Here is a 57,671-nt window from a genome sequence, read left to right on the forward strand (position 1 = left end):
TTGGCTGGCGGGCGGCGCGGCGAATCTCGCGGCCGCCCTTGCGGAAAGCGGCGGCGATCTGCCTTCGGCGTTCGTGGAGCGCGCGCTGTTCGGCGCCTATTTGCACGAGCGGCTGGAGGCGGCGCTGCGGGACACGGAGCGGCTTGCGGTCGTGAGCGCCGAGGTGGTGGGGATCGAGGAGGTTTCGTCCCGCTCCGTTGTGCTCGGCAACGGCCGCCGCCTCGCCGCCGACATCGTCGTTCTGGCGACCGGCAATCTGACGCCGCGGCCGCTGGGCGTCGCCGTGAGATGGCCCGAGGACATCCCAAGCGATCCCTGGGCGCCGAGCCTTTTCGACGGCATGGATCCAAAGGCTCCGCTCTTGTTGGTAGGGACAGGCCTTACCGCTGTCGATGTCGCTCTCAAACTGACGGACAACGGGCACGCCGGTCGGCTGACTGCTGTCTCCCGCCACGGACTGATCCCGCAAGCGCATGTCGCCGGCGGTCATTGGCCGCCCTTTCTGGATCGCAAATCCCTCTCGCCTCTTGATGCGCTGCGAGCGGTGCGGGCCGCAGCGGCGGATGCCGCGGCGCAGGGTATTGCGTGGCAACGCGTTATCGATGCCGTCCGCCCGTCGGTCGCGGGCATCTGGCATCGCTGGTCGCCGGCCGAGCGCCGGCAGTTCTTGCGCCATGTGCGTCCCCGCTGGGATGTCGTGCGCCATCGCATGGCGCCGCGGATCGCCGCCCGTCTGCACGAATTGATGCGAGGCGGCCGGTTGCACGTGCTCGCAGGACGCATGCGCGCTGCCGTTCCCGGCACGCGCGGCATCGACGTCACGATCGACAAGCGCGGCGGTGGCCGCGAAGATGTCCGCGTGGCGCGGATCGTCAACTGCACCGGCCCACGCAGTGACTATGCCACCATCGACTATCCGTTGTTTGCGGATTTGCGGCGGCGGAAGCTGATCGTTCCGGACCCGCTCGCCCTCGGCATAGAGACCGAGGACTGCGCCGTCGTCGACTCGCGGGGCGGCGCTTCGGATTGGCACTTTGCACTTGGGTCCCTGACTCGGCCGGCGTGGTGGGAGATCACGGCCGTACCGGAGATCAACGTCCAGATCGGGCGCCTCGTCGGGAAGCTTTCCGCGTCCCGGCAGAGCCGCGCCGCGCGGCGCGCGCTCCTTGCCGAGGAATTCGTCGACCTTGGCGCCGGGATTTAAGTTGGGTTCGCATGTCCGTCAGTCTATTGCAGACGGCGCAACGAGCGCCGAAGCTTGGCAGGGCGCGGAACACATCTCATACCGGTGGATTTCCGTAGCGACGGGAATTTCACCTCTGCGCGGCGCACGCGAATGCCATCGTCGGTTATCCGGACTTTCTCTTACGACGCCGCGAAGCGACGCTTGAGGGTCGTGTTCACGACCGGGCGGCGATACGAATACCATAATGTCCCGGCGGAGGTTTTCGAGGCTATGAAGGCGGCCTCCTCCAAGGGGGAATATTTCAACGCCTATATCCGCGATCGCTTCGCCTTCACGCGCGACGCGTGAGGGTCATCAAAACAGCATCCGTTCCGTTTATGCCGACGTCGTGAATATCGGCCGGGAGCGCTCGAAGGCTCGCAAATCGCGATTCCGTGGCCGGCTTTCAAAAAATCGGGAACCAAGGGTTCCGCATCGCGTTGGTTCTGCTGGCGTCGGCAGATTTCGCCAGGGGGCGGCCATGGATACGGACGATGTGAAGGGCGTTGAGGCTTATGCCGACGCCGCGAATTTCTGCTCGCCTGCGGCTCTTCTCTCAGGAGCACCACGATAATGTCTCAAGGTCTGGAGACGGCGCGCCGCTCGAAAAAAGCCAAGGTTTCTCTGACACATAACGGCGCCAACGGCGTGCATGAAGCGGGGCTGCGCGACGTCTCGGCTACGGAGCTGGAGGCTCTCTTGGCTGCGCTTCAGGCCATGCGCCAGGGCGATTTCTCGGTTCGCCTGGACGGGGATCGGGTCGGCCTGGCGGGTAAGATAGCGGACACGTTCAACGACATCGTCGCGGCCAACCAGCGTATGGCCGAACAGCTCGACAAGGTCGGTGGCCTGGTCGGCCGCGACGGCAAGACCCGCCATCGCGTCAAATTCGCGGTCTCCACCGGCGCATGGGGGGAGATGGAAAGCTCGGTCAACTCCCTGATCGACGATCTTCTCTGGCCGACCGCCGAGATGACCCGCGCCATCACCGCGGTGGCGCGCGGCGACCTCCTGCAGACCGTGCATCTCGACGTCGAAGGCCGCCCGCTGAAGGGCGAGTTCCTGCGCTCCGCGACCATCGTGAACGCGATGATCCGCCAGCTCAGCGTCTTCACGTCGGAAGTGACGCGCGTGGCGCGTGAGGTCGGCACCGAAGGCAAGCTCGGCGGCCAGGCGCAGGTCCGCGAGGTGACGGGCGTGTGGAAGGACCTCACCGAGTCCGTGAACTCGATGGCCAACAACCTCACCGCCCAGGTCCGCAACATCGCCGAAGTGACGATTGCCGTGGCCAACGGCGATCTTTCCAAGAAGATTACCGTCGATGTGCGCGGCGAGATTCTCCAGCTCAAGGAAGCCATCAATACGATGGTCGACCAGTTGCGCTCCTTCGCCTCGGAAGTGACGCGCGTGGCGCGCGAGGTCGGCACCGAGGGCAAGCTCGGCGGCCAGGCCCTGGTGCCAGGCGTCGCCGGTACTTGGAAGGACCTCACCGACTCGGTGAATGCCATGTGCGGCAACCTCACCGACCAGGTGCGCAACATCGCCCAGGTGACGACGGCGGTGGCGCGCGGCGATCTCTCCCGCAAGATCACGGTGGAGGTGCGCGGCGAGATTCTCGAGCTCAAGGACACCATCAACACGATGGTGGACCAGCTCAACGGCTTCGCCTCCGAGGTGACGCGCGTGGCGCGCGAGGTCGGCACCGAAGGCAAGCTCGGCGGCCAGGCCGCGGTGCCGGGCGTCGCCGGCACCTGGAAGGACCTCACCGACAACGTGAACTTCATGGCCAACAACCTGACCACCCAGGTGCGCAACATCGCCGAAGTGGCGACCGCCATCGCCGGCGGCGATCTCTCCAAGAAGATCACCGTGAACGTGTCGGGCGAGGTGCTCCAGCTCAAGGAAACCATCAACACGATGGTGGACCAGCTCAATGCCTTCGGCTCGGAGGTGACGCGCGTGGCGCGCGAAGTCGGCACCGAGGGGCGCCTGGGCGGCCAGGCCAATGTGCTCGGCGTTGCGGGCACCTGGAAGGACCTGACCGATTCGGTGAACTCTATGGCCTCGAACCTCACGGCCCAGGTCCGCAACATCGCCGAGGTGTCCACCGCCATCGCCAATGGCGATCTGTCGAAGAAGATCACCGTCGACGTGAAGGGCGAAATCCTCCAGCTCAAGGAGACCATCAACACCACCGTCGATCAGCTCAACGCCTTCGCCTCGGAGGTGACGCGCGTGGCACGCGAAGTCGGCACCGAGGGCAAGCTCGGCGGCCAGGCCGTGGTGCGCGGCGTGGCCGGCACCTGGAACGACCTGACCGACTCCGTGAACTCCATGGCGCGCAACCTAACGGCCCAGGTTCGCAACATCGCGGAAGTCGCGACCGCCGTCGCGCGCGGCGACCTGTCGAAGAAGATCACCGTGAACGTGTCGGGCGAAATCCTTCAGCTCAAGGACACGCTGAACACGATGGTGGATCAGCTCAACGCCTTCGCGTCGGAGGTGACGCGTGTGGCCCGCGAAGTGGGCACCGAAGGCAAGCTCGGCGGCCAGGCGCAGGTGCCCGGCGTCGCCGGCACCTGGAAGGATTTGACCGACAATGTGAACTCGATGGCCGGCAATCTGACGGCCCAGGTCCGCAACATCGCCGAAGTGGCGACCGCCATCGCCAGCGGCGACCTTTCGCGCAAGATCACCGTCGATGTGCGCGGCGAGATCCTTCAACTGAAGGAAACGCTCAATACCATGGTCGACCAGCTCAACCGCTTCGCGGGCGAGGTGACCCGCGTGGCCCGAGAGGTCGGCACCGAGGGCCGTCTCGGCGGCCAGGCCAATGTGCCCGGCGTCGCCGGCACCTGGAAGGACCTGACCGACAATGTGAACCTGCTGGCTGCGAATTTGACGACCCAGGTGCGCAATATCGCCGAGGTGACCACGGCGGTGGCGCGGGGCGATCTCAGCCGCAAGATCACCGTCGACGTGAAGGGCGAAATCCTCGAGCTGAAGAACACGCTCAACACCATGGTGGACCAGCTCAACTCCTTTGCCTCCGAAGTGACGCGTGTGGCGCGCGAGGTCGGCACCGAGGGCAAGCTCGGCGGCCAGGCCCAGGTGCCGGGCGTCGCCGGCACCTGGAAGGACCTGACCGACAACGTGAATTTCATGGCGTCGAACCTGACGGCCCAGGTCCGCAATATCGCCGAGGTCGCGACCGCCATCGCCGGCGGCGATCTCTCCAAGAAGATCACGGTGGATGTGCGCGGCGAGATTCTTCTGCTCAAGGACACGCTGAACACGATGGTGGAGCAGCTCCGCTCCTTCGCCGCCGAAGTGACGCGCGTGGCGCGCGAGGTGGGCACCGAAGGCCGTCTTGGCGGCCAGGCCAATGTGCCGGGCGTCGCCGGCACCTGGAAGGACCTGACCGACAATGTGAACCTCTTGGCCGCAAACCTGACGACCCAGGTGCGGAATATCGCCGAGGTGACCACGGCCGTGGCGCGCGGCGACCTCAGCCGCAAGATCACCGTCGACGTGAAGGGCGAGATTCTCGAGTTGAAGAACACGCTCAACACGATGGTGGACCAGCTCAACTCCTTCGCTTCGGAAGTCACGCGCGTGGCGCGCGAGGTCGGCACCGAAGGTCGGCTTGGCGGCCAGGCGCAGGTGCCCGGCGTCGCCGGCACCTGGAAGGATCTGACCGACACGGTGAACGTCATGGCCGCCAACCTCACCGAACAGGTGCGCGGCATCGTGAAGGTCGTGACCGCGGTGGCGAACGGCGACCTCAAGCAGAACCTCACCGTGCAGTCGAAGGGTGAGGTCGCGGCGCTCGCCGAAACCATCAACAACATGACAGAGACGCTCGCGACCTTCGCCGACCAGGTGACGACGGTGGCGCGCGAGGTCGGCGCCGAAGGCCGCCTCGGCGGCCAGGCCAACGTGCCCGGCGCGGCCGGCACCTGGAAGGACCTCACCGGCAATGTGAACCTCTTGGCGGCCAACCTTACGACCCAGGTGCGCGCCATCGCCGAAGTGGCGACAGCGGTGACGAAGGGCGACCTGACCCGTTCGATCCAGGTGGACGCGCGTGGCGAGCTGTCCGAGCTCAAGGACAACATCAACACGATGATCGGCAATCTGCGCCTGACGACCGAACAGAACACCGAACAGGACTGGCTGAAGACCAATCTCGCCCGCTTCACCAACATGCTCCAGGGCCAGCGCGACTTGGCGACGGTGGGCCGCACGCTGCTCAGCGAACTGGCGCCGCTGGTCGAGGCGCAGCTCGGCGTGATCTATCAAATGGAAGGCGAGGGGGAGACGCTTAGGCTTCTCGCCTCCTATGCCGATGCAGACATCGACGGCCATCCGCGCAGCATCAAGCTCGGCGAGGGACTCGTCGGCCAATGCGCGCGCGACAAGCGCCGGCTCCTCATCACCGGCCTTCACGACATGCCCGCGATCAATTCGGCGCTTCTGAGGGTTATCCCTAAGAACATCCTGGTCCTGCCCGTGGTGTTCGAAAGCCAGATCAAGGCCGTGATCGAGCTTTCGTCGCTCGAGAGCTTCACCGACCTGCAGATCGCGTTTCTCGATCAGCTCACCGGCTCGATCGGCATCGTGCTGAACTCGATCGAGGCTACGATGCAGACCGAAGGCCTGCTCAAGCAGTCGCAGCAATTGGCCGCAGAGCTGCAGACGCAGCAGCGGGAGCTGCAGCAGACCAACGAAAAGCTGGAGCAGAAGGCGCAGCAGCTTGCGGAGCAGAACGTCGAGGTGGAACGCAAGAACCAGGAAATCGAGCAGGCGCGTCTGGCGCTGGAGGAAAAGGCGTCCGAGCTGGCGCTGACCTCGAAATACAAATCCGAATTCCTCGCCAACATGTCGCACGAATTGCGCACACCGCTGAATTCGATCCTGATCCTGGGACAGCAGTTGTCCGACAATCCTGAGCAGAACCTCACCGGCAAGCAGGTGGAGTTCGCCCGCACCATCCATGGCGCCGGCACAGATCTCCTCAACCTGATCTCCGACATCCTGGACCTGTCGAAGATCGAGTCCGGAACGGTGACGGTCGACGCCGAAGAGATCGCGTTCAACAATGTGGTGGAGGCCGTCGCCCGGCCCTTCCGCCACGAAGCCGACACGCGCCACCTGTCGTTCGACGTCGAGATCGATGCGAAGCTCGACCGCTCGCTGTCCACCGACTCCAAACGCTTGCAGCAGGTGTTGAAGAATCTGCTGTCCAACGCGTTCAAGTTCACCGAGCGCGGTGGCGTTCGCCTGTCGGTCATGTCGGTGGGGGCGGGCTGGACTGCGAGCCACCCCGTGCTTAGCCAGGCGGCCGGCGTGGTCGCCTTCGAAGTGTCCGATACCGGCATCGGCATTCCGGCCGAAAAGCAGCGCATCATCTTCGAGGCATTCCAGCAGGCCGATGCATCCACCAGCCGCAAATACGGCGGAACGGGCCTCGGGCTGGCGATCTCGCGCGAGCTTGCCAGCCTGCTCGGCGGAGAAATCCAGCTCCGCTCCATCCCGGGAGTCGGCAGCACCTTCGTTCTGTATCTTCCGGTGCGCTATGCCGGCCCCTCGACGGGCGCACGGCCGCAAGCCCATGCCGCGGCGCCGCCACTGGCGGCGAAGGCTTTGTCCAATGCGCAGACGCCGGCGATCGAACAGATTCCCGACGACCGGAACGATATCGATGCTGACGACACGGTGCTGCTCATCGTCGAAGACGATCCGCACTATGCCCGCATCCTGCTCGATCTGGCGCATGACGAAGGCTTCAAGGTGCTGATCGCGATGCGCGGCGACGACGCGCTGGAGCTGGCGTCGATCTATCAGCCCAGCGCGATCTCGCTCGACGTTTTCCTGCCCGACATGCTCGGCTGGACGGTGCTTAGCCAGCTCAAGCAGAACGTCAAGACGCGCCATATCCCGGTGCAGATCGTGACTCTGGACGAGGACCGCCAGCACGGCCTCGCCCGCGGCGCTTTTTCCTTCGTGTCCAAACCGGTGACGACGGCGGGCGTGCAGGAAGCCCTCGGCCGCATCAAGGAATACGCCAAACCGCGCCGCAAGCAGCTCCTGGTCGTCGAAGACAATCTCGACGAGCAGCTCTCCATCCGCGCCTTGCTCGAGCATGACGACATCGAGATCGTTGCGGCGGAGTCCGGCGGGGAGGCGCTCGCGCTTCTGAAAGACAATCCGTCCGATTGCGTCGTGCTCGATCTACGCCTGCCGGACATGAGCGGCTTTGAGGTTCTGGAACATCTCAAGGCCGACCCCGATCTTCAGGATATCCCGGTGATCGTGTTCACCGGCCGCGAGCTGACGGCGGAGGAGGACGCCCAGCTCCACACCATGGCGCGCAGCATCGTGGTCAAGGGCGTGGAGTCGCCCGAACGCCTGCTGGACGAGACCGCGCTGTTCCTGCATCGCGTGATCACCGACCTGCCGGCGGAAAAGCAGCGGATGCTGGAACAGCTCAACGGCTCGGACCAGGATCTTGTCGGCCGCACGGTGCTCCTGGTCGACGACGACGCGCGCAACATCTTTGCGCTGTCTTCGGTCTTGGAACGACGCGGCATGCATGTGCTGACCGCGACAACCGGCAAGGAAGCGATCACGCTGGCCGAAACCACGCCGGACCTCGCGCTCGTCCTGATGGACATCATGATGCCGGAGATGGACGGCTATGAAACGACAGCCCTCATCCGCGAGAATCCCCTCTTTCGCCGATTACCCATCATCGCCCTGACGGCGAAAGCCATGAAGGGCGACCGGGAGAAGTGCCTGGAGGCCGGCGCTTCGGACTATCTGGCAAAGCCCGTCAACACCGACCAGTTGCTTTCGGCCCTTCGCATGTGGCTTCACCGCTAGGACACCGCAATGAGCAACGTCAACGTCCTTCTCGTCGACGATCAGGCGTCCAAGCTCCTGAGCTACGAGGTGATGCTCAAGGACCTCGACGTGAACCTCATCACGGCGACCTCCGCCAGCGCGGCGCTGGCGGTGCTGCTCAAGACCGATGTCGCGGTCGTGCTCATAGACGTCTGCATGCCCGATCTCGACGGTTTCGAACTGGCGTCGATGATCCGCAACCATCCGCGGTTCCAGGAGACCGCGCTCATCTTCGTCTCGGCGATCAACATCACGGAAAGCGATCATCTGCGCGGCTACGACGCGGGCGCGGTGGACTATGTTTCGGTGCCGGTGATCCCGCAGATCCTGCGCGCCAAGGTGAAAGTGTTCGCCGATCTCTACCGAAAGACGCGTCAACTCGCGGAACTGAACCGCGACCTCGAGCAGCGGGTCGCCGAACGGACCGCGGAGCTGGAAGCGTCCACGCTGGAACTGGTCCAAAGCGAACAGCGCCGTTCGCTGGCCTTGGCCGCCGCCCAAATGGGTTCGTGGGAATATGACGCGTCGACCGCCCGCTGGTCGTGGGACAACGGCCAGGCCAGGATTTTCGGCGTCAGCCAACCCGCCGCAGAATTCAACATCGCGACGCTGAAGCCCGTCGTTCACCCCGAGGATTTCGGGCAGCTGATGGCGCTGGCGGCCTCGATGACGCCCGACTCCGCAACGCGTCATGCGGAAATCCGTATCGTCCGGCCGAGCGGCGAGGAGCGCTGGTGCTTCGTGGTCGCCGCCGCGACGTTCTCCATGGACGGCCGGCTGATGCAGATCGGCGGCGTCACGCTGGACATCACCGAACGCAAAGCGACCGAGCAGCGACAGGAGCTTCTGGCGCGGGAGGTCGACCACCGCGCCCGCAACGCGCTGGCCGTCGTGCAGTCCATCGTGCGCCTGACCAAGGCCGATGACATCGCGGGCTACAGCAAGGCCGTCGAGGGCCGCGTTCGCGCGCTCGCGCACGTCCACGACCTGCTTTCGCAGGCGCGCTGGGAAGGCGCCGATATCCGCAGGTTGATCGCGGAAGAAATGGCGCCATACACGTCGGCGGATGCGTCGCGCGTGACGCTCGACGGCCCATCCATGTTGGTCGATTCCAGCCGCGCACAGACCATCAGCCTGGCGCTGCACGAACTCGCCACCAACGCGGCGAAGTATGGCGCGCTGTCCGAGCCGGAGGGCAAGGTCGCCATCGCCTGGTCGGTCGAAAACGGGGCGCTCGGGATCGCCTGGCGCGAAAGCGACGGGCCCGCGGTCCTGCCGCCCGTACGCAGCGGCTTCGGCAGCAAGATCATCAACGCCTCCGTCGCGGCCCAGCGCGGCGGCGGGGCAAGCTTCGACTGGAAGCCGCAAGGCCTCCGTTGCGCCCTCACCATTCCCCTGTTCTCCGCGGAGGCCCCCGACGCCATGAAACAGCCCGATGCGCCGAAACTCGCGGCGAATGGATCGTCGACGCTTCGTATTCTCGTGCTGGAAGACGAACCGCTGATCGGCATGGCGACCAGCGACCTGATCGAAGAACTCGGACATTCCGTCGTCGGTCCCTACTTCAACCTGTCGGCGACGCGCGATGCGCTGACCGGCAAGCTCGATGCCGCCATTCTCGACGTGAATCTCGGCAAGGACGAGGCCTATCCGATTGCCGAAGAGCTCGCGTGTCGCGGTATCCCGTTCGTGTTCATGACAGGCTATGGGCCCGAAAGCCTCGACAAGCGTTTCCGGAACTATCCGGTTCTGCAAAAGCCCGTCGTTCGCGATGCGCTCGCCGCTGCCATCGAGGGGTTCTCGCAGCTGTCGGAGCCCATCTAAGAGGCCGGCGTTTCGACACTTGTGGCCTGGGCTTCGTCGGCCGCCTCAGGCGGTGACGCCTTGGTAGAGTTGTCCGTAATTTCGCGCTGAATGTCCCCAGCCGAAGCGCTGCGACATCGCACGCTCCCGCATTCGGTTGAGGCGCGTCTTCACACGGAAGGTCGCGAATGCCCGCGAAATTCCCTCGAGCAGGGATTCCGTTGAGGGCTCGGAGAACAGGAAGCCGGTTTCACCGTCGACGATGGTTTCCGAAAGGCCGCCGGTCTGGCGGCCGATGGGCAGCGAGCCGAAACGCTGCGCATACATCTGGCTGAGGCCGCAGGGTTCGAACCGCGACGGCATCAAGGTGAAATCGCTTCCCGCGAAAATCCGCCGGGCCTCGCCGTCATCGAACCGGATGGCGGCGGCGATATTGTCCGGATTGCGCCGCCCGACGTCCTTCAGCGCCGCTTCGAATTTGGCTTCACCCTTGCCGGTGACGATGATCTGACCGCCCGCTTTGACGATCCTCTCGGCTGCCGCGAGGACCAGGTCCACCCCCTTTTGATGAACCAGGCGCGCGACCAGCCCGAAAAGCGGCCCGCGCGACAGCGCCAATCCGAATTCCTTGCGGACGTGATCGGCGTTGGCGTTCTTTCCGTCCCATTCGCCCGGTGCGAAGGGCGGCGCCAGCGCCGCGCAAGTTCGCGGATCCCAGCTCTCGTCGATCCCGTTCAGGATGCCGCTCAGCTGCCGAGCGTCGGCTCGGCGCCGCAACAGGCCTTCCAGGCCGCAGCCATGCTCGGCCGTCGTGATCTCCCGGGCATAGGTCGCGCTAACGGTGGTGAGATGCGAGGCGTAGATCAGGCCCGCTTTCAAGAACGAGGCCTTGCCGTAGAACTCCAGGCCATCGATATGGAAAGCGCTGTCCGGCGCGCCGATCCGACCCAGCGCGCCGCGATCGAACAGTCCCTGATAGGCAAGGTTATGAATGGTCAGGACGGTCGGAACGTCCGCGCCGCTCCAGGCGAGGTAAGCGGGGACGAGCGCCGATTGCCAATCGTTGCAATGGACAACATCCGCGCGCCAGGACGGGTCGAGCAGTCCCGATGCAAGCTGTGCCGCCGCCGAAGCGAAACGGGCAAACCGGATATCGTTGTCCGGCCAATCGCGCTGCTGGGCGTCGCCGTATGGCCCGCCGTCGCGTTCGTACAGTTCAGGACATATCACGACATAGACCGGCAGGCCGTCGCCGGTCCTGGCCAGTCCCAGGACGCAGGCGGGAAGTCTGGCGCTCGCGGCACATGTTGCCACGATCTCCAGCGAGGCAAGACGGCTGAGCACCTCGCGATAGCCGGGAATGATCACGCGAACGTCGCCGAACGGCTTCAAGGCTCGCGGCAGCGCCGCCGACACGGCCGCAAGGCCGCCGACACTCACGAAGTCGTCCATCTCCGGCGTGGCAAACAGAACGCGCATGGTTTTCCGGGAGCCTCGGTTGCGCATTGAAAAACGCGCGGTTCCGCCAACCGTTCACCGTCGCAATCGTGAAACCGTCATCGAAGTATTGAATCGCACCGAGATATTTGCCGCACCCTTGGCGGGACGGTTGTTTTCAGGCGCTACTTTGCCTTCGTTTTGTGCGGCGCGCGGTTGACAAAAGAGGCATTGCCCAGCCCGGTTCCCAGGGTGAGCACCCCCCACTGTTTCACATCCGTCATATTCAAGGTCTCGCTCAGGCCCTGCACGACGGCGTCGTTGTGAAGGGCCACCTGCGTATCGTCCTCCCCGATGTGCGGTATCGCTTCGGCGATGCGCTGAGGAAGATTGAATCGCGCGCTGGCCCAATTGCCCGGCAGGTTTTGCGTGCCGCGGTCGATCGAACCGTCCGGCTCGACGATGCCCGGGCAGCCGATGCCGATGAAGGGCGCCAGTCTGAGTTTGGCCTTTTCGGCGCGCCGGATGACGTCGTTGAGCATGTCCACGAGCGAGCCCACCGCCGCGTCCCGCGTGACGTCGTCCTCGGCGTGGCACCAGATTTCGCGTTCGGCCACGGCGGCGTTGGCAAAGCCCGGCGCTTTCTTCAGGTCGAACGTCACAAGGCCGACACGCATATTGGTGCCGCCGATATCGACCCCGACAAGGGCATCGTGCCCTTTGAAAACCCATTCCGGCGCGAGCTGGACCGTGCCCAGGAGGCCGGCATCGTCCGGATCGCTGGCGATGGGCACGATTTCGACGTCGATCTTCTCGGCCTTGAGCAGCGCGGAGAGCCGGCCGATCGCCAACTCGCCGATGCGGTGACCGCGCATGCCGCCGCCCACGGCGATGCGCTCCACATCCTGCCAACTCTTGTCCTTGAGAAGCCGCCGCACGACGAACGCGAATTCCTGCGAGAATTCCTCTACGACGGTATGGATCAGGCCCGCGGTCTCGGCATCGCCTTTCTCGAGGGCCTTATCGAGTTCTTTTTTTCCGATCTCGGCGCTCGGCCGCTCGCCGAACGGATCGCGGCCTTCCTTGATCAGGGGCTTGCGCACCTTGTCGAGAAGTCCCGCCAAGGCTTTCTTGCTCGCGCGGTCGCCGAGGAAGCCCCCATTGTCCTTGAGTTCGATGTTGTACGAAGCGATGTCGACCTTGGGCAGGCGCAGGCTGCCGTGTCCGCACAACAGAGGCGCCTTCGCGGTTTCGCCCTCGCTCATGGACCGTCAACGAACGCCGTTGGGCCGAGTTCCTTTTGTCCGTCGATGGAGGGCGCCAGCAATGTGTGCAGCCACCGTCTGAAGTCCGCCGGGCTGTCGACCCGATAGGCCGCGCCCGGAAAGGTCCGGCCGACCGAGATGCCGATGCCGCCGAGGCTTTCGAGAACCGCGAAGGCGTAGCCGTCGGTCACGTCGTCGCCGGCGAACAGCGGTATGCGGCCCAAGAACGGCAGCCTGGCCATGAAGGCACGCAATGCGGAGCCCTTGTCGGTGCCGGCGGGCTTGAGCTCCAGGACTTTCTTGCCGTGCAGGAGCGAGAAGCCGGCGGCTGTGGCCTCCGCTTCGACTTCGGCGACCCTCGCCGCCGGCAGCGTGGGTTCTTCAAGAAGGCGATAATGCAGCGCCAGCGTGACCTCCTTGTCCTCGATGAACATGCCGGGCCGATCCGCGAGCGCCGTGAACTTGGCGCGCAATTGCGCCGGAATGGGTCGCGTGAGGTGTCCGCTCGGCACATCGGGATCGGGCCGGACCTGCGTGCCATGCGCGCCTGCGGCGGGAAGCTTGAGCGGCGCGAACAATTTATCGATGCCCTCGAGCGTGCGCCCGCTCACGAGCGCCAGCGCCCCGCCGCAGCGCGTTCGAAGCCGCGCAAGATCGTCCACAAGCTCGAGCGGCACGCGGACGGTATCCGGCGTCAGCGCGATGTCGAGCAACGTGCCGTCGATATCCAGGAACAGCGCAGTGCGATCCAGATCCGGAGCGGGCAGGCAGATCATATGGTCGCGGCCTTGCGCTGCTGCCGCGCGTCGATCTCCACGAGGGCCTGCCGCCGCGCGGTCGGGAGCGCCCAGGGGATTTCCTTCTGCAGATAGGCGATCAACTTCTCGCGCACCTCCGACCGCAAATCGAAGGTCATCGCGGAATTTCCGGCGCTTACCAGCGCGCGCAACTCGATCACATTGTCCCGGGCATCGGTGACCTGCAGGTTGACGACCTGTTTGTCCCACAATTTGGATTCCTTGACGATCTCCTCGAGCTTGCGGCGCACCTGATCGACCGGCACGGTATAGTCGGCATAGATCATCACCGTGCCTATGAGCGAGGCGGAGGTGCGCGTCCAGTTCTGGAACGGCTTGTCGAAGAAATAGCTGAGCGGCACGATCATGCGCCGCCAGTCCCACAGCTTGAGAACGACATAGGTCGAGGTGATTTCCTCGACCGTCCCGTACTCGCCCTCGACGATAAGGACGTCGTCCAGGCGGATCGGCTGGGAGATGGCGAGCTGGACGCCCGCCATGAGGTTCTCCAGAACCGGCCGCGCGGCGAGACCCGCCGCGATCCCGGCGATCCCCGCCGATGCGAACAGGCTGACGCCGAACTCGCGCACGGAGTCGAACGACATCAGCGCGAAGCCGAGCGTGATCACGACCAGAACCGAATCGAGCGCGCGCTTGAGCAGGCGCATCTGGGTCACCGCCTTGCGCGCGAGAAGATTGTCGGAGACGTCGAGCTTGAAGCGGCCGATATAGCGGTCGATCGCCAGATTGACGCCCACAATTACCAGCCAGCCCAGAAACACGACGAAGGCCGCCAGCAGCACGCGATTGGCGCCGTCGGCGACAAGCGGACGCAGCGGCGCCACGGACACCGCCATGCTGAAGGCGATCATGATGAAGGCGAAGCGGCTGATGCCGCGCGTGCGGCCGATGATGTCGTGCAGGAACGGATAGCGGACGTCGAGGAAGCGCCTGAATACGGCCCATAGCAGGGAATGGACGGCGATTGCTGCCGCGATCGCCGCAACCAGCAGCGCTAGCACGATCAGGGGTCGCGGCGCCCAGGGAAACATGTCGAGCAGAAGTCTGTTTTCGGTCATCGATCCGCGTTTCGTTGGTCCCACGCCCAGGCATTAAGCCACAACGCTCCAATGCGTTCCGGGGAACTTTTCGCGCTGCAACCACGTTGCGTTCATGTCGAAATATCTTGCACAGTCAGGGCGTTGCCGATGTCGCCACCGCGGATCTGCGATCTGGGAGCAGCCGCAGCAGGTGCGGCCATCGTGGCGCGCGCCAAGGCGTTGCGCTTCGACCACCTCGCCGTCGACGGTGTGTCGGCGTTGCCGGGCGAAGGACTCCGGCTGCTGGCCAATGTCGACCTGGCGGAATTTCGATCGGACGATACGCTGGTCGAAACCCATCCCGATTGGTTTGCCTTTCGTCCGTCGACGGATTCGACCGGCGTGGCCGATCCGCGGCATCATGTCCGGGCGCAGGGACACGCCATCGCGCGGTTCTACATCGCGTGCGATGGATTCCGTACGCATTGGCATGACCGGCTGGCGCAGCTTGTCGCGCAAGGGGCGTCCGGTTTCAGACTGCGCCGACCGGACCGCGTACCCCCGGCACTCCTGCGCGGATTGATCGCCGATCTTCGGTCGCACGCGCCGCGCACGCGCTTCATAGCCGACATTGCGGGACTGGCGCGCGAGGCGCTCGCCGCGCTCGCTGGTTGCGGTTTCGACTATTGCCTGTCGTCGCTCGCCTGGTGGGATTTCCGCGCCGCCTGGCTGACGGAAGAGTATGAGGCAGCGTCCCGCGTCGCGCCTGTCCTGGCGCGGGTGGGCGCGGACGGCGTTCCGCCTGGCGAGCGGCGCGCGCGCTATGCCGTTGCCGCAGTCGCCGGCTCCGGCATCTGGATGCCGGCGGAGTTCTCGGCCGGCGGCGAAATCGACGGTTGCATCGCTGCGGCGAACGCCCTTGTGGAGTCTGATCCAGTCATCGCCGGTCACGGCGCGCTGGTCCATCGCGGCAACGCCTTGATCCGGACGGCCGAGTCCGATCAGCGCCTTGCGCGGGACGCAGTGATCGCCGTCGTCAATTCCAGCGACATCGTTTGTCCGGCGCCATCTTCGCCTGAAGATTGGGATGTACCTGTGATGACGGCACTGGCGCCGCATGAAGTGTGCCTCCTGCACGCCCGTCGCCGCGACCCGATCCGTTCCGAAGTCCCGCAGCTCGATGCCGCAGAACCGCGGATCGTCATCGCGAACGTCTCCCCCGCCGTCGACGACGGGAAATTTGCTGTCAAGCGCATCGTGGGCGAGACGGTCGCGGTCGAGGCCGACATCTTCGCCGACGGTCATCCGTTGATCGCGGCGGACATTGTCCACGGCGAGCGCCGCGTTCCGATGCGACCCATCGGCAATGACCGCTGGCGCGGGACCTTCGTGCTCGACCGAATCGGCCGGCACGCATTTGCGCTGGAGGCGTGGATCGATCGCTATGGCGGCTTTGCACGCGATCTGGCCAGGAAACAGGAGGCCGGCCACGATATCGCGCTCGATATCCGCGAGGGCGACGCGATGGTCCGCGAGGTCCTTGGCCTGCCCGCTAGCGATTCCGCCATTTTGCTCGCCCCAGAGACCATCGAAGCGATGCATCGCCTGGAGGAGCGGAAATTCCTCGTCCGTAGTCCCGCTTACCCGATCGATGCCGACCGGTCGGGCGCGGGCTTCGCAAGCTGGTACGAGTTGTTTCCGCGTTCACAGACCGACGATCCCACTCGGCACGGCACGTTCCGCGCCGTGATCGCGCGCTTGCCTGTGATCCGAGCTATGGGCTTCGACGTTCTTTACATGCCTCCGATCCATCCGATCGGCCGGACGAACCGCAAGGGCCGCAACAACGCCTTGACCGCCGCGCCCGGCGACCCGGGCAGCGTCTACGCCATCGGCTCGGCAGAAGGCGGCCACGATGCGATTCATCCAGAACTCGGCACGTTCGACGATTTCCGCGCCCTGATCGCAGCAGCGCGTGCGGAGGGTCTGGAGATCGCGCTCGATTTCGCCGTGCAATGCTCTCCCGACCATCCCTGGCTCAAGGAGCATCCCGGCTGGTTTGACTGGCGCGCCGACGGTTCGATCAAGTACGCCGAAAATCCGCCCAAGCTTTACGAAGACATTGTCAATGTCGATTTCTATGCCCAGGACGCGATTCCCGGGCTTTGGAACGCGTTGCGCGACATTGTCCGGTTCTGGGCAAACGAAGGCGTACGCATCTTCCGCGTCGACAATCCGCACACCAAGCCGTTCGCGTTCTGGCAATGGCTGATCGCGAGCGTGCGCGCTAGCGACCCAGACATCATTTTCCTTGCAGAAGCCTTCACGCGGCCGAAGGTCATGGCGCATCTCGCCAAGATCGGCTTCACTCAATCCTATACCTACTTCACCTGGCGCAACACCAAGGACGAGCTCACGGACTATCTGGGCGAGCTGAACGAACCGCCCGCCCGCGATTTCTTCCGGCCGCATTTCTTCGTCAACACGCCGGACATCAATCCGTATTTCCTGCAGACTTCCGGTCGGCCGGGATTTCTTATCCGCGCCGCGCTGGCGGCGACGCTGTCGGGACTGTGGGGCATTTATTCCGGATTCGAACTATGCGAGGCGGCGGCGCTGCCGGGCCGCGAGGAGTACCGCGACTCGGAAAAATATCAGATCAGGCCGCGCGACTGGAACGCGCCGGGTAACATCGCCGCCGAGATCGCGACGCTCAATCGGTTGCGCAAGGCCCATTCTGCACTGCAGACTCATCTCGGCGTCACGTTCTACAACGCGTTCAATCCGAACGTGCTTTATTACGGCAAGCATGTTGCCGGGGAGACGAGCCGTATCCTGGTCGCCGTAAATCTCGACCCGCACGGGCCGCAGGAATGCGATTTCGAAATTCCGCTCTGGGAATGGGGGCTGCCGGATAGCGGCGCGCTGTTCGTCGAAGACCTGCTCGACGGCCATCACTTCGTCTGGCACGGCAAGATTCAGCATCTGCGCCTGGAACCGGATGCGCCTTACCGTCTCTGGCGCGTCTGCCCGGCGGAGGACCAGCGATGAATGTCCGCGAAGACGTCCATCTTCCGCGCGCCGACGAGACGATCCAGCACGAGCGCGCGCATGATCCCCTCTGGTACAAGGACGCTGTCATCTATCAGCTCCACGTCAAGTCGTTCGCCGACGCGAACAATGACGGCGTCGGCGATTTCGCGGGCCTGATCGGCAAGCTCGACTATCTGGCCGAGCTCGGCGTCACCGCGATCTGGCTCCTGCCGTTCTATCCTTCTCCCCGGCGCGACGACGGCTACGACATCGCGGATTATCGCGGCGTTCATCCCGATTACGGTTCGATTGAAGACGTGCGCCGCTTTATCGAGCTGGCGCATGCGAAGGGTATGCGCATCATCACCGAGCTCGTGCTGAACCACACCTCCGATCAGCACCCCTGGTTCCAGCGCGCGCGCAAGGCGCCGCCAGGTTCACCCGACCGCGACTTCTACGTCTGGTCCGACACCGACAAGCGCTATGCCGGTACGCGCATCATTTTCCTCGATACCGAGAAGTCGAACTGGACCTGGGATGAGGAGGCGCAGGCCTATTACTGGCACCGTTTCTACGCGCACCAGCCCGACCTCAATTTCGACAATCCGGCGGTCATGGAGGAGGCGCTGTCGGTGATGCGCTTCTGGCTCGACATGGGCGTCGACGGCCTGCGCCTCGATGCCGTGCCCTATCTGGTCGAGCGCGAAGGCACCAACAACGAGAACCTGCCGGAGACGCACGCCGTCCTGAAGCGCTTCCGCGCGGAAATCGACGCGCATTATCCCGGCCGCATGCTGCTCGCCGAGGCCAACCAGTGGCCGGAGGACGTGCAGGCATATTTCGGCGACGGCGACGAGTGCCACATGCTGTTCCATTTTCCCCTGATGCCGCGCATGTACATGGCGATCGCACAGGAGGACCGCTTCCCCATCATGGACATCATGCGCCAGACGCCGGACGCACCGCCGAACTGCCAATGGGCGACGTTCCTGCGCAATCACGACGAACTGACGCTGGAGATGGTCACCGACAAGGAGCGCGACTATCTCTGGAAGACCTATGCCGCCGACAAGCGGGCGCGTCTCAATCTCGGTATCCGGCGCCGGCTCGCGCCGTTGCTCGAACATGACCGCCGGCGCATCGAGCTGATGAACTCGCTGCTGCTCACCATCATGGGCACGCCTATCCTCTATTACGGCGACGAGATCGGCATGGGCGACAACATCCATCTGGGCGACCGGGACGGCGTGCGCACGCCGATGCAATGGAGCCCGGACCGCAATGGCGGCTTCAGCCGCGCCGATCCGGCGTCGCTGGTGCTGCCGGCGATCATGAACCCGCTCTACGGGTTTGAAGCCGTCAATGTCGAGGCTCAATGGCGCAGCCCCTATTCGCTGCTCAACTGGGTGCGCCGCATGCTGGTGGTGCGCGGCCGCTGGAAGGCGTTCGGGCGCGGCACGATCCGTTTCCTCCGGCCGCAGAACCGCAAGGTCCTCGTCTATCTGCGCGAATTCGATGGCGAGGTCGTGCTTTGCGTCGCCAATGTCTCGCGCACGGCCCAGGCCGTCGAGCTGGACCTGAGCGAGTTCGCCGGCCGTACGCCGGTCGAGCTGTCGGGCGAGGTCGCGTTTCCGAAGATCGGGCAGCTCACCTATCTGCTCACGCTTCAGCCCTTTGGATTCTATTGGTTCGCGCTGAGCGCGGAGACCAGCCAGCCGGCCTGGAGCACCGCCACCGCCGATAACATCGCGGAGTACCACACCTTCATCATCCGGGCCGGCTTGAACGACATCATCGATGGGCGGCAGCGGAACGTCCTGGAGAAGGAGGTGCTGCCGGGATATGTCGCGCAACGGCGCTGGTATCAGGCCAAGAGCACCGGCGTGCCCGCGGTGCGGATCGCGGACACGCAAGACTTTGACAAGGAGCTCCTGTTCGGCGTCCTCGAGGTGAACGGCGAGCACTACGCGCTGCCGCTCGCGATCGCATGGGAGGACGCGCCGTCGCATCCGTTCGAAGCGGCGCTCGCCCTGGCGCGCGTCCGGCGCGGCGCACGGATCGGGCTTCTGACCGACGGCTTCGCCACGGCCAAGTTCGCGCGGGCCTTGTTGCGCGGGCTTGCCGAGGGCTGTGGGCCGGGCGCTTTGACCTGCAGCCGCGCGCCGGCCTTTGCCGGCATCGCGCCGGACGCGGAGATCGAGTGGCCGGGCGCCGAGCAGAGCAACTCGACGTTGATCGTCGGCCGCCGCGCCGTGATCAAGCTGTTTCGTCGCCTGGTCGACGGTATCCATCCAGAGGCAGAGATGGTGCGCGCGTTGACGGAGCGCGGCTTCACCGGCATCGCAGCGCTTATGGGCGAGGTACGCTATAAGAGTGCCGCGGCCGCGGTGGTGCAGCGCTTCGTCGAGAACCAGGGCGATGCGTTCCAATGGTCGCTGGAGCAGGTCGGCCGCCTGATCGACGACAAGGCGGTGACCGATGGCGAGAACGGCAACGACCTCGAAGCCTACCGCAATTTCATCGCGGTTGTCGGCCGCCGGCTGGGCGAAATGCACACCATACTGGCGCAGCCCTCGGACGATCCCGATTTCATGCCGCAGAAGGCGACCGCCGAGACGATAGCGTCCTGGCGCGCGCGCCTGGGCGCACAGCTCGATGCCGCCTTCGCATTGCGCGATCTCGGCGATCGCGCCGCGCTCGACGCTGCGGCGGGCAAGGCCTTGTCCGCGGGGGAGGGGCTGCTCCTCACGCGAATCCACGGCGACCTGCATCTCGGGCAAGTGCTGGTGGCGGCGGGCGACGCGATCATCATCGACTTCGAGGGCGAGCCGGCCAAGCCGCTCGCCGAGCGCCGCGCGAAGAATTCTCCGCTGCGGGATGTGGCCGGCATGTTGCGCTCGTTCGACTATGTCGGCGGCGTTGTGGAGCGCAACGACCGGCTGGTGAACACCAGCCAGAGCGCCGACCGTGCCAGGACGCTGCTCGCGGAGTTCGGCCGTGTCGCGCGCGGCGCGTTCCTGGATGGTTACGCGAAAGGCCGCGGTCGGCCGCTGGACGCGCGCGAGGAAAAGCTCCTTGCCGTCTTCACGCTCGAAAAGGCCGCCTATGAGATCGTCTACGAGGCCAACAACCGCCCGGACTGGATCGACCTTCCCACCGCGGGTTTTTCCGGACTGGCGGCGGCGCTATGAACATGCAGGACACCAACGAGGCCGCCCAAGCGCAGATGGTGGCACAAGGCCGCCATCCCGATCCTTTCGCGTTCCTCGGACCCCACAATGGCATCGTCCGCACATTCCAACCCGCCGCGCAGCGCGTCGACCTCCTGCTTGGCGCGAACGCGGTGTCGCTGACGGCCATCGGCAACACCGGCGTGTTCGTCGGGCGCGGCGAGCCGCCCTACAGACTCCGCATCCATTGGCGCGACACGGTTCAGGAAACCGAGGACCCTTATGCGTTCGCGCCGATCCTGGGCGACGTCGACCTGCATCTTTTCTCCGAAGGCGCGCATTGGAATCTCGCCGGGCGCTTCGGCGCATCGGTCGACCGCATCGAGGACATCGCGGGCGTGCGCTTCGCGGTATGGGCGCCGAATGCGCGGCGCGTCTCGGTGGTCGGCGATTTCAACGGTTGGGATGGCCGGCGCCATCCGATGCGGCTGCGCCACGACGCCGGCGTGTGGGAGATTTTCATCCCGCGGCTTATGGCGGGCGAACGCTACAAATACGAAATCGTCGGTCCGGACGGCACGCTGCTCCCGCTCAAGGCCGATCCTTTGGCGCGCGCGACCGAACATCCGCCCGCGAATGCCTCCGTCGTCCCCGAGCCCTGGCGTTTCCATTGGACCGACGGCGACTGGATGGCCGGGCGCGCCAAGGCCCAGGCGCCGGACGCGCCGATCTCGATCTATGAGGTCCACGCCGCGTCCTGGCTGCGCCCCGAGCACGGCGAGACGATGGATTGGCGCGGTTTGGCCGAGCACCTTATCCCCTATGTCGGCGCGCTCGGCTTCACCCATGTCGAGCTGCTGCCGATCATGGAGCACCCGTTCGGCGGCTCCTGGGGCTACCAGCCCCTGTCGCAATTCGCGCCCAGCGCGCGCTACGGCACGGCGGAAGCCTTCGCCGGCTTCGTCGACGCATGCCACCGCGCCGGCATCGGCGTGATCCTGGACTGGGTGCCGGCGCATTTCCCCTCAGACGCGCATGGCCTCGCGCATTTCGACGGCACGGCGCTCTACGAGCATGCCGATCCGCGCGAAGGGCTCCACAAGGATTGGAACACGCTCATCTACAATCTCGGCCGCCGCGAGGTACAAGGCTTCCTGATCGCCAGCGGGCTGTTCTGGCTGGAGCACTTCCATATCGACGGCCTGCGCGTCGACGCCGTGGCGTCGATGCTTTATCGCGATTATTCGCGCAACGCCGGCGAGTGGATTCCCAACCGCTATGGTGGCCGCGAGAACCTCGAAGCGGTCGACTTTCTCAAGCGCCTGAACGGCTTGGCGCGCGAGCGTCATCCGGGCGCGATCACCATCGCCGAGGAATCGACGGCCTGGCCGGGCGTGACCGCGCCGGAAGGCCTGGGATTTTCCTACAAATGGAACATGGGCTGGATGCACGACACGCTGTCCTATCTCTCTTACGAGCCGGTGCATCGCCGCTGGCATCATAACGACATGACCTTCGGTCTCGTCTACGCCTGGTCGGAGCGCTTCGTCCTGCCGCTGTCCCATGACGAGGTTGTTCACGGCAAGGGTTCGCTCTATGCCCGCATGCCGGGCGACGCCTGGCAGAAGCTCGCGACCCTGCGCGCCTATTTCGCCTTCCTGTGGACCCATCCGGGACGCAAGCTGCTTTTCATGGGCGGCGAGCTCGCAATCCCGCGCGAATGGGACCACGACGGCGAGATCGACTGGGATTTGCTCAAGGATCATGGGCATGCCGGCGTCCAGCAGCTTGTCGGCGACCTGAACCGGCTCTATGCGCGCGAGCCCGCCCTGCACGCCCTGGACGACGATCCGAGCGGCTTCCGCTGGGCGATCGGCGACGACAGCGCGAACAGCGTCTTCGCTTACGAGCGCGTCGCGCCCGACGGACGCTCGCTTCTCGTGGTCGTCAACATGACGCCGGTGCCGCGCTGCGGCTATCGCGTTCCGGTGTCGCGCGATGGCGCCTGGCACGAGTTGCTCAACACGGATTCGCAAATCTATGGCGGCGGCAATATCGGCAATGGCGGGCAGGCCGAAGCCCGCGATGGCGCGTTGATACTTACCCTGCCGCCGCTTGCAACATTGGTTCTTGGATGAAATTGGAAGCTGGACTGCCTTACCCGCTCGGCGCCACGCATGACGGAAATGGCGTGAACTTCGCCGTCTTCTCGGCGCACGCATCGGTGGTCGAGCTTTGCGTCTTCGATCGCGACGGTCATGAAGAGCGTGTAGCGCTGCCCCGCCGCATCGACGAGGTCTGGCACGGCTATCTTGCCGGCGCTGCGCCGGGACTCGTCTATGGCTACCGCGTCCATGGTCCTTACGCGCCCGAAGACGGCCACCGCTTCAATCCAAACAAGCTGCTCCTCGATCCCTACGCCAAGGCGATTTCGGGCGCGGTGAAATGGGACGATGCACTGCTAGGCTACACGCCCGGGGGCGAAGACGCCGATCTTACTTTCGACAAACGCGACAGCGCGGCCTTCATGCCCAAGGCCGTGGTGACGAAGGACACGTTCGACTGGGGCGACGACCGTCCGCCGCGCGTCGGTTGGGCTGATACGGTGATCTACGAAGCCCATGTCAAGGGCATGACCAAGCTGCTTGGCGCCGTGCCGAATGATATCCGCGGGACATATGCGGCGCTGGGAAGTGCGTCGGTGATCGATCATCTGCGCCGGATCGGCATCACGGCGGTCGAACTCCTGCCCGTGCACGCTTTCGCGCAGGATCGCGGGCTGGTCGAAAAGGGCCTGAGCAATTACTGGGGTTACAACACGCTCTCCTTCTTCACGCCGGAGCCGCGCTACGGCACGGCGGACGAATTGCGCGCCGCGATCCGCGCGCTGCACAAGGCCGGCATCGAGGTCATCCTCGACGTCGTCTACAACCACACCTGCGAAGGCAGCGAGCTCGGCCCGACGCTGTCGTGGCGCGGGTTCGATCATGCGAGCTACTACCGCCTGCCCGACGACGACCGCCGCCATACGGTGAACGACACCGGCACCGGCAACACCGTCAATATGTCCCACGCCCGCGTGCTGCAGATGGCGATGGACTCGCTGCGCTATTTCACGCAGTCGTTGCATGTCGACGGCTTCCGCTTCGATCTCGGCGCGACGCTCGGCCGCGAGCGTTCCGGCTTCGACCCCGACAGCGGCTTTTTCGACGCGCTCCGCCAGGATCCGGTGCTCGCCCGCGTCAAGCTGATCTCCGAGCCGTGGGACATCGGACCCGGCGGCTATCAGCTCGGCAACCATCCGCCCGGCTTCTCCGAATGGAACGACCGATATCGCGACACAGTGCGTCGGTACTGGCGCGGCGATGCCGGCCAGCGCCCGGAGCTGGCGGAGCGGCTGTCCGGCTCCTCCGATCTTTTTTCGCTGCGCCGCCCGTCCGCCTCGATCAACTACATCGCCAGCCATGACGGTGCGACGCTGGCCGATCTCACCCTGTACGAAGGCAAGCATAACGAGGCCAATGGCGAGGAGAACCGCGACGGCATATCGGACAACCTCGCGCGCAATTGGGGCGTGGAAGGGCCGAGCGACGACATGAAGATCGGCGCGATGCGCGCGCGCATGCGCCGTTCCCTGCTTGCCACGCTGTTCTGGGCGCGCGGCGTGCCGATGCTGCTGGCCGGCGACGAGTTCGGCCGCACGCAGAAGGGCAACAACAACGCCTATTGCCAGGACAACGAGATCTCCTGGCTCGACTGGTCCGCGGCCGACGATACGCTGATCGCCTGGACGGCGCGGCTGACGGCGCTGCGCTGCGAATTCGCCGGCCTGCACGAGGACAGGTTTCGGCACGGACAGGAGGTCGTTCAGGGTTTTCGCGATCTTGATTGGCTGGACGAGCGCGGTGAAATCCTCTCTGACAAGGATTGGCAGAACGCGGAAGGCCGCGCGTTGGCCATGCGCCGCACGTCGCGTCGCGCCGACGGAAAGGTCGAAATCATCGCACTGCTGATGAACAGTGCCGAGGATGCGCTCGATTTCGCGCTGCCCGGAGCGCCGGATTGGCGGCTGATCTTCGACAGCGCGGCCCCCGAACGAAAGCCCGGCGCGCTCGGCGGAACGTCCTGCAAGGTTGAAAGCCACGCCTGCGTGATGGTTGCCGCTCTCCTGAAGGCACCGGCATGACACATTTCCGGCTCTGGGCGCCGGCCCACCCGCGCGTCGATCTCGAGCTGAGCGGCAGGATCGTGCCGATGCGACCGGCGTCGGACGGCTGGCATGCGGCCGACGTGCCGGCGCCCGCGGGCGCACGCTACCGCTTCCGGATCGGCGACGTTGCGGTGCCCGATCCGGCGTCGCGCCGGCAGGACGATGAATGGTCCGTCGTCACCGACCCGGACGCCTATCGCTGGCAGGATGCCGCCTGGCGCGGCCGCCCCTGGGAGGAGACCGTCCTGTACGAGCTTCATGCCGGCCTAATGGGCGGGTTCGAGGGTATCGAGGATCGCCTGCCGGCGCTCGCTGAGCTCGGCGTCACCGCGGTCGAGCTGATGCCGATCGCGCAGTTTCCGGGCAACCGCAATTGGGGCTACGACGGCGCGCTGCCTTACGCGCCCGCGGCGGTCTACGGCACGCCGGACGATCTGAAGCGTCTGGTCGACCGGGCCCATGGCCTCGAGCTGATGGTGTTCCTCGACGTCGTCTACAACCACTTCGGGCCGGACGGCAATTATTTGCCGCTCTACGCGCCGGGCTTCTTCCGCGAAGATCGTCACACGCCCTGGGGCGCCGGCATTGATTTCCGCAAGGAGCAGGTGCGGCGCTTCTTCATCGACAATGCGCTGTACTGGGTACGCGAGTTTCACATCGACGGTCTTCGGCTCGACGCTGTGCATGCCATCGGCGATGACGGGTTCGTCGCCGATCTGGCGCATGCGGTGCGCGACGGCGCGGCCGGACGGCAGGTGCATCTCGTGATCGAGAACGAGCACAACGATGCCAGGCTCCTGGCCGAAGGCGGGTTCGCGCAATGGAATGACGATTTCCATCACGCCGTCCATGTGCTGCTGACCGGCGAAAGCGAGGGCTACTATGGCCCCTATGCGGACGCGCCCGCGCGAGGCTTGGCGACCTCGCTCGCCGGCGGGTTCATCTGCGACCGCAGCGGGCCGGGTCCGCGGCTTTCCCCCACCGCTTTCGTGAATTTCCTGCAGAACCACGACCATGTCGGCAACCGTGCCTTCGGCGAGCGCCTGACGGTGCTGGCGGACGAGACGGCGCTGCAAGCCGCCATCGGCCTGCTCCTGCTCGCTCCGCCGATCCCGCTGATCTTTTTCGGTGAGGAGGCGGGTGCGCGCGAATCGTTCCTCTACTTCTGCGACCATGCCGATGACAAGCTCGCGGACGCCGTGCGCGAAGGCCGCCGCAACGAGTTCGCCAAATTTTCCGAATTCCGCGATCCCGCGCAGCGCGCGCGGATTCCGGATCCCAACGCGCCGGAGACCTTCGCGCGCTCGCGCCCGCGCCTCGACGGCGGCGCCGAATGGCGGGCTCTTTATAAGGAGCTATTGGCTCTGCGCCGCGCGCATATCGTGCCGCGGCTCAAGGACTGCATTGCGGAAGGCGCGGACGTCGTAGGGCCGAAGGCCGTGCTTGCGTCCTGGCGCCTGGGCGACGGCACGCGCCTGACCATCCTGGCCAATCTCGGCCGCGAAGACGTGTCCTGTTCGCTTCCGGAGGCTACGCCCATCTGGGATCGCGCCGGGACCCGTTGCTGGATCGAGACATGATGAGCGAGGCCGCCCTGTATGACCGCGCGCGCAAGGCCGGCCTTGCGCCGGATTGGATTGATGCGGCGGGGCATTCCAAGACCGTCTCTCCCGATACGTTACGTGCGGTACTCGCTGCCTTGAGCGGCTACGAAGCCGGCGAGGCGCAGGCGGGCGAGATCGGAACGTGTTTTTCGGTCGGCGAAGCCGCGCCGGGGCGACGCGTGGCCGGCCTGGCCGTCCAGCTTTATGCCCTTCGTGGCAGCGACGGTTTCGGCGATCTCGGCGCGCTGTCGCGGTTTGCCTGCGAGGCAGCGCCGCTCGGTATCGATGCGATTGCGGTCAGCCCGATCCATGCGCCGTTTCTGGCCGCCGTGGACGAGATCAGTCCTTACGCGCCGTCGAGCCGCCTGTTTCTCAACCCGCTCTATGCGACGGAAGACGTGCCTGACGACGGGCGCGACGGCCTTGTCGATTGGCCGGCAGCGTCGCGCGCCAAGCTCGCAAGGCTGCGCGCGGCTCACGCGCAGGCGCCGCTCACGCCAGCGGACGGCCGGCTTCGCGACCACGCGCGGTTCGACGCGCTCGACGCACATTTCCGCGATCAGCGTCTCTATCGCTGGCAGGACTGGCCGGTTGCCTATCGCGATCCGCGCAGCGACGCGGTTGAGGCGTTCGCGCGCGATCACCAGAATGAAATAGACTTCTACGTCTTCCTGCAAAGACGGACCGACGACAGCTTGGCCGCGGCGCAGGCGGCGGCGCGCGATGCCGGCATGGCGATCGGCCTGATCGCCGACATCGCCGTGGGCATGAGTCCGCATGGCAGCCACGCCTGGAGCGCGCCGGACGATGTGTTGCGCGGGCTCACCGTCGGCGCGCCGCCCGACATCTTCAATCCGCAAGGGCAGAGCTGGGGCCTCACCGCACTGTCGCCGGCGGCGCCGCGCGCGGCTTTCGTCGACACCTGGGACGCCGCGATGCGCCATGCCGGCGGCGTCAGGATCGATCACGCAATGGGGCTCTACCGTCTCTGGGTGATTCCGGACGGCGCGGGTTCGCAGGACGGCGTCTATCTGCATTATCCGATGCGGGCGCTGATGGGGCTGCTCGCCGAACGGTCCCGGCACCATCGCGCCATCGTCATCGGTGAAGACCTGGGAACGGTGCCCGAAGGTTTTCGTGAAGCGATGCGCTGCGCCGGCATGCTCGGCATGGAGGTGCTCTGGTTCCAGCGCGACGGCCGGCACTTCCGTCCTTCGGAACGCTGGTCGGCGCGCGCCGCGGCGCTCACCACGACACACGATCTTCCCACCGTCGCGGGCTGGTGGCGCGGCCGCGACATCGATTGGTTGGAGAAGCTCGGTCGCAAATCCGAGTATGGCGACATCGCGGCCGAGCGCTGGGCGCGGGGCGAGGATCGTTCGCATCTGTGGTCGGCGATCGGCCACGGTTCGGAACCTTCGCCGGAGGACGCAGGCCGGATCGTCGAGGCCGCCCTGGCCTTCGTCGGTCGTACGCCCTGCGAGATCGCGATTGTGCCCGTCGAGGACGTGTTGGGCTTGGTCGAGCAGCCCAACATCCCCGGCACCATCGACGAGCACCCCAATTGGCGCCGGCGCCTGCCGCCGAGCGACGCTTTCGCAAGTCCCGCTGCGCGCACCCATCTCGCGGCGCTCACGCGCGAACGGTCGCGCTCATGACGCCGCGCGCCACCTATCGCATGCAATTCCACAAGGGCTTCACCTTCGCGGACGCGGCGGCGCTCGCGCCCTATCTGGCCTCGTTGGGCATCAGCCATCTCTATTCCTCGCCGATTCTCGCCGCGCGCGCCGGCTCGACGCACGGCTACGACGTGATCGACCACGCGCGCGTCAACCCGGAGCTCGGTGCCGAGGATGGATTCCGCGCGCTGGCGGCGGCCCTGCGGGCGCACGAGATCGGCATCGTGCTCGATATCGTGCCGAATCATATGGCGGTCGGCGGCGCCGACAATCCCTGCTGGCTCGACCTTCTAGAGAAGGGTCGCGACAGCGTCTTCGCCAACATGTTCGACATCGACTGGGAACCGGCGCAACCCAATCTGCGCGACAAGGTGCTGGTGCCGCTCCTGGGCGCAAAGCCGCGCGACGTGATCGCAGCAGGCGAAATCTCGCTCATCAAGGACGAACGCCTCGGCAAATACGCCTTCGCCTATGGCGAGCATCGTTTTCCGCTGCGCAAGGAGGATTATGAAGAGGTCGAAACCGATCTCGCCGCGGCCAACAAGCCCGAGCGGCTGGGCGCCCTGCTTGAACGGCAGAACTTCCGTCTCGCCTTCTGGCGCGACGCCGGCGAGCGCATCAACTGGCGGCGCTTCTTCGACATCACCGAGCTCGCGGCGTTGCGTGTCGAAGACGACGGCGTGTTCGAGATTATCCACGGCACCGTTTTCCGGCTCTATGCCGAGGGCCTGATCGACGGCGTGCGCGTCGACCACGTCGACGGCCTCGCCGATCCCAAGGCCTATTGCCAGCGCCTGCGCGCGCGCCTCGAAGCGCTCAACGCGCAGCGCGAGCGCAAGGATGCGCCTTATATCGTGGTCGAGAAGATACTAGCCTCGAACGAAACCCTGCCCGAGGACTGGGGAATCGACGGCACGACGGGCTACGATTTCATGGACCAGGTCTCGGCGCTGCAGCATGACGATGCGAATGCCGCGCGCTTCGGGGCGCTATGGGCCGAGATCAGCGGACGTTCGCCCGACTTCGCGCCGGAGGAACGCGCCGCGCGCCGCGAGGTGATGGAGAACGCCTTTGCCAACCAGCTGCGCGCTACGGCCGCGGCCTTCCAGGCGTTCGCGCCCGATACCGGCCGAGGCGATTTCGAAACCGCGCTCGCATGTCTGCTGGAAAGTTTCCACGCCTATCGCACCTATGCCGGCACGCCCAGCCCGTCCTTCGATGCCGCTTACGAAGATGCGCGGCCTGTGGCGCCGCGGCGCGCGCTCGATGCGATCGCGCGGGCCCTGCGCTCGGGCGACGAGGCAGCGCGCGACGCGGCGCGGCGTTTCAACCAGCTCGCCGCGCCGGTGGCGGCCAAGGCCGTCGAGGACACCGCCTTCTATCGCTACGGCCGGCTGCTCTCGCGCAACGATGTCGGTTTCGCGCCGGATTGTTTCGGGTGGTCTCCGGAGATCTTCCTCGCCAAAGCGCAGGAACGCCAGCGGGCGTTTCCGAGGGCGATGCTCGCGACGGCGACTCACGACCACAAGCGCGGCGAGGACGTGCGCGCGCGACTGGCGGCGCTCAGCGAGATTCCCGACATGTGGGAGAACGAGGCGCGCGCCTGGTTCGCGATGAACGCAGCCCTGCGACCGCCGAAGGTGATGCCGGGCGACGAATACCAGCTCTATCAGACGCTCGTCGGCGCATGGCCTATCGAGGCCGGTCGCGTGCTCGCTTGGCGCGAGAAGTCCTTGCGCGAAGCCAAGCTCGAGACCTCATGGTTCGCGCCCGATGCAGCGTTCGAAGAGCAGAACGCCGCGTTCGTGCGGGCTATCCTCGATCCCGGCCACGGCTTCACCCAAAGGATCGATGGCTTCGTCGCCAAGCTTGCGCCGGCGGGCATCTGCAACAGCCTGGTGCAATGCGCGCTGCGCTATACGTTGCCGGGCGTCCCCGATCTTTACCAAGGCTCCGAGCTTTGGGATTTCAGCCTGGTCGATCCCGACAACCGCCGGCCCGTCGACTACGGGCTGCGCAACGAGATGCTGCCCCGTACGATGTCGTTGGACGGCTGGAAATCCGGCGCTTCGAAGCTGGCCTTGATCCGACGGCTGCTGGCATTGCGCAAGGAACGGCCGGATGCGTTCGAAGCGGACATCGAGCCCGTGCCGGCACCCAGCCGCGTCTTGGCGTTTCGACGCGGCCCGCTCCTTGTGGCCGTTCCGCTTCTGTCGGCGCAAGCCTGCATGGAACGCGGCATCCCGTTGCCGGCGGCGTCCGGCGCCCTTCGGGCCGAAGGACGCTGGCACAACGCGCTCGATTCCGCCCTGCCACGCGTGGGCGCGCTCGATTGCGCCGAACTGTTCTCCGACTTCCCCGTCGCGGTGCTGGTGGCGTGACGGTGCGCGTCGGCATCTCCGGCTGGCGCTATGCGCGATGGCGCGGCGTATTCTATCCCAAGGGTCTGCGCCAGAAGGACGAGTTGGCTTTCGCGGCGCGCACCTTTCCGACCATTGAGATCAACGGTACGTTCTATTCGCTGCAGAGCCCGGCGCTCTTCGGCCGCTGGGCGGAAGAGACGCCGGACGATTTCGTCTTTGCGCTCAAGGGCCCGCGCTACGTCACGCATATGCTCAAGCTGAAGGATACGAAGCCCGCGCTCGCCAATTTCTTCGCCTCGGGCTTGCTCCGGCTGGAACGGAAGCTCGGACCTATCCTCTGGCAGCTTCCTCCCACTCTGGCATTCGATGCGGAACGGCTCGCCGCCTTCTTTGCTCTCCTGCCGCGCGACACCGATGCCGCTGCCCGGTTGGCACGGGCCCACAACGACAAACTCAAAGCCAAGGCCTGGCTGCGGACGCGCGAGAACCGCAGGCTCCGGCACGCGCTCGAAGTGCGGCACGAGAGCTTCAAGACGCGCGCCTTCATCGGGCTGCTGCGCAAGTATGACATCGCGCTGGTCTGCGCCGACACAGTGGAATGGCCGCTCCTCATGGATGTCACGTCCGACTTCGTCTATTGCCGCCTGCACGGATCGGAAGAGCTATACGCCAGCGGATACAACGATAACGCATTGGCGATCTGGGCGAATCGGATCGGAGCTTGGGCCGGCGGCGGCGACGCGGAGGGTCCGCACGCCGGCAAGGGCCGGGCGCCACGTCGCAAATCCAGAGACGTCTATGTCTATTTCGACAACGACGCCATGGTACGGGCGCCGTTCGATGCGGGGAATCTCATCCAGAAGCTGGAACCGCCTTCGCGTCCCAGACCTGCTCGGCGTATTGGCGCACAAGACGATCCATCGAGAACGGACTCATCCGCGCGACGTTGAGGATCGCCTTCGTCGTCCATGCCGTCTTGTCGCGCCAGGCTTCGTCGACCGTCGCCTGCGCCCGTACATAGGCGTCGTAATCGGCCAGCACCATGAAAGGATCGCCGCCGGCCAGGAGTGCGCCGACGACTGGCACGAACAGGCCGCGGTCATGGGGCGTGAAATAGCCGTCGCGGATCATGTCGAGACTCTCGCGGACTTCGGCGTTGTCGCGATAGATCGCTCTCGGATCGTAGCCCGCGGCGTGCAGTGCCTGAAGTTCTTCGAAGCTATGGCCGAACATCCAGATGTTCTCGGGTCCGACCGCGTCGCGGATTTCGGTGTTCGCGCCGTCCAGGGTGGCGATGGAGAGCGCGCCGTTCAGCGCAAGCTTCATGTTGCCGGTTCCCGACGCCTCGGTGCCCGCGGCCGATATCTGCTCGGACAGATCGCCCGCGCTCACGAGCTGCTCGGCGATCTGGACGCCGTAATTCGGTACGAACACGATCTTCAGAAGGCCGCGCGTCCTGGGATCGTGGTTCACGATGTCGGCGACTGCGTTGATCAGATGGATGATCCGCTTGGCCATGACATAGCCGGGCGCGGCCTTGCCGGCGAAGATCACGGTGCGTGGAACCTCGTCGGCGCCGGCGCGGATGCGATTGTAGCGGCCGATCACCTGCAGGATGTTGAGAAGCTGCCGCTTGTATTCGTGGATGCGCTTGACGTGAAGGTCGAACAGCGATGCCGGATCGATCGCGATCCCATGCCGCGCGCCGAGCATCTGCGCGACTCTCGTTTTGTTCGTTCGTTTCACGGACGCGAAGTCCGCGCGGAAGGCCTCGTCGCCGGCGCAGGGCTCAAGCTCGCGCAGCCGGTCGAAATTGGTGAGCCATTCGCCCTCGATGCGGGTTCCGATCAGCGCCGTCAGCGCGGGATTGGCATCGGCCAGCCAGCGCCGCTGGGAGATGCCGTTGGTCAGGCTGATGATCCGTCCCGGCCAGAGCCGGTCGAAGTCGCGGAACAGCGTCTGCCGCATGATGCTGGTATGGGTATGCGACACCCCATTCACCCGATGACTGCCGATGATCGCCAGATGGGCCATGCGCACGCTCTTGGGGCCGTTCTCGTCGATGATCGACATCCGGCGCAACAGGTCCGTATCGCCCGGATTGCGATGCATCACGTCGCGCAGGAACCGCGCGTTGATCTCATAGATGATCTGCAGGTGCCGCGGCAGCAGGGTTTCGAACAGCGGCACCGGCCAGAGCTCCAGCGCCTCGGAGAGCAATGTGTGATTGGTGAAGGCGAAAACGGCGCCGGTGATGGTCCAGGCCTTGTCCCAGACAACGCGATGAACGTCGACCAACAGACGCATCAGCTCGGCGATCGCAAGTACGGGATGGGTGTCGTTTAGCTGGATGGCGACGTGATCGGCGAGATCCTCGATCGCCATGCCGCGCCGCAGATGCCGGTGCAGGATGTCCTGAAGCGAGGCGCAGACGAGGAAGAATTCCTGCTTCAGCCGCAGCTCGCGGCCGATATTGATCGAATCGTTGGGATAGAGGACGCGCGACAACGTCTCCGACTGGGCCTTCTCCTCGACCGCCTCGGCGTAGTCGCCGCGATTGAACCACGCGAAGTTGAAGTCCGACGTCGCCTTTGCCGACCACAGCCGGACCATGCCGGTCGTCTCAGCGTCCGCCCCGATGACAGGCATGTCGTAGGCCATGGCGTTGACGGTATCCGTCTCGCTCCAATGGACGTCGAGTTCGCCCTTCCAATTGGTCACCTGCGTCACGCGGCCATGGAACGGAACCGCATAGGTGAAATCGGGCCGCGGGAATTCCCACGGATTGATCTCCTTCAGCCAGTTCTCCGGATGCTCGACCTGCTCGCCGTTCTCGATCTCCTGGCGGAACATGCCGTATTCGTAGCGGATGCAATAGCCGAGCCCCGCATAGCCGAGCGCCGCCATCGACTCGAGCAGGCACGCGGCCAGCCGGCCGAGGCCACCATTGCCGAGCGCCGGCTCGACCTCGATCTCCCACAACGTGTCGAGATCGACGCCGCAATCGCCGAGCGCGCCGCGGCAGAGTTCCAGAAGACCCTGACTATTCAGGCATGTGCGCAGGAGCTTCCCGGGTAGGAGCTCCATCGACAGGTAGTACGTCCACTTCGTGCTATGCTCGAAGTTGCGGCGCCACGTTTCCACGCGCGCCATGCTGAGGCGTCCGCGCAGATAATAGGCGAGCGCATAAAACCAGTCCTTCTTCGTCGCGGTGTCCGGATCGCGTCCCAGGAGCTGAACGACATTGGCGAGCAGCGCGTCTCGGATGTCCGTTTGCGTGGGTATGGATGGCTCGGCCAGGGACGTCATCGCTACGGCTTCAATACAAAGTACAGCCTAAATATGCTTTTGTGGAGCGACAACCATGTTTCGGTGAGTGCCGGGTCCTCAGCGCTAACGCACAACGACACGTTTTGCTGCAATCCAATCGGGGTTTTTGGTCGCAGTCCAGGCCAGAGACCGCGCCGATAGTTAAGTTCGTGATTTGAAAACTCTTCGACACGCGGTTCGTTGCCCTTGCGCGTTAGTGCTTGCACGGGAGAGCGGTTATGCTGGAAAGCGTCAAGAGCGTCGCGGAACGGATCACCGGACTGGGGCGTCCGGCGCGCGCGGATCTCGCCGCGTTGGTGACGCCGCGCAAGGCGAACACGTTCCGCCTGCGGGATGACGGCGAGACGCCGAACAACCGGAAATTTCCCCTGGTGCTCTACCGCTCCCCCGTGAAGTTCGCCGGGGGCTACGATCCCGCCGCCATCTTCGAAGCTCTGTTCGAATCGAACGGCTCGGGCGATGGCTGGCGCGACGGCATGTATGACTGGCTACACTGGCACACCGGAACGCATGAAGTGCTCGGCATCGCGCGCGGCTGGCTCAAGGTACGGTTCGGCGGCGCTCGCGGCCGAGCGCTCCAGGTAAAGGCCGGCGATGTGCTCGTCCTGCCCGCCGGCATCGGCCACCGCCGCCTGTTGAAAAGCAGGGACCTTCTCGTCGTCGGCGCCTATCCGTCCGGCGGCACCTATGACGAGAAGACGCCGCGAGACGACGCGCATGACGCAAGCGTGCGTGCGATCGCCCTGGTGCGCGCACCCAAACAGGATCCCGTCTATGGCCGCCGTGGCCCGCTTCCGCGGCTGTGGCACTGAATGTTCTAGGCGGGCGGAAAGTCGGGCGCGTTCAGCACGCGATGGGTGCAGATGAGCACGCCGATCAAGATGATCGCATAGTGCTTCGCGAAAGCTTCGCTCAGGAGCGGCGTGATTGAGTCGATCCCGTTTGTGTTGTGGATGTATCCCCCCGCCTGCTGCAATTCGCGCATCAGGGAGAGGATGTGGCCGCGCGAGGTGTGCAGCCTCGTCGCGAGAAGGGCGAGGTTGGGCTGCAGCGTCCCCGGTGCCGGAAAGGCTCCGCCTTTGTCGGCTGCCTGATGCAGACAATAGAGAAGGAGCATGCCGCTGCGCCTTGCGGCGGTCTTCTGGATGATCGCCAGCTCGGCGCGGGTGCGCGGCGCGGCGCCCATCAGGATATCGCCGGTCGTGGCGCACACCAGGCGAAAGACCTCCGGCTCGTCGAACCGGGCCAGCAGGCGCCCGACCTCGGGCTCGATCTTCGACGCCGCGTCGAATTCTATGCGCAGGCGCGCCTTGAACGCGGCAAGCATCGTCCTGGTCGGCACGTAGCGCCGCACCGGTCCGCTTTGCTGCACATCGGCCGGTTCGACATAGCCGATGACGCGCAGATGCATCAGGATCGCCGTGGCGCGTCCAGAACTCAACGACCCGGCGGCGCTGCTCAGATCCCTCAGGCGGCGATGGGTGAGGCCGCCGGTCGCGTCGAGATAGAGCGCGAGCACCCCCAGCACGAATCGGCCGGAGTCGTCGAACAGCCGATGTTGGGTCGGGTTGCGATCCAGCAGCGAGAGTGCCTCACCGGCGACGAAGCGCATCGCCTCGCTGAAGCGCGGGCCGGCCCGCAACTCGGCGATCATGTCCTCGCTAACGTCGTCACCCGCCTGAATCTCCCACCGGGCCAGGCCAGATGGAACCAAGACCGAATCGGCCATCGAACGCCTTATACCAACGGCCTCAGTGGTTGACACATTTGGCCCATGATCTTTGGGTTATCGAGGCGATATTGTCTGGGTTTCTGAGGAAGCTTCGCCAAGCGTCGCAACAAGCATCGAGGATGGCGTCGTAGTCTTTGAAGACGCGGTTTGCGAGATGGTTCTGGCGCAGGAACTGCCAGACATTCTCGACCGGGTTGAGTTCGGGGGCGTATGCCGGCAACGTCAGCAGCGAGATGTTGGACGGCAGGTGGGTGATGGCTTTCTCGTGATAGCCAGCGCCGTCCATGACCAGGACAGCATGGGCGCCTGGCCTGACGGCCCGGCTGATCTCCTTGAGGTGCGCCGTCATCGCCCTGGTATTGGCGCAAGGAAGAACCAGACCGGCGGCACAGGCGCGCTCGGGACAGACCGCGCCGAAGAGGTAGGCCCACTTGTAGCGCTGATCGCGCGGCGCGGTGGGGCGTGTCCCGCGCCGCGCCCACATTCTGGTCAAGCTTCCCTTCTGGCCGATCCGGGCTTCATCCTGGAACCAGATCTCGACCGGCTTGGTTTTGGCGGCATCCGGCAAGGCGCGATCGACAAGCTGCGCGAAGTTTTTTTGAACGCCTCTTGGGCATCGGCGTCTGCTTTGGGATGGCGCGGGCGAACCGACATATGGCTGAAGTTGAGACGATCCAGCACCTTGCCCACGGTGCGCTCGTGAAGCGCAACGCCAAAGCGCGCGGCGATCACGTCGCGAAGATCGACGCGGCGCCAGCGCACCATACCGTCGTTCGCAAGATCGGGACCTTGCTCCACAATCTGGACAAGTTCAGCCTCCTGCTGCTCCGTCAGCCGGGGCGTTGGGCCTGGAGCCTTGCGGTCGACAAGACCATCGATGCCTGACGCATTATAGCGATGCACCCAGTCGCGCAGCGTCTGGCGATCCATGCCGCACGCCGTTGCCGCGTCCGTGCGAGACGTGCCTTCCAGCACCAGTGCCAGCGCCAGCAACCGGCGAGCCTGATCGGCGTGCCGCGTCTTGGCCGCCTCCCGCCGCAAATCCGAAGCACTGTGTTCCGAACGCAAAATCTTGATCGCCATCGCCGATCCCCTTCGCGAATCACCTCGCAAAGCGAATCACAGACAGCGGCCGCGTTGAATCCTCACGAGTCAGAAACTAAGGCCGTTGGTATTACACGTATTGACGGTGCCGATATTCGGTACTGCGCGCCATTCGTCAACGTGTACGGATTTTCACGATCCGCAGGCCAGAAGGCCCGCTTGGTATGCTCAGGTCTCGGCCTCGCGGGCGAGGGCGCGTTCACCTGCGAATCGCGAGTCGGCGGATCGCGCGCGCCCCTGGATCGGCAATTGGCATTTCTGTCTATGACGGCATGCCGTCGAATCCAGAGCGCTATTTCCGCTTTTACGACAACCGCCAGAAATATCTGATGTTCGTCAACACGTGCAGCGAGAAGCGCGAGATCGCGAACCGCGTGACGCTCGAGCTGGCGAACATCCATCCGCGGCCGCCGGCCGTACGGATGTTCGACGCCGGGGTCGGCGACGGCACGTGCTCGCCCGCGTGCTGCGCAGCATGCATCGGCGCTTCGAGCATATGCCGCTCTACGTCGTCGGCAAGGAGATCAGTCTCGAAGATGTGCGCCTGGCGCTGGAGAAGATGCCCGACCGTTTCCACGAGCATTCCGCGACGGTGCTGATCCTGACCAATCTCTATTATTCGGGGGCGCCTTCTCTGCTCCCGTCGTCGGTCACCGCCGCGACAAGCCTGGTGTGGCATGAATTGCCGCTGCGCGGCAGCACGGCGGCCGAGTTCGAGGAACAAATCAGCGATCTCGAGCCCTTCCTGGCGCAGAACTGGCGCGCCGCCGTCAGCAAGAAGAGCGGCAGTCCGGTCTACGAGAAGCCCGTCGTCCTGGTGATCTATCTGGAAGACTGCCGCTTCCTGCTGGATCAGGTGATCCCGCGCCGCGGCTCGATCCATGCCGACTACGATCTGGTGATCGCGTCCCAGCCCTATCGGGCGCGGGCCACCGCGGAGTTCAAGGCCAGGAAGGTGATCGCGCCGCTCGCGCAGAGTCTGGCACCCGGTGGCCGGCTCATTGGCATCCATTCGGCCGGCGCCGATCCCGGCATGGAGATCATCCAGAAGGTCTGGCCGGACGAGCAGTCCTTTACCACAACCCGTCACGACATCCTGCGTGAAACCAAGGCCGCGCTGGGGAGCAGGGCGCGGCACTTCAACTTCAACGCCTTGCCGGACGACCGCTCGCACTTCCAGTACGAGATGTACACGCTGCCGAACGAGATCGACGCCGAGGCGACCTCGATCGGCACTTCGACCCTGTTCGCGGCCTGGAACGACGCGGCCTATGTCGCGCAAATCGAGGACGACCGGCTGACCCAGGCGATGCGCGACTCGCGCTATCTCGATGCCACCCGCGACGTCCTCAAGACGCGTAACGGCCTGTGGTTCCGCGACGAATCCTACGTCATCTCGCGCAAGCGCGAGATGTGATTCCAGGACTGTCATGGCCCGCGAAAGCGGGCCATCCAGTTGGATCGAGCCGAGTGCCACAAGCGAAGAGAAGCATCACCTGGATGGCCCGCCGTTGCAGGCCATGACAGGTTTTGGCGCGTGACACGCGGTCCAAACGACCGCCGCTTACCGTCCCGCCACGATCACGCCGGTGAACTTGCCCGTCGCATCCTCGCCGGCGAAGGTGTCGCCGATCTTGTAGTCCTTGATCGGGAAGCAGGCCGGCTTGGTGCCCGCCGGCTGCGGCGGATCGGTGGTCGTGAAGCAGCTGCCGCCGTCGCCGTCCGCCCAGATGCCCTTCAGCGTGCTGCCGTTCGGCAGGGTGATCGAATAGGTGTGGTCGGGATTCACGTAGACCTTAACCACGCTGCCATCGGCATAGGTCGAAACGATCGTCCCGCTATAGGCGCCGGTCCAGGTGTCGCCCGCTAGCGCGGGCGTGGCAACCGCGGCGCAGAGCGCGGCGGAAATCAGAAGCTTTGTCGCGAAACCCATGTCGTTCCCCCCGTTTTGCGTTCAATCCAGCTTGATCGGTTGTCCCAGAAGATCCTCGGCGCGGTCTACCTTGATCAGCACCGCCCAGCCTTTTTTTTCCTTGTCCCAGTCCTTCTCCGGCGCGATCAGCCGCTCCCAGACCTTTTCGTAGACGGGACCCGACTTGTGCACCGTGGCGGTGCCATAAAGCCGTACGATGCCGCCGATCGGCAGCACGTCGCGCGCCCCGAGATTGAAATAGAACACCGTGACCTTGGTGCCGTCGCCCAGGAGCGCCGTCGTCGTGCCGCGGCCGCGCTCCCAGAGCGAGATGTGGTCGTCGTCATAGACCTGCGTCGAACCGCGGGGCGTGATCTGGGCGAAGCCGCTGTCGAGCACCGTGCCGATCAGGCAGACATTCTGCGGGAACGCGCCGTCGATCAGCGGCTGGACTTTCTTCGGAATGGCCCCCATCAATGGTGCTCCGCGCGGTAGGTATTGTTGGTGGTGTGGTCGCCGGCAAGCCATTTGCGCAGCTCTTCGTGCGCCTTGGCGCGGCGCTCGGCGTTGATCTCGTCGGCTTTCGGCGCGTCCAGCGTGAATTCCACGGTCAACCCGTTCGGATCCGTCACGTAGACCGACCGGCAATAGCCGTGTTCGAGGACATAGGTCTGCGGTTCTTTGTAGCCCGCCGCCTTGATGCGCTCCTCGATTCCTTTTTGGGTCTCGGCGTCGACATTGAGCGCGATGTGGTGGAACGGGGAGAACGGCATCTTAGGGCCGAACTCCTTCTGGTCCTCCGGCCGCGCGAACTGGAAGAAGGCGAGCGCGCCGCCGTCGCCAAGCGCGAAAAAGCAGTGGCAATAGGTCCGAAGCGCGCCGAACAGTTCGTCGGCTTCGCTCCAGGTCGCGACCAGCGGCAGGCCGATCACGTCCTCGTAGAACTTGCGTGTGGCCTCCATGTCGTTGGTGACATAGGCGTTGTGGTGAAGACGGCTGGGAAGCGTTGCTTGCTTGGCCATGGCTTTGCCTTTCGTTTCCTTCGGTCCCTTGATCACCAGAACTGTCTTGACGCGATGCGCGCGCCTTCCGCGAGCGCGGCAAGCTTCAGCCAGACGACGTCGGGATCGACGCCGCCCTGTCCGACATGGATCGAGAAGCCGCAATCGACGCCCGCCATCACATTCTCGCGCCCCACGAGATTTGCGTAACGGGCGATGCGCTGGGCGACCAGCTCGGGATGCTCGATATAGTTCGACTGGCATTCGATGACGCCCGGGACCAGGACCTTGCCCTCAGGCGGCTTGATACTCTCGAACATCTTCCACTCATGCGCGTGACGCGGGTTGGCCGCCTCGAACAGGATGGCGGTCGGCTTGGCGTAAGTAAGTACGTCGATGATGTCCGCAAAGGGCACGTCGCAATGATGCGGGCCCGGATAATTGCCCCAGCACATGTGCATGCGAAGCTGCTCGGCCGGGATATTGCGTACCGCGTGGTTCAGCGCCTCAATATGCAGGCGCATCCGCTTGCGGAACTCTTCCAGGCTGAGATCTGCATATTGCACATGCCTGCCCATCGCGAGGTCGGGGCAGTCGAGCTGCAGCGTCATCCCCGCATTGGCGATGGTCTCGTATTCGTAGCGCATCGCTTCGGCGATGGCGTAGAGGTATTCCTCGTGGCTCTTGTAGTAGTCGTTGCGGAAGAACAGCGAAATTACGCCGGGCGACGCCGCACTCGAAAACAGCCCCTCGATCTTCGCGCCTTTCGCGTACGTCGTCAGATTTTCGACATCCACCTTCGGCGACTTCAGATCGCGCACCGAGATCGGCCCGTTGCAGCCCGGCGTCTTGCGGGTTTTGCGCCCCGGATCGCCGAACACGCGCGCCTGGCTCTTGGGAAAGCCGACGAGGTCCTGGAACACGAAGCTGTTGCTGGTGCCGTCGAACCCGTTCAGCCGGTCCTTCACATAGGTCGCGTAGCTCGGCTTCGACATTTCGCCGTCGTTTACAATGTCGATTCCGGCCTCGCTCTGGCGGCGCACCATCTCGCCGATGGCGCCGGTGACGCGCGCGTCCAGCGCCGCGGCATCCACCGGAATGCCTTCCTCGCGGGCGACCATCATCGCGATGAGATCGTCCGGGCGGGGCAGACTTCCCGTATGGGTCGTCAGGAAGCGTTCGGTGCTGCGGAGCATGGGATGTTTTCGGATATCGAAAAGTTCTTCGATTTTACGCTATCGCGGCTCAGGCGAAATTGCAAAACACGATCGTACGCTATTTGGATTTTACACCGTCATAGGTGATCGCGTCGGCCGCCGCATTCGACATGATGAAGCCGATCGGCCGCTGCGCCTCTTCCTGAAGATGGGCGAGCAGGCCCGCTGTCCGCGCCAGGATCGAGATGCTCTTGAGCGCCGTCAGTGGAAACCCAATCTCCAGCAGGATGGCCGGGATGACGCCGTTGATGTTGATGGGAAGGGGGCGGCCCAGCGCCTCCGGCAGAACGGCCTTCACCGTCTGCAGCATATCGAGATAGGGGCCTGTCAATCCGCGCTGCTTTGCAAGCGCAAGCAGCACATTGGCGCGCGGATCGCCCTCGGAATGCTGCGGATGGCCGAAACCGGGAATCGGGGATTTCGTCTTGCGCATCGCCCGGATGCGCTCGGCCGCGACCTCGGCGGCGTTGCCGCCCTTCGACGCCTCGACCAGATCGTTCAGGAAATAGCCCGCCGTTTCGGCGCTGCCGAGCACCACCGAACCCGAGCCAAGCAGGCCGGCGGCGACCGCGCCCTGGATCGCTTCCGGCGCCGCGGCGAAGGTCATGCGCGCCGCCTGCACGCTGGGCACCAGCCCGTGCTCGGCAATCGATACCAGCAGGGCATTCACGAAGAAGCGCTGGTCGGCGTTCGGCTCCTTGCCCATCAGGAGCAGGAAGAAATAGTCGATGAAGTCGATCTTGCCGATCAACTCCCTGCACAGGTCCTTGCCGCGGATGGTGATGGAAGCGGTGTCCGCCGTGGAGATGGCCGTGAAGGGGGCGTCCTGTTTGCCGATACGCATGATATGACTCCGTTTCTCGCTGAACCGTTCCGGCGCCGCCGCAACTTACCAAATATCGAAATTGACTTCGACATGCGGAAATCCATAGTCTATCGCCGTCTTTCCCGATAGCGGCTGCGCCGGCCGCGCCAGTCGCCCGGAGTGGCCATGACCAAGGTTCTCGAAGATGTCCGCGTCCTGGAAATGGGCACGTTCATCACCGGCCCCGCGGCCGGCATGATCCTCGCCGACATGGGCGCCGATGTCATCAAGCTCGAGCGGCCCAAGACGGGCGATCCCTTCCGCGCCTTCAAGGGCGGCCTCTACAGCCCGCATTTCCAGACCTACAACCGCAACAAGCGCAGCCTGACCGTCGACACCAAGAACCCCGCCGATCTCAAGCTGCTGGACGAGCTGGTCGCCAATGCCGATGTGTTCATCCAGAATTTCCGCCCCGGCGTCGCGGACGAGCTGAATGTCGGCTGCGAGCGCCTGCAGGAGATCAATCCGGCGCTGATCTATTGCGGCATCTCCGGTTTCGGCCATGACGGGCCGGATGCCGAGCGGCCGGCCTATGACACCGTCGCGCAGGCGGCCAGCGGCTGGCTGAGGCTGCTGATCAATCCCGGCAATCCGCGCGTCGTCGGCCCGGCCATCGCGGACGCGGTGACGGGTTTCTATGCGGCGTTCGGCATCCTGGGCGCGCTGCACGAGCGCGACCGGACGGGAAAAGGCCGTCGCATCGACATTTCAATGCTCGAAGCCATGTGCCATTTCAATCTCGACGACTTCACGCACTACTTCTCGCAGGGCGAGATCATGGGCCCGTTCAGCCGGCCCAGCGTGTCGCAGTCCTATGTCTTCGAATGCGCCGACGGCAAATGGGTCGCGATGCACATGTCCTCGCCCGAGAAGTTCTGGCAGGGCTTGGCGAACGCGATCGAGCGGCCCAGGCTGTTCGAGGATCCGCGCTTCGCTGACCGCCCCGCGCGCATCAAGCACCAGGACGACCTGATCGCGCTGATGACGCCCATTTTCAAGACCAAGACCCGCGCCGAATGGTGCGCCCGCCTCGACGGCGAGGGTGTGCCGTTCTCGCCGGTCTACGATTCGAGCGAGGCGCTGCAGGATCGCCAGGCGAAGTATCTCGGCATCGAGGTCGAGGGGCAGCATCCCACCATGGGCCGTTTCCGCACGGTTCGTTTTCCGGTGAATTTCGACGGACGTCATGCCACCGCGGTGGTCCCGCCACCTACGCTGGGCGAGCACGACGAGGCCATTCGCGGCCTCGCCGGCCAGATGTGGCGCCGCCATCCGACCTCGGATGCTGCCGAATAGCATCACTACCAGGCAAAGCGTCGTAAATTCGAATAGCGAAATTGACTTCGCAAAACGAAATACCTAGCCTTTTGTACTGAGGAGGAATCCGCGCGCATCCGAAGCCCGAACTGACGGGCATCGCCCCGAGCCTAAAGGGCCTCGGCGAAAGGCTGTGTGAGGATCGAATTGGCCGGCGGCGCGCCGCGGCCAAAAAGCGGGGAAGGCACATGACTAGGATTCATCGCCGTCGTTCGGCCAACTATGCCAAGGCGCTCGCGTGCAGCACGGCGCTCGCCGCGGTGTTCGTCGGCGTGGCACCGGCTTTCGCGGACGACGCCATCGAGACCGTCGTCGTCACCGCGCGCCAGCGCTCGGAAGACATCCACGACCTGCCGGCGCAGGACACGGCGTTCACAGCCGGCGATATCCTCGCCCGGGGCATCACGTCCCCGGCCGACTTCCTAAGCGCGGTCCCGAACGTAACCTTCATTCCGACGCAGAACGCCGGAACGAGTTTTATCGTCATGCGCGGCATCTCCCAGGCGCGCAACAGCGAGCCCTCCGCCGCGATCGTGGTCGACGGCGTGGAGATGACCCAGCCGGCGCAGTTCAACCAGGAACTGCTCGACATCCAGCAGATCGAGGTTCTGAAGGGCCCGCAGGGCGCGCTCTACGGCCGCAACGCCATCGGCGGCGCGATCATCATCACCACCGCGCAGCCGACCGATACCTGGGAGGAGCGCTTCACGGCCGGCTATGAGAGCGGCCCCGGCTTCAAGCTGCAGGGCGTCGTCAGCGGCCCGCTCACCGATACGCTGAAGATCCGCGTCGCTGCCTCCTATTTCAACACTGACGGCCATCTGCGGAACATCGACACGGTCGACCCATCGGCGCGCCGCGACGCCGATCCGGTCAAGGACTTCAACGGCCGCGTCGCGCTCCTCTACACGCCGACCGACAACTTCACGGCCGATCTGCGATTCTCGACCGATATCCTGAACACGCGCGGCCTCTACTACGTCGTGCCGGCCTTCGGCTCGCCGGACTTCAACAATCCGAATTTTACGGCCCAGCCGATCGATCTGAACAATTCGGGCTTCGACGACCGCCAGATCTACGATACGTCGTTGAAGATGACCTACGACACCGGCGGCGGCGAGATTTCTTCGATCACCGGCTACAACACGACGCGCGAAATCCTCACCGGCGACGGCTACCCCTTCAATCCGTTCGGGCACTCGATGGTCGGCTTCGACTATGGCCAGTCCCAGCTCCTGAACGAAAAGACCTTCTCGCAGGAATTGCGCTTCACGTCGCCGTCCACCGGCCGCTTCCGCTACATGGGCGGCGGACAGATCTTCGCGACCCAGCGCTTCATCTCGACCGGCAATACGTTTGACGGTCCGACCGATTCCGGCGTGCAGCCGATCTACCGCATACCGAATCCGCAATTCGGCCTGTCGTCTTTCGCCCCGCAATCGCAGGTCAGCTTCCTCGCCGACAGCCAGAACCAGTTCGCCTGGGCTTTCTATTTCGACACCTCGACGGAGATCACGGACGATCTCGAATTGTCGCTGAACGCGCGCTACGACAGCGACCACCGGAAGAACACGACGCTCACGCCGCAGGAATTCCTCGACGCCAACCCGATCACCGGTCGCGCTGCGATCGCGGCGACGACGGGCCAGAAGCGCTCCCATACCTGGGATGCGTTCCAGCCCCAGGCGATCCTGCGCTACACGGTCGACGACAACGTGAACGTCTACGCCAGCTATGGCCGCGGTTTTCGCAGCGGCGGCTTCAACCAGACGGGCGTCGCCACGGCAGCCGCGCTGGCGGGCTTCGACAATGTCGGCGACATGTTCAACGCCGAAACCGCCACCACCTACGAAGTCGGCGCCAAGACCCGCTGGTTCGACAACCGGCTGAGCGTCAACGGCGCCGTCTACAGGACGCAGGACCATAACGACTATTATTTCGTGTTCCTGGCCTCCAACTCGACGCAGAATCTCGGCAACATCTCGGGCGTGCGCTTCACCGGCGTCGATCTCGACGCCACGGCACAGATCACCGACGAGTTCAGCGCCAATGTCGGCTTCGGCTATACCGACAGCGACATCACGAAATTCCCCGGCGCGTCGAGCGCCCTGGTCGTGGGCTCGAAGGCGCCGCTGGTGTCAGACTACACCCTCAATGTCGGGCTGCAATATGAGCATCCCCTGTGGGAAGGCGTGAAGGGCATGATCCGCTTCGACGACAACCTGGTCGGTCCGACCACCTTCGTCATCCCGGTGCCGGCGGCGGGCGAGCCGACGCCGGTCGCGCGCGATCCGCTCAACCTCGCCAGCCTGCGCATCGGGATCGAGGCCGAGGATTGGCGCGTCACAGCCTGGTCCAAGAACCTGTTCGACAAGCGCTACAACACCGAATACTCGACCGGCGGCTTCCTCTTCAAAGGCCAGCCGTTGACCTGGGGTATCGATTTTACGAAGAAATTCTGATCGCGGCGGGGGCGGTGGCCAAGCCGCCCCGCTCAATCGGGATGGACCGAACGCAACAGATAGGGCTGGCGGCGGATCGCCGTCTCGATCGTGCGCGCGGCGCTCTGCAGGATCGGCAGCCGCGTCCGGATCAGCTCCTCGAGCGCCACGCGCGATGTCGAGGTCGAGCAGTTGATCGCCGCGAGCGAGCGGCCGGCGGCATCCAGGATCGGCACGGCGATCGAGATCAGCCCGTAGTCGAGTTCGTCCTGTGTCGCGGAATAGCCGCTCCGCCGCACCTCCGCGAACAGCTTGCGGAGTTCGGCCCGCGACGTGACCGTGTGCTCGGTGAAAGGCGTGAACGTGCCGGTGTCCAGATAGTGATTGCGGACGTCCTCATGCTCAAAGGCCAGCATCGCGCGTCCCAGGGACGTCGCATAGGCGGGATAGCGCGTGCCGATCCCGGCGGCCAGCCGGACCATGCGATTGGTCGACACATGCACCAGATAGAGGATGTCGGACCCGCTGAGCACCGCCAGGGAAGAACTGTCGCCCGTCTCGTCGCGCACCGCCTGGAGGTGCGGGCGCACCAACTCGCCCAGGCTCATCGAATCCAGATAGGCGGAGGCAAAGCTCATCACCTCGGGCCGGAGCAGGAAATGGCGGTGGTGCTTGGCGACATAGCCGAGCTTGACCAGGGTGTTGAGGCAGCGCCGCGCCGCTGCCGGCGACAGCTTGGTGATTTCCGCCACCTCGCTCAGGGTCATCTGCGGATTGTCGCGCCCGAACGCGCGCAGGACGGACAAGCCTCTCTCCAGCGTCGAGAGATATTCGGTGTCGGTATGGGGTTCTGTGTCGGAATCCATCGTCGCATTGAAAAGGCGTCGGGCGCGCCCACTAGAAGCCGGTGCACCGTTTTTGTCCATGACGGGCGGTCGCGCCGTTTTTCGCACTTCGAAAATTCCACCGACTATAGAAAATGTGTAAGCTCCCATGCCTTCCCGGGCAAGCCACCAAGCAAAAAGGGCCGCAGTCATGCTTCCGCTTTTCCCGACGAGCCTTGTCGGTTCCTACGCACAGCCGGACTGGCTGCTGGACCGCTCCAAGCTGGCCAAGCGTTTTCCGCCGCGCGTGCGCGCCGGCGAGTTGTGGCGGATCGATCCGCAATGGCTCGAAGAGGCGCAGGACGACGCGACGCGGCTCGCGATCCTGGACCAGGAGCGTGCCGGCCTCGACATCATCACCGACGGCGAAATCCGCCGCGAGAGCTATTCCAACCGTTTCGCGACCGAGCTTGACGGCGTCGATCTGGACAATCCGGGCACCGCGCTGGACCGAAGCGGCCATCCCAATCCGGTTCCGCGCGTCGTCGGCAAGATCCGCCGCCGCGGCCCGGTCGAGGTGCGGGATCTGAAATTCCTCAAATCGCAGACCGCCAAACCGGTGAAGATGACCGTGCCCGGCCCCTTCACGATGGCGCAGCAGGCGCAGAACGATTTCTACAAGAGCGAGGAGGAGATGGCGCTGGACTACGCCGCCGCCGTGAACGAGGAGATCAAGGACCTCTTCGCCGCCGGCGCCGATGTGGTGCAGATCGACGAGCCCTATATGCAGGCGCGGCCCGACAAGGCGCGGCAGTTCGGCGTTGCGGCGCTGAACCGCGCGCTCGACGGCGTGACGGGCACGACGGCGGTGCACATCTGCTTCGGCTATGCCGCGATCATCCATGAGCGGCCGACCGGCTATTCCTTCCTGCCCGAGTTCGAGCACACCACGGCCAAGCAGATCTCCGTCGAGACCGCGCAATCCCATCTCGACTGTTCCGTGCTGAAGACCCTGCCCGACAAGACGATCATCCTGGGCACGCTCGACCTGTCGACGCACGAGATCGAGACGCCCGAGATCGTGGCCGAACGCATCGAGCGCGCTCTGCCTTACGTCGATGCGAAGCGCATTGTGGTCGCGCCGGATTGCGGTCTCAAATACCTGCCGCGCGCGGTCGCGTTCGGCAAGATGAAGGCGATGGCGGACGGCGCTCGGATCGTCCGGCAGAAGATCGCGGGATAGTCGCACCGATCCCGTCGATGAAACCGGACCTCCTGCTATTGCCGGGGATGCTGAGCGACGCGGCGTTCTGGGGCGCCCAGACGGCCGCGCTCGCCGAGATCCGCGTGACGCGTGTGCCTCACTACGGCCTCGCCGACACCATCGAGACGATGGCCGAGGGGGTCCTGCGCGACGCGCCGGATATCTTCGACCTCGCCGGTCATTCGATGGGCGGACGGGTGGCGCAGGAGATCGTACGCCGCGCGCCCGGCCGGGTGCGGCGCCTGGCGCTCTTCGCCACCGACTATCGCGGTCCTGCCGACGCCCCGGCGCGCGACGCCGAGGCCGCGCAGCACGACGCCATGCTCGCGCGGGCCCGCGCAATCGGGATCGCGGCCTGGGCGGCCGAATGGGCGAGAGGCATGGTCGCGCCCCAACGCCTCGGCGATGCGCCGCTGCTGTCCGCCGTGGCGGCGATGATCGCGCGCCATTCGCTGGATCAGCTCGCCGCGCATGTCCGGGCTGGCCTTACGCGTCCGGACTTCTCCGGCCTGCTGCCCCGCATCGGATGTCCGACGCTGGTCTGCGCCGGCCGCGAGGACAGCCTGCGTACCGTCGACACGCATCGCGCCATGGCGGCGCTCATCCCGGGTGCACGGCTAGTCGTTCTCGAACGCTGCGGCCACATGGTCGCGATGGAGCAGCCGGACGCCGTGACGGCCGCCCTGCGCGAATGGCTGTCGCATTAGAACGTGCCGCGCGCGACCTACTGCTTCCCCGCCACGAGGGTCGCCGTGCACGTTCCGCCGAACGGATCGGTCACCGACCAGGAATCGCCGACAGCCCTCGGCTGCGAGGAATTGCAGACCGGCTTCATGTTCGCGTCGGGCGCGGGGTCGGTTTGCGTGTAGCAGATCGTCGATCCGTCGTCCTTCCAGGTCCCCGTGCTTTGCGGATGACCGGTCGGAGTCACGCTGAACGTGCCGTCCTGGGCGACATAGATTTTCGTCACGTCGCCATCGGCGTATTTGCAGGACACGGTGTTGCCGAAATAGCCGGAGAGGTCTCCAGCCTGCGCGCCGGATGCCAATGCGAGAAATGCGGCAGCCGCCAGCGCCAATGTCGTTTTCATGTTTCCCTCCCTGATGACGGCCGCTCGACGGACCGCCGAAGCCAAATCTTACCGCCTCGCCTTTTACCTTTTAATACGGCGCCCGGCGGTTTCGCGGGCGCACCGACTCTGTGCTGCCGGAGATATCGCGACGGCTCCGCGTTTGGTGCATCGCACAAGAATCGCCAAGTCGAACGCCGCGAATTCATCCCAAGAGACAGGAATACTGGTATTATTTCTACTAGTTACTGGACATCCTGAAACATAGCGCTCCCAATTGCGGGGACCGGCCGTGCTTCGCGGAAAGGCTGCGAAGAAATTCACGCTGTTGCGTTCTGCCGATTGTATGCAGTCCAAATTAATTGCTATCCTGCCGCAAAATAAAAATCATATCGGGAGGTCTTGCGTGCTCACATACTCGACGCATGGTTTGCCGTCGCCGGCGAAGGTTTCCTACTGGAACGACATCATCAGCGACGTCTTCGCGCCGCTGGAAACCCGCCCCGCGGTCGGCAGCGAGTTCGACGCCGAAGTGCATTGCGCGAATTTCGGACGCCTGAGACTGGCCAACGCGACGTCGCGCGCCGCTACGGTGCGCCGGTCCAGGGGACAGGCGGCGAAGCTCGACGAGCATCGCTACTTTCTCCACGTCCAGATGCGCGGCCGGCTGATGATCCGGCAGGACGGCCACGACGCGTCGCTGGACGAGGGCGATCTGGTGCTCAGCGACAGCACGCTGCCCTATACGCTCACCTATGACGACGATTGCAGCACGCTGGTCTTGATCGTCGACGAGGACGAATTGAAGCGCCATCTTCCGACGCCCGAGGCGATGGTCGGCGTGAAGCTGTCGGGCAGCCAGGGCCTCTCGCGCACCACCTCGCTCATGCTGCGCAGCGTCTGGGACCAGGTTCAGGAAGGCATTCCGGACGAGCTCGGCTCGCGCATCGCCGACAGCCTGCTCGACATGTTCGCGACGTCCTGCGCGCAGATCAAGGGCGGCGCGGTCGCCGAGGCGGCCGTCATCGGCGCCCGCCGCGTCCAGATCAAGCGCTATATCGAGGCCAATCTGCGCAATCCGGAGCTCAGCGTGCGCTCCGTCGCGGCCGCGTTCGGCATCTCGCCGCGCTACCTGCACATCATGTTCTCCCGCGACGTCGAGACCGTGTCCGACTATGTCCTGCGCCGCCGCCTCGAAGAGTGCGGCCGCCAGCTCGCCGATGTCCTGTGGCGCCAGCGTACCATCACCGAGATCGCTTTCGGATGGGGCTTCAACAACGCCACCCACTTCGCGCGCGTGTTTCGCAACCACTACGGCACCAACCCGCGCGACTATCGCAACAGCCGCATCCGATCCGATGCGAGCCACACCGACCGGTCGCCGCGGCTCGTTGAGGCCTGATCGGCAAGCATCATGCGTGTATATGAAGTCGCTCACGGGGCGAAGGATCTGTCGGGCCTGACCCTGGTCGAGAGGGCCGATCCCGTGCCCGGGCCGCGTCAGGTTCTGGTGCGCATTCGCGCGGCGTCGCTGAATTTCCGCGACCTTGCCGTGGTCCAGGGCGTCTACCCCGGCCCGCCCGCCGCCAAGCCCGTCATTCCCTTGTCCGACGGGGCCGGCGAGGTCCTGGCGGTAGGAGAGGGCGTCACCCGCTTCAAGCCCGGCGACCGCGTCGCGCCGACCTTTTTCCAGGTCTGGATCGAGGGCAAGCCGCGGCCCAGCCGCGCGCTCGGCGCCGCGCCGGTCGACGGCGTGCTGGCGGAGCAGATCGTGCTGCACGAGGACGGCCTCGTCGCGCTGCCGTCCTGGATGAGCTTCGAGGAAGGTGCGTCGCTCGCCTGCGCCGCGGTGACGGCGTGGCACGGCCTGATGGTCGCCGGCAATCCGATCCGGCCGGGCGACAGCGTGCTGGTGCTCGGCACGGGCGGCGTGTCGATGTTCGCGCTGCAATTCGCCCGCGCCGCCGGGGCTCGGGTCATCGCAACCTCTTCGCATGACGAGAAGCTCGAGCGTGCCAGGGCCCATGGCGCCTCCGACGTCATCAACTACAAGACCCATCCCGACTGGGACAGGGAAGTGATGCGGCTCACCGGCGGCAAAGGCGTCGATTGCGTGATCGAGGTCGGCGGCAACGGCACGCTGGCGCGCTCGATGGCAAGCATCGGCTATGGCGGCAAGGTCTCGCTGATCGGCGTGCTGACGAACGCGCAGGGCGGCGACACGTCGCCGCACGGCTTGATGTTCCGCGGCGCCAGCCTGCACGGCATCTTCGTCGGCAACCGCGTGATGTTCGAGGACATGCTGGCCGCGATGACGGTGAACGCGATCAAGCCGATCATCGACAAGACTTTCGCCTTCGAGGACGCGGATTCGGCCTACAAATACCAGATGGAAGCCAGGCATTTCGGCAAGGTCGTGATCCGGGTCTGAACCATTCGAAGCCGAAAGGCGGTTCGAATCGCGCGGAAGGAGCCGAAGTCATTGAACGGCCGTGCAAATGCGCGTGGACAGGCGCTTCTCCGGCGGCGGAGCGTTGCGATCCGGATACAGGTGTCGGGATTTGCGTGATTTGGTGCGTAGACCGACTCGGTTCAAGGGGCGGCCGCGAATAAATCCGTAGACGGAGTTATCCTCCATCGACGCGCGCCAAGGATTTGACATGTAAGTCTTTTGTCAGTCCCGAGTGGGGATGGGCGCAGGGGTGGCCGTGCTGTATTACCGCGAACGATACTCTGTTGCGTAAGATTTATTTGAATCCTCCTCTCCGGTTCGGGGCGCCGTTGGCGAACGGGGAGTGGCTAGTGGATCCTGCGTTGCCGACAAGAGATGCAGTTGCAGCCTGACCCAACTGGCGCATAGTGAAGAAGTCCATGAATGACCCCTCCAACGGCATCGAATTTTGGGGCAAGGATATCGATGTATGTCGCGTCACCCTTTTCGAAGTAGCGGCGAAGCGCATATGCCACCAAATCTGAAAATTGGATCATCCGCGATGCGCGCGAATCGACAAATAACGGGACTTCAGACAAATTGTGAAGCTTGCCCCAGCGATGTCCGGCTTTTCTGAAGCCCAGGGCCAGGGCTTGAAGGGAGGTTTCGTATGACGACTTGTCCAAAACGAGCAGCCCGCGCTGAATATCTCCTGCCCTAAACAGCCGAGTTAGGGACAAATCGAACCTATTGCAGATTTGTTCGAACGCGTATTCCATCGGATCATTTGGCGAGATTGCGGCCTTATGAATAGCCGCCCCGAAGAGCCTCACGTGTGCAGAACGGGCGAGAAGATTTAAGGCTTCGATATAGATTTCGCGCCGACGGTCCTTCTTGAGATCGCGCCACTGTTTGCGACCTGCAAATATGTCGACCCCGCGAAATTCCACATTTTCATATTCAGAAGGAAACACATCTTTTGCGAGATTTTCGAGCGCGCGCGAGAGCCAATGAGGCATACGCTCAAAGACGCTAACGCCGGCGAGGATAATGTGTCTGTCGTCGGGGTTCTTTACTGACCCGGAATCGTCGAGATAAAGGATGTGCATGGGGCTGTCATGAAAAAGAAAAGGCGGCCGGGTGAAACACGAGGTTTCAACGAGTTGCTACGGCAGCTCTCCCAACCGCACTTGCTATATAACGGCTAACTATTAAAAAAGCAACCGTGCTCGCATTAAGCCATTGATAATCCAGACGTTTGTGCTGACGGCAACGTCAAGCCCTTGAAAATTCATAGCCAATGGACCTTTCGATCTTGCGTTAACGCTATCCAAATCATCACAGCGGGGACCTGACCATTGCCTCCCGCTGTGCGGGAAAGGTTATCCCAGCCAGTATGCCACCGCCCGCATCTCGATGCTCGCGCGCGGCTCGACGCCGTTCGGGCAGGAGGGATCGTCGAACGCCGAATGCGGGACGTGATGCGGCGCGGCCGGGTCGCCGTCATTGGTCTTGAAGATCAGAGCCTCGTCGCGCGTCATGCCGGCGAAATAGCACCAGCGATGGCGCGGATTGTGCCGCACCAGCAATCCTTCGAACGACCATTCCGGCGCGCCGCCCGGCGCGTCGAACACCGCATCGGCCGCGACGAGATCGTCCGGCGACAGGCTGCGCGGGTCGCACAGCGCCAGCGGCACGTCCTGCGGCGGCGGGGTGATCGCCCGCCACACATTGTAATGCGCGAAGCGGCGAACGCGTGCACCCGCCGGCCGCGAGCGCTCGGCGAATTCGCGCGCCGTCGGATCGCTGACGTCGATATGGATGAACCGCGCCGGCCGGGAATTGAACAGCTTGCCCGACAACGGCGAGCGCTCGCCGAAGCGCAGGATGCCCCTGCCGGTGACGACCACATGGTCCGCGCCGGTCTCGCGCCGCAGCAGGTCTTCGATCTCCGCGCCGTGGAGGCGCGCCACCGCCGCCTCGTCGCGGAAATCGGCGACGGCGCTGCGATGCGGCACGAGCGCGAAGCCTTCCGATGCCAGCGACGCGCCGGTGCCGCGCAAATCCTCGATCGCGACCTCGCGCGGATCGAGAACGAGATTGTCGCGGGCATGATCCTGCGCGTGATAGCGCGGCCGCTCCGCCATCGCGGCCAGGTAGTTGATGCGCGCGCGCACCGTTCGCGGCATCACGCCGTCCTTGCCAGCTCTCGCTTCAGGAACGCGTCGATCCGCGCATTGGCCTCGGTGGCGATCGTGTAGGGGAACATGTTGAAGCCGTGGATGCCGCCGGGATAGACCGCCAGCTCCGCTTCGTTCCCCGCCGCGATCCAGCGCGCATAGACGAACAGCGAATCGTCCAGGAAGGCGTCCAGCGTGCCGACGGTGAAGAGGGCCGGCGGCAGGGTCTTGAGGTTGGCGTAGAGCGCCGACATGTCGGGGTCGCGCCGCACGGCGGGATTGGGCGCGTAGCGCTCGGTGCAGAACTGGATGTCCCTGGTCTGCAGGAAGAAGCTTTCCTCGCCGATCCATTTCTGGCTCGGCGTCATGGTGGTGTCGTAATTGCCGTAGGACAGGTTGGCCGCCTTGAAGCCGGTGAAGCCGTGCTTGTCGCGCATCCGCACCAGGGTCGGCACGGCGAGCGTCGCGCCGGCCGACTCGCCGCCGATCGACAGCCAGTCCGAGCCGAACTCGGCCTTGGCATGCCTGGCAAGCCACAGCGCCGCGGTCTCGCAATCGTCCCAACCTTCCGGATAGGGATGCACCGGCGCCAGCCGGTACTCGACGCTGACGCAGGCGAGCCCCGTCGCGGTCATGATCCGCTCCAGCATCGGGTCCTGGTCGGCGGCCGATCCCATGATCAGCCCGCCGCCATGCAGGTGCATATAGACGCCCTTGGGATTGTCCGGCGCCACGACGTGCAGCGACACCGGCGCCCGGCCCTTTATCTCCGCGGTCAGCGTCCGGGCGCGGGGCGAAACCGGAGACGCGAACATCCGCTCGGGCGGCTTGCCGTCCGGCGCCGGCGGGCGCTCCCACGGCTTGGGCTGGCCCTTCATCTGCGCCGCGAGCGTCTCGTTGAAGGCGCGCGTCTCGGCGGAGACGGCGTCGGGCCTGAACAAGGCGGGGTCGAAGGGGTTCACGCGCATAACTCGCTCCTGTTTTTCCTCCCCCGCGTTTACGGGGGAGGGGGACCGCGAAGCGGTGGAGGGGGCACGACGGGGCGGGCCCCCTCCGCTTCGTTCGCTTCGCTCACTCAGCACCTCCCCCGCAACAGCGGGGGAGGAAATCCCCGTAACAGCGGGGGAGGGACTGCGAAGCGGTGGAGGGGGCACGACGGGGCGGGCCCCCTCCGCTTCGTTCGCTTCGCTCACTCAGCACCTCCCCCGCAACAGCGGGGGAGGAAATCCCGCAAGAGCGGGGGGACGAAATCCCCGCAACAGCGGGGGAGGAAAGCTGGAATTTACGCCGCCCTCGACAGCGGCTCGCCGATGGTGAGCGGCTCCGCGGTCCAGCTTTTCAGTTCGGGCAGGCAATGCCGGGCGAAAGTGGTGAGGTTTCCCGCTACCTCCTCATACGTCATGCCCCCGGTCCACAGATGCGGGAAGAAGCCCTGCGGCTTGCGCTGCGCCTTCACCTCCTCCAGCCGGCTCAGCACGTCCTTCGGCGTGCCATAGACCGATTGCTGGATGACGCCTTCCACCGCGCCCTCGATATCCTCCGGCTTCAGGCGCAGCGCCTTGTACGCCTCATAACCCTTGACCGAGCCGTGATGCTCCGACGCCATCTCGTAATGCTCGATCGCCGAGCGGAAGGTGTTCGCGGCATAGACCCGCGCCATCTCGTAAGCCTTGTCCCTGCTCTCATCGACGAAGACGAGGTTGGAGACGAACGGCCCCGGCGGCGGCACGTCCGGATGGAATTCCTTCCACGCCTTCAGCCACGGGTCCTCCGCCTGGTCGGCCTGCACCGGCACATGGCCCGCCTGGATCTTGCCGCCGCCGAAGGGCGGGCGGTTGGTGTTCGTCGTCATCGGCTGGTTCAGGAACAGCCGCGGCAGGCCGAGCTTGGCCGTGGCGCGCAGCGAATCCGGCGTGCCGCCCGCGACGAAGGCGCGGCCCTTGAGCGAGCGCAAAGGCCGCGGCCTGATCTCGCGGCGGGGCTGCTTGAAGATCTCGCCGCCCTCGATGAAGCCGGTCTCCAGCGCGTTGATGACCAGCGAGACGATCTCGTCGAACAGCTCGCGTGCTTTCGATTGGTCGATGCGCAGGCCCTCATATTCCAGCCGCGCCAGGCCGCGGCCGAGGCCGACCACCAGCCGCCCGCCGGAGAGATGGTCGAGCCAGGAAAGCTGCTCCGCGAGCCGCACCGGATCGTGCCACGGCGCCACGATCACCGCGGTGCCCAGCCGCATATGCCTGGTCTTGGCGGCCAGCCAGGACAGCGTCATCAAGGGCGCCGGGCTGACCGAATAGTCGTCGAAATGATGCTCGGTCATCCAGATCGAATCATAGCCGAGCTCCTCGCCCAGCAGGATCTGCCGAAGCTCGTCCTGCATGAACTGGCGATCGTCGATTTTCCGGTAATTCGCAAAGCCGGTGCAAAGTCCGACGTGCATGAAATCTTCCTCCTGGTCAGTCCGCCACGCCGAGGCCCCAGCCGCCGTCGATGACGATCTGCTGCCCGGTGATGTATTCGCAGGCCGGCGACGACAGAAACAGCGCCAGCCCCGCCATGTCCTTCGGCCAGCCGACGCGGTGCATCGGCACCCGCGCGGAGACCGTCTTCTGCGTCTCGGGATTGTGCGCGTGGCCGCCGCCGATATTGGTGACGAAGAAGCCCGGGGCGATGGCGTTGACGCAGATGCCATAGGCCGCCAGCTCCAGCGCCAGGTTGCGCATGAAATGCGCCGCGCCGGCCTTCGCCGCCATATAGGCGCTGCCGATCACCGCCTCCTGCGTCAGCCCCGCCAGCGAGGTCGTGACGATGATGCGGCCCGAACGCTGCGGCCGCATATGGCGCGCCGCGGCGCGGCAGGTGGCGAACACGCCGTTCAGATTGATGTTTATCGTGCGTTCCCAGCGCTCGTCGGTGTAGTTCTCGATGGCGCCCGCTTCGACGCGGCCTCTGCTGTCGCCGACCCAGGAATCCAGATAACCGATGCCGGAATCGATTCCGGCATTGGCGAACACCACGTCGATCTTGCCGTATGCTTTCGCCGCGTTGTCGAAGGCCTCGTCCAGCCGCTTGTGGTCGGTGACGTCGACCACCTCGCCGCGCACGTCATAGCCGAGCTCTTTCAGCCGCCGCACCTCGGACGCGATGCGCGCCGCGTCGATGTCGAGCAGCGTCACGCGCGCGCCGTTCTCGGCCAGCGCCTCCGCGAAACCGAGGCCGAGCCCGCTGGCGCCGCCGGTGATGACGACGCCATAGCCCTCGACCTTGAACAGATCGGCAATCTTCACCCGGCGCCTCCCGTCGTTTTGCCGAGCCTGACTCAGGACGCGGGAACGAACGCGCTTGTCAGCGCACTGCGATAAGCCCATCCGCGAACAGCATAATTCGCCGCCTTGCCAGCGCTGCCGCGCCGCTCCAACATCGCGAAAACATCCTGGGAGACGCCCGTGAAAAAGACTCGCTTCGGCATTTTCATGCCGCCGTTCAACGCGCCGGCGACGCAGAACGCGACCTCGTCGCTGCAGCGGAACGTCGACACGATCCGCCTGCTCGACGACCTCGGCTATGACGAGGCGTGGATCGGCGAGCATCATTCGGGCGGCGCCGAGATCATCGCCGAGCCGATCCAGTTCCTGTCCTATGTCGGTGCGCTGACCAAGCACATCAAGCTGGGGCCGGGCGTGGTGTCGCTGCCCTATCACAATCCGCTCTGGGTCGCCGACCGCATCATCCTCGCCGATCACCTTCTGCGCGGCCGCGTGATGCTGGGCTTCGGACCCGGCTCGCTGCCGACCGACGCCACGATGATCGGGCTGGAGCCCAAGCAGCTGCGTCCGGCGCTGGATCACGATGTCGGCGTCGTGCTCGATCTGCTCAAGGGCAAGACGGTGACGGTGAAGACCGACCGCTACAATCTGGTCGACGCGCAGTGCCAGCTCGCGCCCTATTCGGATTTCGACATCTGCGTCGCCGCCTCGACCTCGCCGGCCGGCTCGATGCTGGCGGGCCGCCACGGCCTCGGCATCCTCTCACTGGGCGCGCTGATGCGCGAGGACCTGAACCTGATGCGCCATCACTGGGACCGCGCCGAGGCGGAAGCCGCCAAGCACAACCAGACGGTCGACCAGAACCAGTGGCGCCTCGTCGGCTTCATGCACATCGCCGAGACCCGCAAGCAGGCCATCGAGGACGTCAAATACGGCCTGCATCATTTCGTGCGCTACACCCAGGAAGTCCTCGCGCTGCCGACGCTCAGGGTCAGCGGCAAGACCTTCGAGGAACAGCTTGCCTGGTTCACCGAGGGCGGCGTGGCGATCATCGGCACGCCCGACGACGCGATTGCCCATATCAAGCGGCTGCAGGAACAGTCCGGCGGCTTCGGCTCCTATCTGATGGTGGCGAACGATTTCGCGAGCTGGGAAGCGACGCGCAAGCACTACGAGCTGTTCGCGCGCT

Annotated in this window: 41 protein-coding genes (2 of these 41 running past the window's edge); 21 read left to right on the forward strand and 20 right to left on the reverse strand. The window is 64.9% G+C overall.

Annotated elements, in window-relative coordinates; genetic code table 11:
• From WDN01_21320 to WDN01_21335, 4 genes are all read left to right on the forward strand, one after another.
• Window positions 1-1,204, forward strand: the 3' portion of a protein-coding gene (locus WDN01_21320; GenBank protein MEJ0028572.1) for an FAD/NAD(P)-binding protein. The gene continues 224 nt to the left of window position 1, outside the view; only the last 1,204 of its 1,428 coding nucleotides appear in the window; its start codon lies off the left edge, out of view; its stop codon occupies window positions 1,202-1,204.
• Between the two features lie 132 nt (window positions 1,205-1,336).
• Window positions 1,337-1,534, forward strand: coding sequence for a KTSC domain-containing protein (locus tag WDN01_21325; protein ID MEJ0028573.1), 198 nt, complete (start codon window positions 1,337-1,339; stop codon window positions 1,532-1,534).
• Between the two features lie 264 nt (window positions 1,535-1,798).
• Entirely contained in the window at window positions 1,799-8,110 is a 6,312-nt protein-coding gene (locus WDN01_21330; protein ID MEJ0028574.1) for a HAMP domain-containing protein, read from the forward strand.
• A gap of 9 nt (window positions 8,111-8,119) precedes the next feature.
• On the forward strand, window positions 8,120-9,955 hold the full coding sequence (locus tag WDN01_21335) for an HWE histidine kinase domain-containing protein (GenBank protein ID MEJ0028575.1): 1,836 nt from the start codon (window positions 8,120-8,122) through the stop codon (window positions 9,953-9,955).
• A 45-nt stretch (window positions 9,956-10,000) separates the two neighbouring features.
• On the opposite strand, the gene glgA is transcribed toward WDN01_21335, so the two are convergent.
• The 4 genes from glgA to WDN01_21355 form a co-directional block, all read right to left on the reverse strand.
• The gene (gene glgA, locus WDN01_21340) at window positions 10,001-11,440 is read right to left on the reverse strand and encodes a glycogen synthase GlgA (protein ID MEJ0028576.1); all 1,440 of its coding nucleotides are present in this window, start codon (window positions 11,438-11,440) and stop codon (window positions 10,001-10,003) included.
• Between the two features lie 116 nt (window positions 11,441-11,556).
• On the reverse strand, window positions 11,557-12,636 hold the full coding sequence (locus WDN01_21345) for an ROK family protein (GenBank protein ID MEJ0028577.1): 1,080 nt from the start codon (window positions 12,634-12,636) through the stop codon (window positions 11,557-11,559).
• Entirely contained in the window at window positions 12,633-13,412 is a 780-nt protein-coding gene (gene otsB, locus WDN01_21350; GenBank protein ID MEJ0028578.1) for a trehalose-phosphatase, read from the reverse strand. Before otsB ends, WDN01_21345 begins: the two co-directional genes overlap by 4 nt.
• Window positions 13,409-14,512, reverse strand: coding sequence for a mechanosensitive ion channel domain-containing protein (locus WDN01_21355; GenBank protein MEJ0028579.1), 1,104 nt, complete (start codon window positions 14,510-14,512; stop codon window positions 13,409-13,411). The genes otsB and WDN01_21355 overlap by 4 nt, the downstream gene beginning before the upstream one ends.
• A 129-nt stretch (window positions 14,513-14,641) precedes the next feature.
• Between WDN01_21355 and WDN01_21360 the strand changes: the two genes are divergently transcribed.
• The 8 genes from WDN01_21360 (at window position 14,642) to WDN01_21395 (ending at window position 31,482) form a co-directional block, all read left to right on the forward strand.
• On the forward strand, window positions 14,642-17,524 hold the full coding sequence (locus WDN01_21360) for an alpha-1,4-glucan--maltose-1-phosphate maltosyltransferase (GenBank protein MEJ0028580.1): 2,883 nt from the start codon (window positions 14,642-14,644) through the stop codon (window positions 17,522-17,524).
• The gene (gene treS, locus WDN01_21365) at window positions 17,521-20,697 is read left to right on the forward strand and encodes a maltose alpha-D-glucosyltransferase (protein ID MEJ0028581.1); all 3,177 of its coding nucleotides are present in this window, start codon (window positions 17,521-17,523) and stop codon (window positions 20,695-20,697) included. Before WDN01_21360 ends, treS begins: the two co-directional genes overlap by 4 nt.
• A complete protein-coding gene (gene glgB / locus WDN01_21370; GenBank protein ID MEJ0028582.1) occupies window positions 20,694-22,814 on the forward strand; it encodes a 1,4-alpha-glucan branching protein GlgB in 2,121 nt (706 codons plus the stop codon). Before treS ends, glgB begins: the two co-directional genes overlap by 4 nt.
• Window positions 22,811-24,862 (forward strand): glycogen debranching protein GlgX, encoded by a 2,052-nt coding sequence (gene glgX, locus WDN01_21375; protein MEJ0028583.1) that lies wholly within the window; start codon window positions 22,811-22,813, stop codon window positions 24,860-24,862. Before glgB ends, glgX begins: the two co-directional genes overlap by 4 nt.
• Window positions 24,859-26,466, forward strand: coding sequence for a malto-oligosyltrehalose trehalohydrolase (gene treZ, locus WDN01_21380; protein ID MEJ0028584.1), 1,608 nt, complete (start codon window positions 24,859-24,861; stop codon window positions 26,464-26,466). Before glgX ends, treZ begins: the two co-directional genes overlap by 4 nt.
• Entirely contained in the window at window positions 26,466-28,148 is a 1,683-nt protein-coding gene (locus tag WDN01_21385) for a 4-alpha-glucanotransferase (GenBank protein ID MEJ0028585.1), read from the forward strand. Before treZ ends, WDN01_21385 begins: the two co-directional genes overlap by 1 nt.
• On the forward strand, window positions 28,145-30,550 hold the full coding sequence (gene treY, locus WDN01_21390) for a malto-oligosyltrehalose synthase (protein ID MEJ0028586.1): 2,406 nt from the start codon (window positions 28,145-28,147) through the stop codon (window positions 30,548-30,550). Before WDN01_21385 ends, treY begins: the two co-directional genes overlap by 4 nt.
• Window positions 30,551-30,633: 83 nt before the next feature.
• The gene (locus tag WDN01_21395) at window positions 30,634-31,482 is read left to right on the forward strand and encodes a DUF72 domain-containing protein (protein ID MEJ0028587.1); all 849 of its coding nucleotides are present in this window, start codon (window positions 30,634-30,636) and stop codon (window positions 31,480-31,482) included.
• On the opposite strand, the gene WDN01_21400 is transcribed toward WDN01_21395, so the two are convergent.
• On the reverse strand, window positions 31,385-33,841 hold the full coding sequence (locus WDN01_21400) for a glycogen/starch/alpha-glucan phosphorylase (protein ID MEJ0028588.1): 2,457 nt from the start codon (window positions 33,839-33,841) through the stop codon (window positions 31,385-31,387). The genes WDN01_21395 and WDN01_21400 overlap by 98 nt on opposite strands.
• Window positions 33,842-34,080: 239 nt before the next feature.
• Here WDN01_21400 and WDN01_21405 point away from each other — a divergent pair, with 239 nt between their 5' ends.
• Window positions 34,081-34,674 carry a hypothetical protein gene (locus tag WDN01_21405; GenBank protein ID MEJ0028589.1) on the forward strand — a complete coding sequence of 198 codons (594 nt, stop codon included), beginning with the start codon at window positions 34,081-34,083 and terminating at the stop codon, window positions 34,672-34,674.
• 5 nt (window positions 34,675-34,679) lie between these two features.
• On the opposite strand, the gene WDN01_21410 is transcribed toward WDN01_21405, so the two are convergent.
• From WDN01_21410 to WDN01_21420, 3 genes are all read right to left on the reverse strand, one after another.
• A complete protein-coding gene (locus tag WDN01_21410) occupies window positions 34,680-35,591 on the reverse strand; it encodes a hypothetical protein (GenBank protein ID MEJ0028590.1) in 912 nt (303 codons plus the stop codon).
• Between the two features lie 22 nt (window positions 35,592-35,613).
• A protein-coding gene (locus tag WDN01_21415; GenBank protein ID MEJ0028591.1) for an IS630 family transposase occupies window positions 35,614-36,677 on the reverse strand; the annotation gives its coding sequence in 2 pieces (ribosomal slippage) (window positions 35,614-36,197 and window positions 36,197-36,677; 1,065 coding nt in all).
• 325 nt (window positions 36,678-37,002) lie between these two features.
• Window positions 37,003-37,194 carry a hypothetical protein gene (locus tag WDN01_21420; GenBank protein ID MEJ0028592.1) on the reverse strand — a complete coding sequence of 64 codons (192 nt, stop codon included), beginning with the start codon at window positions 37,192-37,194 and terminating at the stop codon, window positions 37,003-37,005.
• Between WDN01_21420 and WDN01_21425 the strand changes: the two genes are divergently transcribed.
• A complete protein-coding gene (locus WDN01_21425; GenBank protein MEJ0028593.1) occupies window positions 37,195-38,115 on the forward strand; it encodes a hypothetical protein in 921 nt (306 codons plus the stop codon).
• A gap of 147 nt (window positions 38,116-38,262) precedes the next feature.
• Here WDN01_21425 and WDN01_21430 read toward each other — a convergent pair whose 3' ends face one another.
• From WDN01_21430 to WDN01_21450, 5 genes are all read right to left on the reverse strand, one after another.
• Complete coding sequence (locus tag WDN01_21430) at window positions 38,263-38,631, reverse strand: hypothetical protein (GenBank protein MEJ0028594.1); 369 nt, start codon at window positions 38,629-38,631, stop codon at window positions 38,263-38,265.
• 21 nt (window positions 38,632-38,652) lie between these two features.
• Window positions 38,653-39,084 (reverse strand): hypothetical protein, encoded by a 432-nt coding sequence (locus WDN01_21435; protein ID MEJ0028595.1) that lies wholly within the window; start codon window positions 39,082-39,084, stop codon window positions 38,653-38,655.
• Window positions 39,084-39,632 (reverse strand): VOC family protein, encoded by a 549-nt coding sequence (locus WDN01_21440; GenBank protein MEJ0028596.1) that lies wholly within the window; start codon window positions 39,630-39,632, stop codon window positions 39,084-39,086. Before WDN01_21440 ends, WDN01_21435 begins: the two co-directional genes overlap by 1 nt.
• Before the next feature lie 32 nt (window positions 39,633-39,664).
• The gene (locus WDN01_21445; protein ID MEJ0028597.1) at window positions 39,665-40,807 is read right to left on the reverse strand and encodes a cobalamin-independent methionine synthase II family protein; all 1,143 of its coding nucleotides are present in this window, start codon (window positions 40,805-40,807) and stop codon (window positions 39,665-39,667) included.
• A 79-nt stretch (window positions 40,808-40,886) separates the two neighbouring features.
• On the reverse strand, window positions 40,887-41,672 hold the full coding sequence (locus WDN01_21450) for a citryl-CoA lyase (GenBank protein MEJ0028598.1): 786 nt from the start codon (window positions 41,670-41,672) through the stop codon (window positions 40,887-40,889).
• Between the two features lie 147 nt (window positions 41,673-41,819).
• Here WDN01_21450 and WDN01_21455 point away from each other — a divergent pair, with 147 nt between their 5' ends.
• Both WDN01_21455 and WDN01_21460 read left to right on the forward strand, forming a co-directional pair.
• Window positions 41,820-42,989 carry a CoA transferase gene (locus WDN01_21455; protein ID MEJ0028599.1) on the forward strand — a complete coding sequence of 390 codons (1,170 nt, stop codon included), beginning with the start codon at window positions 41,820-41,822 and terminating at the stop codon, window positions 42,987-42,989.
• 209 nt (window positions 42,990-43,198) lie between these two features.
• Window positions 43,199-45,472 carry a TonB-dependent receptor gene (locus WDN01_21460; protein MEJ0028600.1) on the forward strand — a complete coding sequence of 758 codons (2,274 nt, stop codon included), beginning with the start codon at window positions 43,199-43,201 and terminating at the stop codon, window positions 45,470-45,472.
• 32 nt (window positions 45,473-45,504) lie between these two features.
• Here WDN01_21460 and WDN01_21465 read toward each other — a convergent pair whose 3' ends face one another.
• On the reverse strand, window positions 45,505-46,317 hold the full coding sequence (locus WDN01_21465) for an IclR family transcriptional regulator C-terminal domain-containing protein (protein MEJ0028601.1): 813 nt from the start codon (window positions 46,315-46,317) through the stop codon (window positions 45,505-45,507).
• 169 nt (window positions 46,318-46,486) lie between these two features.
• On the opposite strand from WDN01_21465, the gene WDN01_21470 reads away from it, so the two are divergent.
• Both WDN01_21470 and WDN01_21475 read left to right on the forward strand, forming a co-directional pair.
• Complete coding sequence (locus WDN01_21470; GenBank protein MEJ0028602.1) at window positions 46,487-47,518, forward strand: uroporphyrinogen decarboxylase family protein; 1,032 nt, start codon at window positions 46,487-46,489, stop codon at window positions 47,516-47,518.
• A gap of 17 nt (window positions 47,519-47,535) precedes the next feature.
• Window positions 47,536-48,246 carry an alpha/beta fold hydrolase gene (locus tag WDN01_21475; GenBank protein ID MEJ0028603.1) on the forward strand — a complete coding sequence of 237 codons (711 nt, stop codon included), beginning with the start codon at window positions 47,536-47,538 and terminating at the stop codon, window positions 48,244-48,246.
• Between the two features lie 17 nt (window positions 48,247-48,263).
• On the opposite strand, the gene WDN01_21480 is transcribed toward WDN01_21475, so the two are convergent.
• Window positions 48,264-48,629: a hypothetical protein gene (locus WDN01_21480; GenBank protein ID MEJ0028604.1), complete on the reverse strand. Its 366-nt coding sequence runs from the start codon at window positions 48,627-48,629 to the stop codon at window positions 48,264-48,266.
• Window positions 48,630-49,014: 385 nt separating this feature from the next.
• Between WDN01_21480 and WDN01_21485 the strand changes: the two genes are divergently transcribed.
• Both WDN01_21485 and WDN01_21490 read left to right on the forward strand, forming a co-directional pair.
• Complete coding sequence (locus tag WDN01_21485; protein MEJ0028605.1) at window positions 49,015-50,010, forward strand: helix-turn-helix domain-containing protein; 996 nt, start codon at window positions 49,015-49,017, stop codon at window positions 50,008-50,010.
• Window positions 50,011-50,022: 12 nt separating this feature from the next.
• On the forward strand, window positions 50,023-51,039 hold the full coding sequence (locus tag WDN01_21490) for an NAD(P)-dependent alcohol dehydrogenase (GenBank protein MEJ0028606.1): 1,017 nt from the start codon (window positions 50,023-50,025) through the stop codon (window positions 51,037-51,039).
• 368 nt (window positions 51,040-51,407) lie between these two features.
• Here WDN01_21490 and WDN01_21495 read toward each other — a convergent pair whose 3' ends face one another.
• The 5 genes from WDN01_21495 to WDN01_21515 form a co-directional block, all read right to left on the reverse strand.
• Entirely contained in the window at window positions 51,408-52,148 is a 741-nt protein-coding gene (locus WDN01_21495) for a DUF3800 domain-containing protein (GenBank protein ID MEJ0028607.1), read from the reverse strand.
• Window positions 52,149-52,421: 273 nt separating this feature from the next.
• Window positions 52,422-53,228: a CmcJ/NvfI family oxidoreductase gene (locus WDN01_21500; GenBank protein MEJ0028608.1), complete on the reverse strand. Its 807-nt coding sequence runs from the start codon at window positions 53,226-53,228 to the stop codon at window positions 52,422-52,424.
• A complete protein-coding gene (locus WDN01_21505; protein ID MEJ0028609.1) occupies window positions 53,228-54,187 on the reverse strand; it encodes an alpha/beta hydrolase fold domain-containing protein in 960 nt (319 codons plus the stop codon). Before WDN01_21505 ends, WDN01_21500 begins: the two co-directional genes overlap by 1 nt.
• Before the next feature lie 314 nt (window positions 54,188-54,501).
• Window positions 54,502-55,656, reverse strand: coding sequence for an LLM class flavin-dependent oxidoreductase (locus tag WDN01_21510; GenBank protein ID MEJ0028610.1), 1,155 nt, complete (start codon window positions 55,654-55,656; stop codon window positions 54,502-54,504).
• 16 nt (window positions 55,657-55,672) lie between these two features.
• A complete protein-coding gene (locus WDN01_21515) occupies window positions 55,673-56,503 on the reverse strand; it encodes an SDR family NAD(P)-dependent oxidoreductase (protein ID MEJ0028611.1) in 831 nt (276 codons plus the stop codon).
• A 159-nt stretch (window positions 56,504-56,662) separates the two neighbouring features.
• Here WDN01_21515 and WDN01_21520 point away from each other — a divergent pair, with 159 nt between their 5' ends.
• Window positions 56,663-57,671: the 5' portion of an LLM class flavin-dependent oxidoreductase gene (locus WDN01_21520; GenBank protein MEJ0028612.1), read on the forward strand. 173 nt of this gene lie beyond the right edge of the window; the window shows 1,009 of its 1,182 coding nt (coding positions 1-1,009); its start codon is at window positions 56,663-56,665; the stop codon falls past the right edge of the window.

Source organism: Rhizomicrobium sp. (assembly GCA_037200985.1).
Lineage (GTDB): Bacteria > Pseudomonadota > Alphaproteobacteria > Micropepsales > Micropepsaceae > Rhizomicrobium.

What these genes read in the sequence shown, in the direction of transcription:
- WDN01_21325 (MEJ0028573.1), top strand. Translation starts at nt 1,337, where the DNA reads ATGCCATCGTCGGTTATCCGGACTTTCTCTTACGACGCCGCGAAGCGA.
- WDN01_21330 (MEJ0028574.1), top strand. Translation starts at nt 1,799, where the DNA reads ATGTCTCAAGGTCTGGAGACGGCGCGCCGCTCGAAAAAAGCCAAGGTT.
- WDN01_21335 (MEJ0028575.1), top strand. Translation starts at nt 8,120, where the DNA reads ATGAGCAACGTCAACGTCCTTCTCGTCGACGATCAGGCGTCCAAGCTC.
- glgA (MEJ0028576.1), bottom strand. Translation starts at nt 11,440, where the DNA reads ATGCGCAACCGAGGCTCCCGGAAAACCATGCGCGTTCTGTTTGCCACG.
- WDN01_21345 (MEJ0028577.1), bottom strand. Translation starts at nt 12,636, where the DNA reads ATGAGCGAGGGCGAAACCGCGAAGGCGCCTCTGTTGTGCGGACACGGC.
- otsB (MEJ0028578.1), bottom strand. Translation starts at nt 13,412, where the DNA reads ATGATCTGCCTGCCCGCTCCGGATCTGGATCGCACTGCGCTGTTCCTG.
- WDN01_21355 (MEJ0028579.1), bottom strand. Translation starts at nt 14,512, where the DNA reads ATGACCGAAAACAGACTTCTGCTCGACATGTTTCCCTGGGCGCCGCGA.
- WDN01_21360 (MEJ0028580.1), top strand. Translation starts at nt 14,642, where the DNA reads ATGTCGCCACCGCGGATCTGCGATCTGGGAGCAGCCGCAGCAGGTGCG.
- treS (MEJ0028581.1), top strand. Translation starts at nt 17,521, where the DNA reads ATGAATGTCCGCGAAGACGTCCATCTTCCGCGCGCCGACGAGACGATC.
- glgB (MEJ0028582.1), top strand. Translation starts at nt 20,694, where the DNA reads ATGAACATGCAGGACACCAACGAGGCCGCCCAAGCGCAGATGGTGGCA.
- glgX (MEJ0028583.1), top strand. Translation starts at nt 22,811, where the DNA reads ATGAAATTGGAAGCTGGACTGCCTTACCCGCTCGGCGCCACGCATGAC.
- treZ (MEJ0028584.1), top strand. Translation starts at nt 24,859, where the DNA reads ATGACACATTTCCGGCTCTGGGCGCCGGCCCACCCGCGCGTCGATCTC.
- WDN01_21385 (MEJ0028585.1), top strand. Translation starts at nt 26,466, where the DNA reads ATGAGCGAGGCCGCCCTGTATGACCGCGCGCGCAAGGCCGGCCTTGCG.
- treY (MEJ0028586.1), top strand. Translation starts at nt 28,145, where the DNA reads ATGACGCCGCGCGCCACCTATCGCATGCAATTCCACAAGGGCTTCACC.
- WDN01_21400 (MEJ0028588.1), bottom strand. Translation starts at nt 33,841, where the DNA reads ATGACGTCCCTGGCCGAGCCATCCATACCCACGCAAACGGACATCCGA.
- WDN01_21405 (MEJ0028589.1), top strand. Translation starts at nt 34,081, where the DNA reads ATGCTGGAAAGCGTCAAGAGCGTCGCGGAACGGATCACCGGACTGGGG.
- WDN01_21410 (MEJ0028590.1), bottom strand. Translation starts at nt 35,591, where the DNA reads ATGGCCGATTCGGTCTTGGTTCCATCTGGCCTGGCCCGGTGGGAGATT.
- WDN01_21420 (MEJ0028592.1), bottom strand. Translation starts at nt 37,194, where the DNA reads ATGCTCGAAGCGCCGATGCATGCTGCGCAGCACGCGGGCGAGCACGTG.
- WDN01_21425 (MEJ0028593.1), top strand. Translation starts at nt 37,195, where the DNA reads ATGCCGCTCTACGTCGTCGGCAAGGAGATCAGTCTCGAAGATGTGCGC.
- WDN01_21430 (MEJ0028594.1), bottom strand. Translation starts at nt 38,631, where the DNA reads ATGGGTTTCGCGACAAAGCTTCTGATTTCCGCCGCGCTCTGCGCCGCG.
- WDN01_21435 (MEJ0028595.1), bottom strand. Translation starts at nt 39,084, where the DNA reads ATGGGGGCCATTCCGAAGAAAGTCCAGCCGCTGATCGACGGCGCGTTC.
- WDN01_21440 (MEJ0028596.1), bottom strand. Translation starts at nt 39,632, where the DNA reads ATGGCCAAGCAAGCAACGCTTCCCAGCCGTCTTCACCACAACGCCTAT.
- WDN01_21445 (MEJ0028597.1), bottom strand. Translation starts at nt 40,807, where the DNA reads ATGCTCCGCAGCACCGAACGCTTCCTGACGACCCATACGGGAAGTCTG.
- WDN01_21450 (MEJ0028598.1), bottom strand. Translation starts at nt 41,672, where the DNA reads ATGCGTATCGGCAAACAGGACGCCCCCTTCACGGCCATCTCCACGGCG.
- WDN01_21455 (MEJ0028599.1), top strand. Translation starts at nt 41,820, where the DNA reads ATGACCAAGGTTCTCGAAGATGTCCGCGTCCTGGAAATGGGCACGTTC.
- WDN01_21460 (MEJ0028600.1), top strand. Translation starts at nt 43,199, where the DNA reads ATGACTAGGATTCATCGCCGTCGTTCGGCCAACTATGCCAAGGCGCTC.
- WDN01_21465 (MEJ0028601.1), bottom strand. Translation starts at nt 46,317, where the DNA reads ATGGATTCCGACACAGAACCCCATACCGACACCGAATATCTCTCGACG.
- WDN01_21470 (MEJ0028602.1), top strand. Translation starts at nt 46,487, where the DNA reads ATGCTTCCGCTTTTCCCGACGAGCCTTGTCGGTTCCTACGCACAGCCG.
- WDN01_21475 (MEJ0028603.1), top strand. Translation starts at nt 47,536, where the DNA reads ATGAAACCGGACCTCCTGCTATTGCCGGGGATGCTGAGCGACGCGGCG.
- WDN01_21480 (MEJ0028604.1), bottom strand. Translation starts at nt 48,629, where the DNA reads ATGAAAACGACATTGGCGCTGGCGGCTGCCGCATTTCTCGCATTGGCA.
- WDN01_21490 (MEJ0028606.1), top strand. Translation starts at nt 50,023, where the DNA reads ATGCGTGTATATGAAGTCGCTCACGGGGCGAAGGATCTGTCGGGCCTG.
- WDN01_21495 (MEJ0028607.1), bottom strand. Translation starts at nt 52,148, where the DNA reads ATGCACATCCTTTATCTCGACGATTCCGGGTCAGTAAAGAACCCCGAC.
- WDN01_21500 (MEJ0028608.1), bottom strand. Translation starts at nt 53,228, where the DNA reads ATGCCGCGAACGGTGCGCGCGCGCATCAACTACCTGGCCGCGATGGCG.
- WDN01_21505 (MEJ0028609.1), bottom strand. Translation starts at nt 54,187, where the DNA reads ATGCGCGTGAACCCCTTCGACCCCGCCTTGTTCAGGCCCGACGCCGTC.
- WDN01_21510 (MEJ0028610.1), bottom strand. Translation starts at nt 55,656, where the DNA reads ATGCACGTCGGACTTTGCACCGGCTTTGCGAATTACCGGAAAATCGAC.